Source organism: Pectinatus frisingensis (assembly GCF_015732285.1).
In the GTDB taxonomy this organism is placed as follows: domain Bacteria; phylum Bacillota; class Negativicutes; order Selenomonadales; family Selenomonadaceae; genus Pectinatus; species Pectinatus frisingensis.
Map to the genome: position 1 here is coordinate 1 of NZ_WIQU01000016.1, position 57,671 is coordinate 57,671.

47 protein-coding genes, 1 tRNA gene and 1 pseudogene (1 of these 49 running past the window's edge) are annotated in these 57,671 nt (G+C 35.5%); 13 read left to right on the plus strand and 36 right to left on the minus strand.

The window, feature by feature from the left end; all coding sequences use genetic code 11:
- The 14 genes and pseudogenes from I6751_RS01995 to I6751_RS02060 all read right to left on the minus strand — a co-directional run.
- A pseudogene (locus I6751_RS01995) lies at positions 1–261 on the minus strand (transposase); the annotation flags it as partial.
- Between the two features lie 76 nt (positions 262–337).
- The gene (locus tag I6751_RS02000) at positions 338–1,243 is read right to left on the minus strand and encodes a PhzF family isomerase (RefSeq protein WP_196590512.1); all 906 of its coding nucleotides are present in this window, start codon (positions 1,241–1,243) and stop codon (positions 338–340) included.
- A 102-nt stretch (positions 1,244–1,345) separates the two neighbouring features.
- Positions 1,346–1,507 (minus strand): hypothetical protein, encoded by a 162-nt coding sequence (locus tag I6751_RS02005; protein WP_196590511.1) that lies wholly within the window; start codon positions 1,505–1,507, stop codon positions 1,346–1,348.
- A 74-nt stretch (positions 1,508–1,581) separates the two neighbouring features.
- Positions 1,582–3,213: a radical SAM protein gene (locus I6751_RS02010; protein WP_196590510.1), complete on the minus strand. Its 1,632-nt coding sequence runs from the start codon at positions 3,211–3,213 to the stop codon at positions 1,582–1,584.
- Between the two features lie 67 nt (positions 3,214–3,280).
- Complete coding sequence (locus I6751_RS02015) at positions 3,281–4,921, minus strand: hypothetical protein (protein ID WP_196590509.1); 1,641 nt, start codon at positions 4,919–4,921, stop codon at positions 3,281–3,283.
- Positions 4,922–5,224: 303 nt separating this feature from the next.
- Positions 5,225–5,992 (minus strand): hypothetical protein, encoded by a 768-nt coding sequence (locus I6751_RS02020; protein WP_196590508.1) that lies wholly within the window; start codon positions 5,990–5,992, stop codon positions 5,225–5,227.
- A 101-nt stretch (positions 5,993–6,093) separates the two neighbouring features.
- On the minus strand, positions 6,094–6,945 hold the full coding sequence (locus I6751_RS02025; RefSeq protein ID WP_196590507.1) for a hypothetical protein: 852 nt from the start codon (positions 6,943–6,945) through the stop codon (positions 6,094–6,096).
- Positions 6,935–8,485: an AAA family ATPase gene (locus I6751_RS02030; protein WP_196590506.1), complete on the minus strand. Its 1,551-nt coding sequence runs from the start codon at positions 8,483–8,485 to the stop codon at positions 6,935–6,937. Before I6751_RS02030 ends, I6751_RS02025 begins: the two co-directional genes overlap by 11 nt.
- A gap of 204 nt (positions 8,486–8,689) precedes the next feature.
- Complete coding sequence (locus I6751_RS02035; RefSeq protein ID WP_196590505.1) at positions 8,690–9,223, minus strand: hypothetical protein; 534 nt, start codon at positions 9,221–9,223, stop codon at positions 8,690–8,692.
- 15 nt (positions 9,224–9,238) lie between these two features.
- On the minus strand, positions 9,239–10,102 hold the full coding sequence (locus tag I6751_RS02040) for a hypothetical protein (RefSeq protein ID WP_196590504.1): 864 nt from the start codon (positions 10,100–10,102) through the stop codon (positions 9,239–9,241).
- Between the two features lie 160 nt (positions 10,103–10,262).
- Positions 10,263–11,813, minus strand: a complete 1,551-nt coding sequence (locus I6751_RS02045; protein WP_196590503.1) for a DUF4041 domain-containing protein — start codon at positions 11,811–11,813, stop codon at positions 10,263–10,265.
- A 40-nt stretch (positions 11,814–11,853) separates the two neighbouring features.
- Complete coding sequence (locus I6751_RS02050) at positions 11,854–12,279, minus strand: ImmA/IrrE family metallo-endopeptidase (protein ID WP_196590502.1); 426 nt, start codon at positions 12,277–12,279, stop codon at positions 11,854–11,856.
- Between the two features lie 36 nt (positions 12,280–12,315).
- On the minus strand, positions 12,316–12,864 hold the full coding sequence (locus I6751_RS02055) for a hypothetical protein (RefSeq protein ID WP_196590501.1): 549 nt from the start codon (positions 12,862–12,864) through the stop codon (positions 12,316–12,318).
- Positions 12,865–13,076: 212 nt separating this feature from the next.
- On the minus strand, positions 13,077–13,460 hold the full coding sequence (locus tag I6751_RS02060; protein ID WP_196590500.1) for a helix-turn-helix domain-containing protein: 384 nt from the start codon (positions 13,458–13,460) through the stop codon (positions 13,077–13,079).
- Positions 13,461–13,613: 153 nt separating this feature from the next.
- On the opposite strand from I6751_RS02060, the gene I6751_RS02065 reads away from it, so the two are divergent.
- The 7 genes from I6751_RS02065 (at position 13,614) to I6751_RS02095 (ending at position 25,213) form a co-directional block, all read left to right on the plus strand.
- On the plus strand, positions 13,614–13,841 hold the full coding sequence (locus tag I6751_RS02065; RefSeq protein WP_196590499.1) for a helix-turn-helix transcriptional regulator: 228 nt from the start codon (positions 13,614–13,616) through the stop codon (positions 13,839–13,841).
- A 9-nt stretch (positions 13,842–13,850) separates the two neighbouring features.
- Entirely contained in the window at positions 13,851–14,066 is a 216-nt protein-coding gene (locus I6751_RS02070) for a hypothetical protein (RefSeq protein WP_196590498.1), read from the plus strand.
- Between the two features lie 821 nt (positions 14,067–14,887).
- Complete coding sequence (locus I6751_RS02075) at positions 14,888–23,611, plus strand: MuF-C-terminal domain-containing protein (protein WP_196590497.1); 8,724 nt, start codon at positions 14,888–14,890, stop codon at positions 23,609–23,611.
- Between the two features lie 83 nt (positions 23,612–23,694).
- Positions 23,695–24,147, plus strand: coding sequence for a phage holin family protein (locus tag I6751_RS02080; RefSeq protein WP_231037806.1), 453 nt, complete (start codon positions 23,695–23,697; stop codon positions 24,145–24,147).
- The gene (locus tag I6751_RS02085) at positions 24,148–24,642 is read left to right on the plus strand and encodes a peptidoglycan recognition protein family protein (RefSeq protein WP_196590496.1); all 495 of its coding nucleotides are present in this window, start codon (positions 24,148–24,150) and stop codon (positions 24,640–24,642) included. It begins immediately after the preceding gene.
- 55 nt (positions 24,643–24,697) lie between these two features.
- A complete protein-coding gene (locus tag I6751_RS02090) occupies positions 24,698–24,895 on the plus strand; it encodes a hypothetical protein (protein WP_182185583.1) in 198 nt (65 codons plus the stop codon).
- Positions 24,896–24,898: 3 nt separating this feature from the next.
- A complete protein-coding gene (locus I6751_RS02095; protein WP_196590495.1) occupies positions 24,899–25,213 on the plus strand; it encodes a hypothetical protein in 315 nt (104 codons plus the stop codon).
- Between the two features lie 257 nt (positions 25,214–25,470).
- Here I6751_RS02095 and I6751_RS02100 read toward each other — a convergent pair.
- The 4 genes from I6751_RS02100 to clpB all read right to left on the minus strand — a co-directional run bounded on the left by I6751_RS02100 (position 25,471) and on the right by clpB (position 29,984).
- Positions 25,471–25,547 (minus strand) — tRNA-Arg (locus I6751_RS02100).
- 46 nt (positions 25,548–25,593) lie between these two features.
- Positions 25,594–26,955: a PFL family protein gene (locus I6751_RS02105; RefSeq protein WP_196590494.1), complete on the minus strand. Its 1,362-nt coding sequence runs from the start codon at positions 26,953–26,955 to the stop codon at positions 25,594–25,596.
- A 29-nt stretch (positions 26,956–26,984) separates the two neighbouring features.
- Positions 26,985–27,254: an ACT domain-containing protein gene (locus I6751_RS02110; RefSeq protein ID WP_182185589.1), complete on the minus strand. Its 270-nt coding sequence runs from the start codon at positions 27,252–27,254 to the stop codon at positions 26,985–26,987.
- A gap of 153 nt (positions 27,255–27,407) precedes the next feature.
- A complete protein-coding gene (clpB, locus tag I6751_RS02115) occupies positions 27,408–29,984 on the minus strand; it encodes an ATP-dependent chaperone ClpB (RefSeq protein WP_196590493.1) in 2,577 nt (858 codons plus the stop codon).
- A 270-nt stretch (positions 29,985–30,254) separates the two neighbouring features.
- Here clpB and I6751_RS02120 point away from each other — a divergent pair, with 270 nt between their 5' ends.
- A complete protein-coding gene (locus I6751_RS02120) occupies positions 30,255–31,925 on the plus strand; it encodes a 2-oxoacid:acceptor oxidoreductase subunit alpha (protein ID WP_196590492.1) in 1,671 nt (556 codons plus the stop codon).
- Positions 31,922–32,770 (plus strand): thiamine pyrophosphate-dependent enzyme, encoded by an 849-nt coding sequence (locus I6751_RS02125; protein WP_196590491.1) that lies wholly within the window; start codon positions 31,922–31,924, stop codon positions 32,768–32,770. Before I6751_RS02120 ends, I6751_RS02125 begins: the two co-directional genes overlap by 4 nt.
- A gap of 289 nt (positions 32,771–33,059) precedes the next feature.
- On the opposite strand, the gene I6751_RS02130 is transcribed toward I6751_RS02125, so the two are convergent.
- Together I6751_RS02130 and I6751_RS02135 are read right to left on the minus strand one after the other, a co-directional pair.
- Positions 33,060–33,485 (minus strand): hypothetical protein, encoded by a 426-nt coding sequence (locus tag I6751_RS02130; RefSeq protein WP_196590490.1) that lies wholly within the window; start codon positions 33,483–33,485, stop codon positions 33,060–33,062.
- Between the two features lie 186 nt (positions 33,486–33,671).
- On the minus strand, positions 33,672–35,015 hold the full coding sequence (locus I6751_RS02135) for an anaerobic C4-dicarboxylate transporter (protein ID WP_196590489.1): 1,344 nt from the start codon (positions 35,013–35,015) through the stop codon (positions 33,672–33,674).
- A gap of 328 nt (positions 35,016–35,343) precedes the next feature.
- On the opposite strand from I6751_RS02135, the gene typA reads away from it, so the two are divergent.
- Both typA and I6751_RS02145 read left to right on the plus strand, forming a co-directional pair.
- Complete coding sequence (gene typA / locus I6751_RS02140; protein ID WP_196590488.1) at positions 35,344–37,158, plus strand: translational GTPase TypA; 1,815 nt, start codon at positions 35,344–35,346, stop codon at positions 37,156–37,158.
- Between the two features lie 102 nt (positions 37,159–37,260).
- Positions 37,261–37,761: a cell division protein SepF gene (locus tag I6751_RS02145; RefSeq protein WP_182185601.1), complete on the plus strand. Its 501-nt coding sequence runs from the start codon at positions 37,261–37,263 to the stop codon at positions 37,759–37,761.
- A 147-nt stretch (positions 37,762–37,908) separates the two neighbouring features.
- On the opposite strand, the gene I6751_RS02150 is transcribed toward I6751_RS02145, so the two are convergent.
- From I6751_RS02150 to I6751_RS02195, 10 genes are all read right to left on the minus strand, one after another.
- Positions 37,909–38,784 carry a VIT1/CCC1 transporter family protein gene (locus I6751_RS02150; RefSeq protein WP_196590487.1) on the minus strand — a complete coding sequence of 292 codons (876 nt, stop codon included), beginning with the start codon at positions 38,782–38,784 and terminating at the stop codon, positions 37,909–37,911.
- Between the two features lies 1 nt (position 38,785).
- The gene (gene bcp / locus I6751_RS02155; RefSeq protein WP_196590486.1) at positions 38,786–39,250 is read right to left on the minus strand and encodes a thioredoxin-dependent thiol peroxidase; all 465 of its coding nucleotides are present in this window, start codon (positions 39,248–39,250) and stop codon (positions 38,786–38,788) included.
- Entirely contained in the window at positions 39,244–39,774 is a 531-nt protein-coding gene (locus I6751_RS02160) for a YaaA family protein (RefSeq protein WP_196598974.1), read from the minus strand. The genes bcp and I6751_RS02160 overlap by 7 nt, the downstream gene beginning before the upstream one ends.
- Positions 39,764–40,000 carry a peroxide stress protein YaaA gene (gene yaaA, locus I6751_RS13985; RefSeq protein ID WP_196598975.1) on the minus strand — a complete coding sequence of 79 codons (237 nt, stop codon included), beginning with the start codon at positions 39,998–40,000 and terminating at the stop codon, positions 39,764–39,766. Before yaaA ends, I6751_RS02160 begins: the two co-directional genes overlap by 11 nt.
- A gap of 267 nt (positions 40,001–40,267) precedes the next feature.
- Positions 40,268–42,439 (minus strand): L-lactate dehydrogenase (quinone) large subunit LdhH, encoded by a 2,172-nt coding sequence (gene ldhH / locus I6751_RS02170; RefSeq protein ID WP_196590484.1) that lies wholly within the window; start codon positions 42,437–42,439, stop codon positions 40,268–40,270.
- A 5-nt stretch (positions 42,440–42,444) separates the two neighbouring features.
- A complete protein-coding gene (locus I6751_RS02175; protein WP_182185610.1) occupies positions 42,445–43,044 on the minus strand; it encodes a LutC/YkgG family protein in 600 nt (199 codons plus the stop codon).
- A 52-nt stretch (positions 43,045–43,096) separates the two neighbouring features.
- Complete coding sequence (locus I6751_RS02180) at positions 43,097–44,500, minus strand: FAD-binding oxidoreductase (RefSeq protein ID WP_182185611.1); 1,404 nt, start codon at positions 44,498–44,500, stop codon at positions 43,097–43,099.
- The gene (locus tag I6751_RS02185) at positions 44,497–45,693 is read right to left on the minus strand and encodes an electron transfer flavoprotein subunit alpha (RefSeq protein WP_182185613.1); all 1,197 of its coding nucleotides are present in this window, start codon (positions 45,691–45,693) and stop codon (positions 44,497–44,499) included. The genes I6751_RS02180 and I6751_RS02185 overlap by 4 nt, the downstream gene beginning before the upstream one ends.
- 16 nt (positions 45,694–45,709) lie before the next feature.
- On the minus strand, positions 45,710–46,501 hold the full coding sequence (locus I6751_RS02190) for an electron transfer flavoprotein subunit beta/FixA family protein (RefSeq protein WP_196590483.1): 792 nt from the start codon (positions 46,499–46,501) through the stop codon (positions 45,710–45,712).
- A 26-nt stretch (positions 46,502–46,527) separates the two neighbouring features.
- Positions 46,528–48,291 carry an L-lactate permease gene (locus tag I6751_RS02195; RefSeq protein ID WP_196590482.1) on the minus strand — a complete coding sequence of 588 codons (1,764 nt, stop codon included), beginning with the start codon at positions 48,289–48,291 and terminating at the stop codon, positions 46,528–46,530.
- Positions 48,292–48,978: 687 nt separating this feature from the next.
- On the opposite strand from I6751_RS02195, the gene I6751_RS02200 reads away from it, so the two are divergent.
- Positions 48,979–50,502, plus strand: coding sequence for a helix-turn-helix domain-containing protein (locus I6751_RS02200; protein ID WP_196590481.1), 1,524 nt, complete (start codon positions 48,979–48,981; stop codon positions 50,500–50,502).
- A 25-nt stretch (positions 50,503–50,527) separates the two neighbouring features.
- Here I6751_RS02200 and I6751_RS02205 read toward each other — a convergent pair whose 3' ends face one another.
- The 6 genes from I6751_RS02205 to I6751_RS02230 all read right to left on the minus strand — a co-directional run bounded on the left by I6751_RS02205 (position 50,528) and on the right by I6751_RS02230 (position 56,948).
- The gene (locus I6751_RS02205) at positions 50,528–51,112 is read right to left on the minus strand and encodes a GerMN domain-containing protein (RefSeq protein ID WP_182185620.1); all 585 of its coding nucleotides are present in this window, start codon (positions 51,110–51,112) and stop codon (positions 50,528–50,530) included.
- A 16-nt stretch (positions 51,113–51,128) separates the two neighbouring features.
- Positions 51,129–52,166 (minus strand): N-acetylmuramoyl-L-alanine amidase family protein, encoded by a 1,038-nt coding sequence (locus tag I6751_RS02210; protein ID WP_231037804.1) that lies wholly within the window; start codon positions 52,164–52,166, stop codon positions 51,129–51,131.
- A 126-nt stretch (positions 52,167–52,292) separates the two neighbouring features.
- Entirely contained in the window at positions 52,293–52,670 is a 378-nt protein-coding gene (locus I6751_RS02215) for a type II toxin-antitoxin system PemK/MazF family toxin (RefSeq protein WP_182185622.1), read from the minus strand.
- Positions 52,648–52,902 carry a CopG family transcriptional regulator gene (locus I6751_RS02220; protein ID WP_182185624.1) on the minus strand — a complete coding sequence of 85 codons (255 nt, stop codon included), beginning with the start codon at positions 52,900–52,902 and terminating at the stop codon, positions 52,648–52,650. Before I6751_RS02220 ends, I6751_RS02215 begins: the two co-directional genes overlap by 23 nt.
- Positions 52,903–53,111: 209 nt before the next feature.
- Entirely contained in the window at positions 53,112–53,996 is an 885-nt protein-coding gene (gene dapA / locus I6751_RS02225) for a 4-hydroxy-tetrahydrodipicolinate synthase (RefSeq protein ID WP_182185626.1), read from the minus strand.
- A gap of 24 nt (positions 53,997–54,020) precedes the next feature.
- Positions 54,021–56,948 (minus strand): insulinase family protein, encoded by a 2,928-nt coding sequence (locus tag I6751_RS02230; protein ID WP_196590480.1) that lies wholly within the window; start codon positions 56,946–56,948, stop codon positions 54,021–54,023.
- 275 nt (positions 56,949–57,223) lie between these two features.
- Between I6751_RS02230 and I6751_RS02235 the strand changes: the two genes are divergently transcribed.
- On the plus strand, positions 57,224–57,671 hold the 5' portion of the coding sequence (locus I6751_RS02235; protein WP_196590479.1) for a M48 family metallopeptidase. 656 nt of this gene lie beyond the right edge of the window; 448 of the gene's 1,104 nt are visible here — the first part of the coding sequence; it begins with the start codon at positions 57,224–57,226; its stop codon lies off the right edge, out of view.

A 57,671-nucleotide genomic window follows, 5' to 3' on the forward strand; every position in this document is an offset into this window, starting at 1 on the left:
GATATAAGAATCCATACTGGGGGAAATTCCTACGACGGTTGTCCGGTGGCGGATTCCCCGATTGAGTCGCTCCAGCATATTGGTAGAAGCGATTTTACGAAAGTCTATTGGGGTAAAATCATAAAACTGCAGTGAATCTTCCAGTCCATCTTCTAAAACGGCTGTCGCTTCCGGATAAGATTTCCCAACAGATTCTATGAAAGAATGAGCATATTCCTTGGCGCTGTCGTAATCAGGTAGCAGCCAAATTTGTTTTAGCCTTCCGACAGACTGGGCTTCCCTTTCCGCAAAAAACCATTGAGCCATAATATATCACCAGACAAATCTTAACCATAAATTAAATTTCAAATTCTGATGAAAAAGCAATAACAGCCTCTCCGATTATTTGTACAAGTATAGGTTTGTTAAGTTTCTTTTTTACAAATACCCGCATGCCACCATCACGATTAATTGCTTCCCCTTGTAATATAGAAAAATTAAAAGAATCCTCCTTCTCTAAGCCTTTACAAATCCCATAATGTACCAGATAAGCTCCGAGAGGGCCATTTGCATTTCCTGTGACCGGATCTTCAACAATACCAATTGCAGGGGCAAACATTCTTCCATGAACTAAAATTTCATCATTAGGATTCAGTGTAAATACATAATATCCGTTACATCCGATTTCTGCACTGATATCAGTTAATTCTGCAAGATTTGGTTTCAATTCATGCAAATACTTATTCGATCGAATACCAACCATCACCTTAGAATGCCCTGTTGATGAAATAGCCACGGGGCAGTCACTTCTTAAATAATCTATTTCTATCCCAATTGCGTGTGCTATCCGCTTCACAGTTTCATAATTGAAAGGATTTCCTATTTTTGGAGTCCCTTGTGTCATTATAATAGAGTAATCATTATTTTCCCGAATTATATCAACCGGTAACATTCCCGCTCTTGTTTTTTGTATAATCCGACCGGAAGTAGCAGCGCCTTCAATAGCTCTGACATAATGGGCAGCAATCGTTGCATGTCCACATATTGGAACTTCCATTGTTGGAGTGAAAAATCGTACTTCAACATCATACGCTGCAGAAGTTGATGGAAAAATAAAAGCAGTTTCAGAATTATTAAGTTCTCGCGCAATTTGCTGCATCTGTTCATCTGTTAGCCCTTCCGCGTTAGGTACAACACCTGCTGGGTTCCCATGAAATTTTTGACGTGTGAATGAATCTACCTGATAAATTTTATATTTTTTCATAAATATTATCCTCCTATAAGGCGTATACCCGGCAGTATTTTGAATGATTTATGAAATCGCCATCCCATAGAACCATCTCCTACAGATTTTTAATGCAAATTCTTATGATAAGTATTTTTCAGTATTATGATAGCTATTTGTTATTCCAATTTTTATTGTAGCTACTGCTGAATGTGTTTCCATAGTGCCACGCGCTGCTTGGCATTCTGTGGAAACGCGGACGTATATTGCTGCATTTTTTGCGATAATATCATTTGTCCACATTCAAACTACCTCATTTTCATTTGGTTAATAAAAAGTGTGTCTTTTAAGTTTAAGACACACTTTTGTACTGTTAACTATATTGCAATATTTATAATGTCTCGTTTTTTATCCAAATTTTCATGTCGATAGAACTGTAATACATAATTTATTTTTTTGTTTTTATATGAAAACTTATCATTAGACACAAGGAAAATCAACTTATTTTTTTCAGATTTAGTCAATGTATGAAATGCAGTTTTCCACTGCTGTGTAACACCATTTTCTTCATAATATTTCCGGTAAGTAAGAATATCTTTAGGCATAGATAATATTTCAAAAAACTCTTCCTTATTTTTACCAAAGGCTCTTTCAAAAAATGATCTATCTCCACCAAAAACTCCTTTAGAAACATTTAAAATAGCTTTTACACTGCGTAAATAATGAAGATTCCAGTTAGAATCTACATGTCCACGCTGTTTGTTTTCAATGGGTTCAAACTTCATTGGGAAAGAATAAATATGAACTCCTAATTCTTCGGCTAAACTTACATTGATTTCTAAGCGCTTATATAAATCAAATGGATTATCTTCAAAATTATATAATAGGTAATTTGAAAACTCACATACATTATATTTAGCGGCTAACCTAATTGCCTTTTGATAGATTTCACTGTATTTGATTTTATCAAAAGCTATACGAAATGGCCTAATTGGCAGGGCACTTAAGATAGCCATTTTTTCTTCAGTTAATAAGCGCCCATCCATTCCTTGATTGAAATCAACATATCTTTGCATAGACTTTTTATATGCATACTTTTTTTCTAATTTTATAAAGAAATCTATGTTGTCTATTATCATTTGAAATTTATCAACATATAAGGAACCTATATTTAATATATGCTCATCCAGTGCATTCTTATATTTAACGGCCATTTTTTTAGTTTCTAATTTTTTATAGACTAATAACATTTTTTCTCTTATTAAAGCTGTATTTTGCTTACAACTTTCATATCTGCAATAGGTATCAAAAAGCTTTAAGAACTCAGATGGATATTTATAATTAGGTTCATTAACAAATCCTAGTTCATTTAAATCGTCGACGATTTTTTGTAAATTATTAATAGGTATACCTAAAATGTTGTTGTCCATCAATAAGACATTCCTTTTATCACCATACAACTCACGAGCCGTTCTGATTTGTTCGACTATATTGTTAGTGATTGTTAGTTTGCCTTCTAGCGTTGGTACGGCACAAAAAGGACACTTATTTACGCAACCTCTCGTGGTATATGCAAAAAAATTATCTCCGGAAGGATAAACATACTCAGTATCATTTAATATGTCATAATCTAATGGTAATATATCAATATTAACGTGATCATTAAATCCCAACATGGCAGAATCCAATAAGCGACCTTCTACTATATTTCCTATATCACTATCTGCTCTTAAATCATCAGATAATAACGTTGCCATTATGCCCCCCACATAAATATTGTTTTTGTCAGTAACATATTTCTTATAATGATTAATTGTTTTCAAAACATCCTTATAATTGAATGTAAATAATGTTGTTATATAAATTCTATCCCATTTACCATATAGTTTTTTATTTCCTTTTATAAATACAACTGTATCTTTTCTTTGTTTATGATAAGTACTTATTTTCATAAGACTCATTGGTGGATATTTGTTTTTATATGCTGGTTCTACTAACAGTACGTCCATAATAATGCTCCTCTTATTTTATTCCATGGTTATTATCTCATGGGCGCACATTATATGTCAAGACCGACTAATTTTCTATATGTTTTAAATCAGTATTTAATATATAATTTGCCACTATTAAAAAATTTTCTGCATTCATTTCTATAATAGTAGGATCTCTTCGACTGTGATGCACTGATAAATCTAATGCATCTTTAAAACCATCTTTAGTAAAAAGTGCATTATATTCGCGACGTACTTTTTCATCTTTGAATAAATCTTTTTCCTTAGGATTTATAGTATTTATTAATTTACTCAAAAGCGGATCATTCCCATTCCTTGATATTCTTCCATACGATTGGGGCATTGCATTTCTTAAAAGATACTTGAGAGATTGTTCTACCAAGCTTCTCAATAAAACTGTAGCAGCTATAGGGTATTTTTTATATGGATAACTCCCTCCACTTCCCTTTGAGAATCGTATTATTTCTTCACAAATGTTAATTAATGGTATATTTTCATTATCATCAGTATTTACATATGCATATTTTAAATTTCTACAAAATTTATTTTTTTTGGGAGATCTTGTTTTAGGTTTCTGTGATTTTATATTAACGTTAGTACTTATATTTTTAACTTGATTTACAGATATCGATTTTTCTTTCTCCCCACTAGTTTCTGTTGTGCTAATATTTCTTTGTGGAGATATTCCCTCTGATTTAGATGCTGCATTATTTGTTACTCTATCTGTATCTGATACTGTCATTTTTGAAATAAAAGTATCATAATTAGCCTTATATTTCGCTCTCTCTACAAGTTCTTTTGAATGTGCTAATTCATTAATATAAGGATCAAAAATTATTTTCGTATTACTCAATGCATACTCTGCTATATTTTTATCAAAAATATAACTATAAACAAAATCATCTTGCAAAGATACTTTTTGTGCGATTTCACTTGCAGGTTTTTCATCAACTAACATAAAAAATGATGTTATAATTTTATCCAAAATATTTTCAGAAAAATAAGAAATAATTTTATTATCACTATCAAATTCCACCCCTAATAATAACATTATTTCTTTTCTATTTAAAAATCTTTTCATTTTTGCATTCCATTGACCCTCGTTTATGGTTTTAATAACTTTGGCGCTATGGCTATCATTCTTATCCCTGGTCAAGTATTCCAATAAATATGCAAAAGCTAAATCTGTTGATATTTCTCCATACGCATCCTTATTATGTTTTGATTTTGCTTGTGGGCTCCAATTTATTTGTTTAGTACCTGGATCACCATCGCTATGTATTTGTGCAAGCTTTTTATTTACGTAGGCCAAATCATTAGAAACGATGCATTCTATTTCAGTAATGTCGGATGATAATTGATTTAATTGTTCTTTGTCGTTTTCAGTTAAATTAAATTTGTCCCATTTATTTTTATAAGTAGTTATTAGTTTTAAGCTAGTAAGACGCCTATTACCATCGTAGACCATAAAATAACCTTCATTGTCTTCCAATGCCATAACAATAGGCAATTCAGTAGGCAAAAGGCCGTTTTGGGAAATATCCCTACAGAGATTTATTACATGGTCTTTTCTTAAATTTATAATACTGTTTATTCCTAAAACTTCATCTTTTGATTTAGTTTCTTGATCATAAAAACGAGCGTTGTTAGGATTTATCACTAATTTTTCTAAAGAAATTTCTTTTTTTTCATATTGTCCCAGCATATAAATTCATCCTCACTTTATCTCCGAATATTCTCCAACCGTAGATTTAATTCTATTATGAAGGTCAGCAACAAATGTGTCTTCGTCAGACCACTTTATTGTATTTATTTGATAGCATACATTTTCGTTGTTTTTGATTTTCAGCATTAACCCATGGAGTTTACACAGAATGGATTACACTCTCGATTGCTCCTTTGTAGATTGTCTTTTAGCGATCACATTCTAACACAAGGTTCATCATTATGGATTATTTCATTTGATTAACTGTTCAATTTCATTTTACAACTGACCAATCACTTTAAACTAATCGTTGTTATATTTTTCACTTTTCTTACATAATTTCATAACATCATTGTAAATTTTATCATATTCAGTACCTTCTTTTTTAAAAACCAAATGAGGTACTTCATCAATTCCTGCAGCTTCTCTGTATAAACTTATTATGGCAAATCCATCAAGTAATAATATCGACATTGTATTATAATCATCATTCAAATATAGTTTTACTTTATAATCTTTCCTTAACCACTCATCAATATGATAAGAAATAACTTCCTTTATTTTTGCGGGATAGTAAGATTCTTCGTGATGATTTCTTTTTGATAATAATGTCATTAGCGCAGTGTTATTATAATTTAATAAAATTACATTTGTTTCATGTAATTCTTGAGATAACCTTTCATTAAATAAAGCATTATTACCAGAAATAAAACTTTTACCATCATTCATAACCAAATAAAATTTTTTACTATGAATAAATTCTGTTTTAATTTCTTTATCATTTAATGGAAAATGTTCCCTTATATCTACCAATCCATATTGCGCACATTTTTTATTAATGGGAAAAACATTATCAAAAATTCTACTTATCGAATTATCTGATTGAATAGATAGGATTATTGAAAGAGGGGCACTCACTAAAAATGCTGTTGCCATAGTTTGAAAAAACTTATAAAAAACATTATTCTGCTCAAAACAAGTTGTTATTACTAAACATGCACAACCAGCTACAACAAATGCTAACATACATGCTATTTTTTTCCAAAACTCTTCTTTACTACATCTGTTCAACTTCTATGCCTTCTTATCTTTATATTTTTTTCTTGTGAAAGTCTATAACCCTATCTCCTTCAGTATTCCTTAAGTTTTAGAACGAATATTTAATTATATTATTAATGTAATAATGGTTTTATTTTTTCTTCAATTGTAGCAGTCAATTCATTTACTGCATCACAACAAGATATATTTTTTAATAAATCTACAGTAAATACATCTACATTTCTTTTTTCGAATGAATCATTATACTTCGATTTAAAAACATAAAATAGTATTGCTAATTTTTGTTTTCCATGAGTTACTTCTTCCTGTTGGTATTTATCAGCTTTTTCAAAAAGAAGTTTTTCTTCATCATATTTTTCATTTAATGCAACTTTGCTTTCCTTAATTCCTATTTTTTTTAGACTTCCTAATATATAATCTCTTAATTCTTCGGCTTTTAAGTTATTATCCTCAAGCCATCGTACGATATTACATTCTTCTAATTTAATATCCCAATGTTGTTTTAATTTTATTAAACAAAAAATAACGTATGGTTCTATTTGGGCTTTTACTTCTTTTATAATATCATTAGTAGAAAATTTTCTATGAAGTGATTGAAAATCTTTATTAGTTGCATCTATAACGGCTTCAGTTGTTAAATAATTTTCCATTGTATAATAATGCGTATATACTATATTGTCATCAGTAAGACAGCTTTTTAAATAACCATCATAGTCTTTATCTAACAAAATTACACATGGGAAATTAATCGTTTTACTTTTATATGCTGTAATTATTGCGCTTTTTGATTCACCAATTATAAAATCAATTGTACTAAGTACTTTACTGCTAGAAAACATTTTATCATAAATACTTATATCTGTTTTACCTTCTACAATTAATCCTGGAAGTGTGTGTGGTTCTAAAAGAGATGTATTGATTTTATCTTCTAAATTTATTGATGGTATACAACTTTCATTCATCATATTCACCTACTTTTACTACTTTATCTCTATAATGAGAAATAATAAAAGGCGTATGTGTTGTCATGATAAATTGCATATTTTTATTATAAATTTTGTCTATAAATTCTCTTTGCCATGTAATATGTAGAGAAAGTTCAGGTTCATCTATCAAAATTATTTTTTTCCTACCTAGAAAAGTGTACACAAATAATGATACTAGTTGTTTTTCTCCGGCAGAAAGATTTTCAAAATATAAATTCTTATTATTTTTTTTAAATGTGATATGTGAATTTATCTCAACAGACATTTTTAAAAAGTACTGTAAGATGTTCTCTAAATTAACTAGAGGGATTCTTCTTTGTTTTATTTTCTCACATGTATCCTTATATAACTTTAATATTTCATTTACTTTTCGATAAATAGATATTGTATTTGAGTATCTATTTAAATTTTTTAACATAGTATCCAGCATACCATCTATACCGTTAGAATTTTTTTCTTTAATATTTTTTGATTGTTCAAGAGCTTTATCAATAAAATCTCTTGCCCATTCTATGTCTTCAATTAATGAATCTATTTTTTGCTGCATATTATTATTAATACTCCCAAGTGTTTCATATCCAAGTTTTTCAAAAATTCCTGTACGTGAAAATACTTCAGTTAGCTCATTTTTCAATTTTTCGCAATCAACATCATGAATATTAGGTGAATCTTCATTTTCTAATTTAGTGTCCAAAAATATAGATATGAAATTACTTGCTAATGATCCTAGTAACTTGTGTTCTTCAATATTTATTTCTCTCAAAGTATGATCTAATAGTTCATTTATATCATTATTGTTTAAAGCAAAGACTGTATTAGGAAAATTACTGTTTTCATTATATATGTTTTTATATATGTTAAATCTTTTATTTTCAAAATCATTAATATCATTATGTTGTAAACTTGGTATTAAATCATTTATATCTATTTCAAATCTTCTATATGTGGGAAAATAACTTGTTGAAACATTAAAAGCAAAATCTCTAAAAATATAATTAAAATCTTTTGATGAAAAATTTTCATGCCAATCAAAATATTTTTCATCTTCTATAGGTATAAAAATAAATACTTTACTAATAATGTTTTGTATATTATCAGTGTCTGCATTAGGTAATAATTCTACAGGATTAGTGTTTGTATTTAAATAAAATTTATGCTTATTGCGACTAATATAATGATGATAGTTACTTTGCTTTCTATTTATAGCTTTTTCTATTTCTTCAAATTTTTCTATTGGTAAATCTTTTATATTTTGCATATCGGTTCTTTTAATAGTTAATTTCTGGGCATCTTTAATTATACATAGACAACCTTCTTCAGCTTTTAATTCTATTTTTTCAAATTTATATAGTAATAATCTTTTAAATTGTTTTCCACATATAATACTAAGTATATTTAATATAGTTGTTTTGCCAGAACCATTAAATCCAACTAATATTGTAATATCTTGATTGAAATTTATGTTTTTGTCGTTTCCTTCTATTCCAAATAAATTTTTTATATAAAGGCTTTTTAACATTATAAACACCCCACTGTTAGATATAATAATTTTTATTTAAACATTAATTATTTATATTACTTAAGTATTTAACATTAACCTTCCTTCCCAAAATGCACTTCTCGATGGCAATTCGGATAAAGCATAATCATTTTACTCTGGTTTAATGTGAATTATTTTATATAAATATTATTAAAAATTTTTTCATATTAGCTCCACATTTCTTTAATTAATTTCTAATGTATTAATGGATTTATCTATAGTAGGTATAAATTCTTTTGCATTACCTGGCGTTGTCACGTATATTACGAATGCCAATTTTTTATTTTTTAATACCATATATATAATACCAACTAAAGGTGTACCATTTTGTGCAGCAGCAGTAATATAACTGGCAACCGCTGGTGTTCCATTTACCATGGTTTTTGTATAGTTAGGTTTATTAGTAACTGTTCCACTGCCAATCATTTTTCCAAACATAGAATATATAGCTCCAGATATTTGTGCATCCGAATAGTTGTATAGTGTTGTACTTTTAGGCATAGTGGGATAATAGATTGATACCAAATATATGAATTGCTCCTTCCCACCACTCAAAAAGGTATCATATAGATTATTATTTGAAATATAATTACTTTTTATTACTTTCCAATTATCTGGAATCGTTATTGATATATTTTGCGGATCAGTATAGACTTGTGCAAATACCGTACTTGAAGTCATATATAATAATAAAACAATTAATAAAATCCTTTTCATACGAAGCCACTCCTTTTAATTAAAGCCTAAACATTTATAAACGTATTTTCCCCCATTCCAATAAATTGATATGCCTATTCTATTATCACTAATCAAATCAATATGAACTAAATTATCAGACTGTGATTTATATATTTTCATTTGGCATCCTTTAGCTATATTTGAAAAAGCGCCTTTACTTATACTACTTACATCAAATAATTCTTGAACTTTATTATCTTTTTCCCCTATTATCTTAAAATCATTTAAAAATCCACCTGAGCCATCAATGAAATAATATATTAAATCACTTTTATTATCTCTAGTGTTTGCAAAATAAAAAGAATATCCATTTCCCAATATAGTCGTTTTAAATAAAACATTTAAATCCATATCAATAATAAATAGCTTTGTCTTTGCGCCCTTTTCACGTGTAATAAGTATATTATATAGATATCCTTTGCCTGCCATATCATATACCATTTTTTCAGGAAACTCTTTAAAACAAAAGAAAGGCTTTATCCCTGGAATGCTTTTTCTACTTTTTATTTTCATTAGTACCCACAAAACAGCCATAACAGTCACTGCATATAATGCGAAGAGTTCAATTGAGTCGACAGTTGTCAGCTTATTGTAATTTATAAATCTGACTATCTGTTTGCCATATTCTACGCTTACTGATTTTTCTGGTAATGTATAAATATATACACCTGCGATAATTATATTAATAATTGCAACATGCCCAATGTGCATAATCATGGGGATTTTTTTCATAATATTAAATTTACCAAAAAGAGCAAATAAAAAAATTCCTATCATATAAATAACGATGGCAGTAAAAATAGTTGACCAAAATATAATTCCTGAAAAATACAACCAATTACTAATAATGAAACTCATGTAATACCTCCTTGTATTAAAATATAAGTTTTGCTAATATTTCAACTTTCTAGGTTAAAATTCACATTGCATAATATCATTCAACAGTCTATGAACCGTTTTAGGGTTCGGTTGTTTTTCAGGTATTATCCGATGTCACCAATCCCCACTATACTCATGTTTAGTGAACTTGTTTCATTTTCATACTTTCTCTATATTGTTCAGCATCGGGCAATTTTTTAAATTCTACCGTTCCGTCAAAATTTTCTTTAACAACATGTTCAATTTGGTCTAAGGAAACATTGAAAAATTCCCGACGTGTATTAATCAAATTAAGTTTTTTATTATCAAAAGCATTATGCAATGCAGTTTCCAACTTTGGTGCATCATCACTAAAAATCATCGCATGTACATCAAAATTGAACGGTACCGATGCATCGCTTAGCTCATATATCCTCTCCATTGGATCTAGGCGACGTGTCATTCCAATCTTATAAATATTGTTTCCGAATGATCCTATGTTAGAAATAACGTAAACATATCCAGCTCGTTGATTTGCTTCACGATAATCTATATCAGATAAATTTTTCTTAATTTCTTCCATCTGATTTTCCAAATCATTAATTTTTTGCGTAAGGGCATTTCTTTCCTGAGAATCCAATGACTCTTGATACTGTTGTTTTGCGGCTTCAAGAGCATTGCTGTAATGTATCTTTTCTTTTTCAATCTTAAGGCGTTCAGCTTCGATTTCTTTCTGTAATCTGGCTTCTTCTCTCATACGAGCACGAACTTCACGCTGATGTTCTTTTTCCTTCTGTTTCATCTGTTGATATTCAAATGCTAAGTGCAATTCTTTAATCTTTAAATTATAGTATTCAGAACTAATATTAATCTGCATAACCTGCCCCAGTTTAGAAATGGCAGTATAAGCATTTGTTATCCTTTTTTCGCAGGACTCAAAATTATTATATTTTACTTTTCCAGTGACATGTTCACATTCACTATTGAACGCCCTAAGTAATAGCTTTTGAGTATCTTGCACCATTTTCCGGCCTGCAATTTTATTGTTATTTACCGTCCAGTTTGTATCACCATCAGCAGCAGTTTTTTGTTTTATCATATCTTTTTGTCTTTGTCTTATATAATCAAGTCTAGACTTATATTGCTCTGAATTAATAAAATCATACATAGGCTTATATAAAGAAAAATCTTGAAGTAAGGCTTCTTCATCTAATTCTATTATTTTTTCTTTTTTCTCAGCAATTTTATTATCTAAGACGTACATATATGTCTCTTTATTACTGATATCAGCTGAGATTTTTTCCACTTTTTTCTTAGTACGCATTTCAGCATCTTCGATTATTTGATGTATAATGGCATCTTTATTAGAAATTTTACTTTCTAATTCTGCAAGAATTTTTTTCTTTTCGATATTTTGATTTTCAGCATAAGTCGTTGCAGATTTAATAATATTATCTACTAAATCTTGTTTATTTTTAATTTTAGTATTTAAATTCTCTAATTTAGCTTCAGTTGTCTGCATAATCTTGTCTGCTTCTTCTTGAGCTAAAACGAGTTTATCCTGTGCTAGGACTCGTAATTTTTTCGTCTTGAAAATAATTAAGGGAATAACCAAAATAGCTGCAAATGGTTTTATAGAACAAATTATCAGCAATATAGAAATCGTCACATTATTAAAATACCACTTTTCTTTGAGTGATATCTTATCCATAGATTCAACCTCTTTTCATAAGTTAGATTTTTATAATATTTTACACATCAATTAGCTGACCTAGTGTCCGCTTCACTTCATGCGGATTAGGTTGTTCATCATTCAAAAACTGTATTACCTGTGCTGCATCAATATCGCTTGAATATGACAATAAGTGAACGGCATATTCATTTGCCTCTCGTTCTCGACGGCTTGGAATATAATAAGCCTTGTCAGCGTGTAGATAGTACCCATATCCGTTATGTAACTGCGAGTGACCAATCTCATGGCAGATAGTAATTTTCTGCCCTATGTATGACAAGTTATCGTTTAAAATTATATATTTTCTTCTTAATACACGCGCCAACATGCCACGAATATGGTCTGGTAAAGGCACGTGTATTATTTTTAGATCAAGTCCATCTGCCAGTTGAAAAGGGTTGGCTGTACCATATCTTTGTACGAGATTTCCCACTCGTATTTTCATATATTAGAATCAATCCTTTTTATATCTTGCTAAAAATTATTCTATATATAGTGTGTTAATTGATTTTTCTATTATAGGTAAAAATTCGTCCGATTTATTTTTAGGGCAAGCGTAGGTTATCGTTATAACTTTTGTATCTTTTATAATATAGTATCCATACACTAGGTAATTATTATATTGATAAGTCTCGTCAAGTATTATAACAATAGCAGGATAACCATTTACGGTAACTTTTTTATAGTTGGGGTTATTAAGTGCTTTAATATTAATTGTTGCTAGTTTTTTAAATACGTCATTAGATATATCTGCTAGTTCTTGTTCCGAGAAATCGTTTATAGTATTGGGCGGCCCAGAAGATGATATTTGAGATGTTATCATAATTTCTTTTTGCGCCTTTTCTATTGCAGCGCTATCTGCGAATGTAGTTTCGTATTTATTTTCTGTAGGTAATTCCCTTTTTGCTACTAATTGATAACCATCTGGAATATCCAATGACACACCATGTGGATCTGTATACACTTTATCAGCAAACGCTGTTGAACAAACCAAGCACAATAAAAATGCGATTGTAAGTATCTTCTTCATGGAGTCGGCCTCCTTGTTAAAATAAAAATTGGACTACAAATTACACTGCAACCCGTTACATCCTCTACACAGAATAAAATAAATTGTTCATTTAGTTAACTCATTGTTTATTCAATTTTTTAAACCTATCGAATTTGATAGGTTTAAAATTTGGCCTGTTCAAAGATTTTCATAATTTAGTTTATTTTTTAACCGCCTCGAATTCGACACGATTAATCTTTTTTCCTTTTATTCCGTTTTTTAGCATCAAAAAAAGCAAGCTCTAAAGCAGAACGAATTTTTGTGCGGTCATCATCAGTCAGCTTGTATGTATCGCTATCAAACGTCACTTCGGCTTGCTGTAATAATTTATCTAAATTTCCCAGGTCCTTTTTTGTTAGTTTGACGGAGTCGGTTTTAAGGGAATCATTTCCGAGTAAATGATCTGTAGAAACGTTAAAATAATTAGCAATCTTTTTTAACATCTCGGGATCAGGTGAAGTCCTTCCGACTTCCCAGCTACCAATAGCCTGTTGTGAGACGCCAAGAATAGTTGCTAAATTAGCTTGTGATAATCCCTTATTAGTGCGCTCTTTTTTTAATATTTCTGGTAACATAAAAATCACTCCTTCACTTATATTACCTCAAAATGTTGTTATTTGGAATATCTAACTACAAAATGAATATAAAAACATTGATAACTTCAAAATGTAGTAATATTATATACATATGGAGTAACTACAAAACGAAGTTAAACGGGAGGGGAAAAAATGAAAAAAAATTTATTGCAAGTTTTACGAGGTAATAAATCACAGAGCGAAATAGCTTCAAGTTATGGAGTTAGTCAGCAAGCGTGGCGCTCATGGGAAAGTGGGCGTACTGTCCCTAATAACGAAATCATGTTAAAAATGGAAAAAGAATTTCCAATACCTATGGAAGTAATTTTTTTTGATTCTTTTAACTACAAAAATGAGTTAAATAATGAGAAATCAGCATGAGGTGATTGAATGAAAGACAGCAAGTTATTAAATGTAGTTCAGGAAGTTCTTGGTGTGCTAATCAAAAACAACCTGAGTGTTCAAGATTCATTAAGAACCTTGGATGTAGTTAATGAAAATTTGCTAAGAATAACCATAATACCTGATGATGCAAAAATCAAAGATATTAGGCCTAATGCATTAAGCCAAGATGTTTGCTTAACCAATCCGATGCCGTCTTATTGATCCATCCTTGTTGGTTTTGCGTTATCTCACATACGTATAAGTTATCATTTTTATCCATATGCTCACTAAGAATATTAAATATATCATTAGCAGAACCATTGTAGTACACAAACCATTGAGATTTTAATACTTTTGCCCAGCCAGGGAATTTTTCAATAGTACCAATAAGATTTGAATAATCTTGTCCAGGATTATTCAAATCTTATGAAACTAAGTAAACAGCCATTATAATCACCTCCTTCTAAGGTGATTATAACATCACGGAAACAATAATCGAAGGGAGTGATTGAATGAAAAAATGAGTATAAGTCTAGCACTCCCTTATACTCACCTAATCCCACATTTTTTTACCTGTCATTTTGCAGTATCATTCTTCGAGTTTTACGTGCAACGCCACGATCCAAATACGGTTAGTGCTAGCTAACCTGCTTAAAATAGATTTCTCTTTAGCAGTGTGGTTCTGCATAAATTTAAAGCCCTTTAGCTTCAATCTTTAAACAGGAGCGGGCGAATTCAAAACCTGTGTCAAGATGACCAGATCCCTTCCTCGCCTGTTGGCACTTTAAAAAATACCATGTTGCAAAACAATAGTCAAATATATTTGACATAGTAAAGGAGATAGTCATGGATTTTGGTGAGTTTCTAAGGCTTAACAGAAAAACATTTCCACTATTCGACAAAGTGCAGTTGCCAGTGGAAATGCTCCGCAAATAGAAACACACGGGAAAAACTATATACAGCAAGCCCAAAATGATCGAAAAATAAAACAAGCCATAAATCAATTACCGCAATCTAAAACGACTGGCGAAGCACTTATCCAATTGGCTAAAGATAATCAGATTCCCATGAATGCGAAATTGCAGACAGACTTACAGGCAAATAAACCTTTGGCCATAAAAACTATGCAGAATAGAATCACTCAAAAAGCTGCAAAGGAAGGATTGAATATAAATGAAAGTACCGAAAGTCAAAACACCGAAACCCCGCAAGGTATCAACACCGAAAATCAAGTTTCAGACAACATTCCTGAACAAAGCGAAAAAGAGCAAGTAATATCTAATAAAGCCACTGATAACCAGCAGATAGACGGTACAAATGTCGAACAGCCTGCCAATAATGCAATTCCTCCAAATCTGAACATTGTTAATTCAAAAGCCATGTATTCCGATAAAAATGGAGAATTCAGGGGCGGCATAAAAGATGGCAAACTGACAATATGGGCTAAAGGTACGCGCAAGAACGACGCACCTATAACCATGACACTCACCGACGTACAGCAGGCTGCAAATGAGAGCGCTAATAGTGCTGCAGGTATTCGTAGACTTGCCAAGCAGCGCATGATGGATACAACCGACGAGTGGATTAATGCAAGCGAAAATGAGTCATTGCGTCAAAAAAGGCGTAATTTATGGGAAAATGATACAGCCCAAGGGAAAAATTCAGCTTTTGTAAACAGAAATATTGATTCCATCGCCAATGTGGCCAAAGCACTTTATGAAAAATCAACGGGTGAAAAACCTGTTAGTGCATATGAAAAAAGGACACAGGGGAAAACCGTACAAAATAATGTTTCATCAAATGATGAACTAAAGTCAAAAGAAAATCAGCCTGAAATAAAGCATAAAGCACAATCTGAAAAGCAGACAAACAAAGACAGCAAATCACGTTTCGGCGATGAAAAGGAAGCTGAAAGCGACTTACTCAAGGCATTTGGGAAGCAATCTCCTACAGAAAAACCAGAATCTAAAAAACTGTTAAATATAATTGATGACAGTGACGATGCACTTTCTGCCGCCACTAAGGACTTTGACAGTGAAATAAATAATATTTCAGTGAATCCCGTATTTAACCCAAAACTTATGATTGCCGGTTTTAAAATAGGCATGATCCACCTGCAGCGCGGGGCGAACAATTTTGCTAATTGGTCTAATAAAATGCTTGAATCAAGTGAAAAACTCAAACCATTTTTAAAATCAATATGGGAATCAATAAATGCCTATCCCGGAAATGTTAAATTTAATGAAAACCAGATGTCTGCCGTTATGCGCTATATTGGCACTCAATATGATAAGGGTATTACTGACAAAACCCAATTGAAGAATCTCCTTGAAAAAACAATAGGTAAAGAGTATTCTAACCTTATAGATAGTGCATATGCAGGAGTAATAAATTATCCGACCACGGAGGAAATAAAAAATGGGAATGTTAGCATCGACACCAAAGGATTGGTTACACGAGATAGCGAAGGGCAAAATAAAAACACAGTGGGGGCAGATGATGAAATCACCAACTCCGGAACTGGAAGAAGGCAAGGTTTACAAAAGGCTGGAAAAGAAGGGGGTAGACTGGCAGGCAATCACAGCTTTTCTTCTGGTGGGACCGGTGGTGGCGGAACGTCTGGCAATAGCCCAGTACAGCCAGAAAAATCCGCAGATACGGGCAGTGGCACCGGAAATACTAAATTATCAAGAAGCATTACAGATAGCTATGAAGGACAACCCGTATATGACGAAGGAGGATATCAATCAGCTGTTGAACCTTCTAAAGTCGGACGAAACAATGCAGGAAATATCATAAGGCCAAAAACGAGAATAGGGATTAAGCAGGCAGGAAACTTAGAGTCAATTAAAAAGGACCTGCCTTTTTTATTGCCCGAACAGCAGGAAGATGTTGCTTTTGCCGAAAAAAGATTAATCAAAAATAATGGCAAGGGTGTTTTATTTACAAACGGTACAGGTACCGGGAAAACATTCACAGGACTTGGTGTCATTAAACGTTTTGTTAATGCCGGTAAATCGAATGTTTTAATTCTTACGCCAAGCAACGAAATAATTTCTGCGTGGGTAAAGACAGCCCGTAAATTTTTTGGCTTAGCAGTAACACCATTGAAAACTACCAGTGACGCCGGCCATGGCATAACGATAACAACTTATGCCAATATGGGTGATAATGACAGCCTTGTTAAAAGGAGATTCGATCTGATTGTGCCGGATGAAGCGCACAGCCTTATGCAGTCTGAAAAAGGGGAACCTACGGCAGCACTTGAAAAACTGCGGGCATTAACACTTCACAGCAATGGTTTTGATGAACGTTTCAAAATGTTGCATGCCGCTGATTACGCTAAATTAGATAATTGGGTAGCTGAATCTAAAGATAAAAGAATCAGCAATAAAAGGTTGCCCAAACTTCAAGAAGGAATCGACAAACTTAATGCCCGTTTGCAATTAGACAGGAAAAAAGCTATTTCTGAATGGGAAAAGATGAGTGATAATAAAAAACCAAAAGTTACCTTTTTGTCAGCAACACCGTTTGCCTATGTAGCAGATATTGACTATGCTAACGGATATTTGTTCAGTTACGACAAAAAAGATAGTGGTGGATATAATACACCAAATGGCAAAGAAGATTTCTTTATAAATAACTTTGGTTATCGTATGCGCTACAATAAACTCACAAAACCTGATGCAGATGTTGACAATGGCATTATGGAAAGAAGTTTCCATGAAAAATTGCGCAAAGCCGGTGCATTATCCGGCCGTGTACTGACAATTGATAAGGACTATGACCGCGGCTTTATTCTAGTCAATGGCGGCATTGGCAAAAAAATAGATGAGGGTTTTGAATGGCTCAGCGATAAGAATAAAAATAAAAGTAACTATGATGAACTTTATAATGTACTAAAAAGCCAATATAAACACTATGACAAAATGTATTTACTTGAAGCAATAAAGGCAAAAGAAGCTGTTGACCTGATTGACCAATATGTAAAATCCGGTAAAAAGGTAGTTATATTCCATGACTACAATAAAGGCGGTACATCAAACCCGTTCATTTTAAATGCAAAAAATTTAGCTTCCGAAGCTGCTAGAAACAATGACAGTTCATTACGTGATAAAGTTTTTAAACAATATGAAGACTTTAAAGCTTCACGACCTGATTTATTTAATCTTGATTTGAAGCAAATTCCGTCCCCTATAAAGGCATTAACAGCAAAATACGGCGACAATATTCTTTTATTCAATGGTACAGTTGACAAAAAGACACGCTCTAAAAATGTACAACTCTTTAATGATGACAACAGCGGTAAGAGTATTATCCTTGTCCAGTCCGATGCAGGTCAGGCCGGTATAAGCCTGCATGATACTACAGGTAAACATCAGCGTGTATTAATCAATCTTGGGCTGCCGACGAAACCGGTTGCAGCGATACAAATAGAAGGGCGCATATATCGAGTTGGCAATAAATCCAACGCCATATTCAGGTATCTTAATACCGGTACAAATATTGAACGCAATGCTTTCGCTGATAAAATAGCGCAGCGCGCATCCACTGCTGAAAATTTAGCACTTGGCGATGAAGCACGTACCCTAAAGGAATCTTTCATTAATGCGTTTGATGAATCGGATGACTCGAACGAATGGGAAAAATATCTGCCCGGAAGCAAAAATGAAGGTACCGGCGGGAAAAATACAGATAAGGCAATGCGCTCGGATATAAATAATTTTGACAAGGCAATAACCTTTTACTATGGACAGCAAAAGAAAACTGCCCACAATAAAGTGCAAGAAGGTGCAGATTATTTTGCGACACCTGAACCGCTGGGCGAGAAAATGGTTGAATGGGCCAAACTTACATCTAATGATAGTGTTCTTGAACCCTCATCAGGACACGGGGCTATTTCCAGATGGCTGCCAGAAAATACAAAGAACGTTATTATTGAACCATCAAGTACACTGTTTTCAAAAGCAAAGATGAATTTGCAAAGTGGTAATGCTATAAATGGACGTTTCGAAGATTATCATATAGGGAATAAATTTAATGCCGTAATAATGAACCCGCCTTTTGGTACTGGCGGTAAAACTGCGGTTGAGCATCTAGCTAAAGCGTTTAACCATTTAAAAGATGGCGGCCGCGTAATAGCAATATTGCCTGATGGACCATCAATGCAAAAACATTTTGATAAATGGTTTTATGGCGATGGGAACGGCAAAACAAAAGCCGAACGTGACGGGCAGAAAAATGCCATCATGATGAAAGAAATATCCCTGCCAACTGTCACTTTTAACCGTGCCGGAACTTCAGTAAAAACCAAATTAGTAATCATTGATAAGCAAAATACACCAGAAGGAGTGAAAGGCGCACAATCACTGGCACAGGGAAATAGTTCCATAACTGCCGATAATGTCAACACTCTATTTGATAAGCTGCGCAATATGAACGCTCCGGAAAGAATTATTCCTGTGCAAAAAGAACCATCTAATATTATTGAAACAAAAATTAATGGCAGCGACGTTGTTATTAATCGCAGTGATAAGACCGTAACCGGCAATACTTATCCAGTAAAGACAGTTATAAAAAACTGGGGTGGTAGATGGAGTAAAACCCAAAAAGCATGGATATTTAAAGATGATAATAAGTTAAATGACTTTATCAACCAATTCAGTAATGGACCTGCAAAATTGTCAGCTGCTATTAAAAATAATGATAAAATATCATCCACCGATCAACGTATTCAAAAAATGTTTGCCAGTAAACAGGATATTGCACCAGCTGATTTGACCGGCAGAGAAAAAGCTATAGTTGACTTTGCCCAAAAGTTGGGTAATAAAGTCCAATTTTTTGAAGGCCCAGCAGAACTTAATGGTTATTATCAGGACAATACTACTTACCTTAATAGGAAAAGTAATGCCGGCCATTCATGGACTTTTTGGCATGAGTTGTTTCATTGGATGCGCAGCAACAATAATGAACTATATAACAAAATGGTTGATTATATTTCCAATACCCAGCAATTCACAGATAAGCAGCTTAGCGCATACAAAAAAAGCATCGGCAGAGAGAATTTAACTGATGCAGAAGCTATTGAAGAAATGATGGCTGACTATATGCCGGAGGTAAAGAACCGGGTCTCGTTCATAAAAAACCTGAGCAAGGAAAATTCTTCACTTGCACAAAAATTCGTCTCATGGATCCGCAGCATAATGGACAAATTTACTTCATACATGAACAATCCTAAAGCCGGGCTTACTACCAATCAAAAAAATTCTATGGTTAATGCTTTTAATAAGTTGGCCAAAGACGTAGTTAATGAAAATGGACAACATATTTTTTCAGATAATGAACACCAAAAAAATCTGACTGGAGAGCAGCGACTTGCCAGTGACGTCAAAAAGTGGCAGGGACTTTGTAATCTTTATGATTCTTCAGATAAACTCACGTGGAAAAGAAAAAACAATGGTGTCCTTTTCAAGTTTATGGATATGCCGCTTGTTTTAGAAATGATTGGTGCCAAAAATATGAAGCTGAACGTATATGGCAGCTTTTTTGCGCATGTTATCAATCCCAAACACCCTGACATGGATATCAAGATCGTAAAAGAGTTACCGGCAGCTATGGCCGACCCCATGATGATTCTTAAAACCGATAATCCCAAGAAGTTTATCTTTGGACTGTCAGTAAAAGATAATAGCGGTGCCACAATTATTGTTCCTGTAGAATTGCAGAAAAAAGATGCTCGTTATGGCATAATTAATGTTTTAAATACTGCATACGGCAAAAACAATGCACAGTGGTTTATAAATGGCATTAAACATAAGGAATTGCTATATGTAAATAAAGAAAAAGCACTTCAAGGTGTAGGCCATCAGGGACGCTTTTCCCTGTGGGATCTTACACTCAAGAGTGCTCTATCTGATCCCAGTATAAAGACGGAAAATGATCTTGTCAAGGAAAAATCAGCACAGCCGACCAGATATTCTGTCCAGGCAGACGAGATTGAAAAGCAGGATAAATCTTTCATGGAACGCATGAGTGAGAGACTTGCTGCCAAGCTTGAAAAAGGCAATGGGCAAATAAAAATCAATAGCCAGCAGACTGATAGTTCTTTTGGTATATTAAAACATTATGTCTGGTCTCCGTCACGAATAGCCGAAAAGGTGCCGGGTTTTAAACAGTTTTATAATTATGCCGATAACGCCATGAATAAGCTCACCAAACTTCGCTCCGACTACAGCAGAAAATTGGATACTGCCTTGAATTTAGTAAAGGACAGGGAAGATAAAAAAGCACTGTATGAAATATTATGGAATGGCGATGCCGAAGGAAAAGATTTTACTAAACAAGAATTGCTTGATACAGGCGTAAAGGAAAATGTTGCCGATGCATATAAAGGTGTTCGCCAGCTTATGACCAAGGCTTATATCATGCTTAATGAAGCCAGACGGCGGGCACAGGTAAAATCAGAACACGTTATACCAAAACGTCTTGAAGAATTAAAGAATAATAAATTTGTCCATATTATTAAAGAAGATGATAGCGGCCTTGTCACATATAAGGAATATGCCAATTGGACAAAAAAGTTTGTCGTAAACAAAGAAGAATTCGACAGAATTAAAAATGATGCTGCCGTTCAGGTTTTAGATTATGAAAAAGCTGGATTTGATGATGCCGGGACACAAATGTTCAATGTAAATGTCAGGGAAAGCATACCGGATATCAACAAATTAAAAGGATATATACCACATTTTTTCCATGATTATATGGTTAAATTGCAAACCACCGATAATGATGGTGCCGTTATTAACGCTACTATCGGCAGTGGACGCACTATCAATGATGCATATAAAATTGCTGAAAAATATCTTAGTGAGCATAAAACAAAGCCGACAGATAAAATTGCCATCAGCCCTAAGGTATTTGATTTTACCAGCCTTGGTCTCGATGAAACAAAATATGCTGCTGTTATGGGTGACAGGGATTATAACAAGATGCTAAATACAATTGCTAAGAATAATGATATGTCACTGGGGGAAGCCAAAGAATTAGTCCAGGGATCGGTAAAACAGAAAAACAGGCACAGGTTTTTTGGTAATTTTATGCAGCGCAAAGGTGTGGAAGGATTTGAAACAGATTTGGATTGGGTATTACGCCATTACTTCAATTCTGCATCAAGGTATACTGCCCTTGAAACAGAATTCAAGCCAAAGGCAATAAGCTTATTCGAACGCCTGTACGGCCGGTTTGATAATGAGCATAACGGTATAGCCAAATATACTAAAGAATATATCAATGATATAAACGGTGTTCCGTCAAATGTGGAAACATATATAAATAAACTGCTCCATAATCGTATTTTATGGCGGTACTTAGCTGAATCCAATTTTGGGGATAGAGCTGCCGTGCAATTGTCTAACAGTATATCCCGCAAAATATCAATGCTGAAACTTGGTTTTTTAAATGTATCTTCTGCGTTTATCAATCTTACACAATTAGCTAATGCTGCTGCATATACTGGTGACGTGAAAGTATTGTGGCAAGCACTTCAAAGGGGAAGTAAGAAAAAATATACCGGTAAAGATCTGCGCACCCTTATTGAAAGCAATGTAATGAATGATATCGGGCTTGACAGCGGCAGCGGCTATGACATGTGGCGCAATATGAAAAGTGTAAACCTTAAAAACCCGCATGGTATAGTAGATGTATTATCTAATGCCAACTCAGCATTTAACGCTATCGGTAATAAAGGAATGGTCTTATTTAAGCAGACGGAAGGTGCCATTCGCCGTGGTACTGTACTTGCAGCATATGACAAGGCAATAGCAAAGGGAATGGACCATAAGCAGGCCATTGAATATGCGAAGGAGATTGACCGTAAATCCAACTTTGATTATTCAGTGGCCGACGCACCTAATGTTTTCAGGCGTGGAAGTATTTTTTCACAGCTGGCTTTACAATTTAAGAAATATCCGATTAAAGAATTAGAAGTTATGAAAGATTTTCTGCCTCTGATTTCAAATAATACAGACAAAAAACAAAAGATGCTGTTTTGGGGTGCATATTTCCTGTTTGCCGGAGCCTTGCAGGTTCCATTTTTTGATTGGTTCGATGAACTATCAAAAAGTGTTTTGGGTAAATCACCAAGGGATTATGCGATAAAAAGCATCATGAAATTATGTGATGAAATGCCATTACTAAAGCCACTGGGGGAAATAGCACTGTACGGTATATTAGCACCGGCCAATATTGATATATCTTACCGTGCAGGTGTAGCCGATGTACTTCCAACAAAATTATCTGATGCTGCCGGACCAACCGCGACAACAGTGTCAAGGACATTAGGCAATCTTATACAAGGTAACGCAATGGCAGCACTGCGCTCATTATCACCATCTTTATCCAACATCGTTATGGCAATGACGGGTGAAGCTGTCGGTAACCGCGGTAGAATAACAGCCCAATATTCGACACCATATGAAAGGCTTTTGCGGGCATTCGGGTTCCGATCGGTAGACGAGGCAAACAGTATTAACATTCAAAGTATTATTTATGATGATAAGGATAGACTCAGTCAGGACAAAAAAGATGCCATTGACGATTATATTAAAAACCCGTCCACTAAAAATGCAATGCGATTAAAAGAATTGAATGTCAAACCTGATACCGTGAAAAAAGAACGTGCCAGGAAAAATATGACTACAAGACAGCGTACAGAATCATCCGTAACTAAAGATGAGGCTAAAAATTATAAGTATATGTTTGGTTTTTAATCAAGTGAGGTTTTTATTATGAAAATACGTTCACCATGCCGCAGGAGAGCGGTTATTTTTATATCTAAGAGGGGGATGAAAAGTTGCAGATAATAACAGAGTTTTTTAAAAGCATACTGCCTGTCAGGACAGAGCTCGAGACAGGAACAGCCGTATCCATACTGGGTACGGTTTTTGTATATATGACCGGAGCTTTTGACAAGCTGATTGAGGCTTTACTGGTACTCATGGTTGTCGATTATATAAGCGGCATAATAGCAGCTTATGAAAATCCTAATAAAAGTCTGGACAGCAGGCGTGGTCTTAAAGGCATTGGGAAAAAAATTATGATCCTGCTTCTGGTTGCCACAGCCCATTTTGTTGATTATGTGACCGGTCAGGAAATTGTCCGCACGGCAATAATATTTTTCTTTATTGGCAACGAAGGTTTATCAATATTAGAAAACGCTGCCAATGCCGGTATTCCTGTCCCTGACAGGTTGAAGTCCAGTCTTGAGCAATTTACTAAAGAAAAGAACGAGAAAAGGGGTAATTAGATGGAAAGAGTAAAACTTATTGATACCGGACTGAGCTACGATTACAATCAATTGAAAACCAGAAGTAAAACAGATATGGTTGTTATCCATCACACCGGCAATCCCACTGACGATGATTTATCCGCACAGGAAATAAATGCCAGCCATCAGGCACAGGGCTGGACCTGCATCGGTTATCATTATGTAATTCGAAAGAATGGCATTGTAGAATTGGGCCGACCACATTGGACTATTGGTGCCCATGCCTATGGTGAAAATTCCCATACAATCGGCATACACATCTGCGGCAACTTTGAACAGGCAAAACCAACAGCGGCGCAGATAGAATCACTGGCGATGCTGCTGGCCAATATATGTACCGATTATGGATTGCCGATTGATTCCAGCCATATTGTCGGGCACAGGGATTTGATGTCCACAGCCTGTCCCGGTAAAAATCTTTATGAAATGCTGCAGAAGATAATCGGCAAAAGCATCTTTTACCAACAGCAATAAGCCGCTTGCATGGTGTGCAGACGGTATTTTTATGCCCCGAAGGGAGGTGGGATAATTGAATTTATTTAAAGCATTAGCCGGATTATTTATAAAATCCAAGCTTGACGAACAGAAAAATAGATTGGCTGACAAACTAAACACCCAGATCGCCACAACCAACTCGGACTATGTAAAAGGAAGAAATGCCGCATATCTTGATTTACTTGATGCAGCGGACAAGGCCGTTACCAACAAAATAGCAGAAAAATTATAATTTATGAGGAGTGTATTTATTATGGATTTAAAAACAATTGACTGGAAAGAAACTGCAAAAGAAGCTTTTACCGAAGTGCTCAATGACATGAAAGGTGATGCTGCTGAGCTGATAAAAAACCAGATACTGCCAGGCATTAAGGCGGCCAAGGACGATTTAGTGAATGACCTGAAGACTGAGGCCGGCAACAGCTCGTCGGCATGGGTTAAAATCCGCAATGCGGGCATTGTTATCGTTGTAAATATCGTCTGTGCCGTAGGCAGCAAAGTTATTGATAAACTTGCTGCTAGCAATGTGACCGCAACGTCGGTACAGTAATAAAATTATATTGCAAAATAAATAGTCCAAGTTTATAATGAACTTGAACTTATATTATCTTACTCAGTCCTGCATCTATATGGTGCAGGATTTTTTCTTTTATATATAGATTAAAATCAAAATAAATATTTATTTACAACAAAAAACCGGCAGAAAAATTCTACCGGTTATCATTCTAATTTACAAGTTTGTGCCCAATTTGTGCCCATCGACCAACGGACTAGATTGTGACCAAACCGGTAAACCCTTATGCTTATTGGTGCGCCAAGCAGGATTCGAACCAGCGACACACGGCTTAGAAGGCCGTTGCTCTATCCAACTGAGCTATTGGCGCAATAAAGTTGCCCATTGACAACGAAAAATATTATATTATAAAAATATTAGTTTGTCAAGCTTCTGATTGGTGCCGGAATTCTGCCGCCCCGGGCAATAAATGCTGTGGAATTGTATTTGTTTCTCACCGGTACTATTGGACAACGACCAAGTAGCCCACCAAAATTAACAGAATCACCGACTTTTTTACCTGGAACCGGAATTATACGTACAGCGGTAGTTTTATTGTTTATCATACCAATAGCAGCCTCATCGGCAATTATTGCAGATATAGTTGACGCGGATACATTACCTTCAACAGCGATCATATCAAGACCGACAGAACATACACATGTCATAGCTTCAAGCTTTTCGAGTGATAAACTACCCCGTTCGACAGCGTTTATCATGCCGGCATCTTCACTTACAGGAATAAAAGCACCGCTTAATCCTCCAACGTGTGATGAAGCCATCAGACCGCCTTTTTTTACTGCATCGTTCAGCAGCGCCAGCGCTGCTGTGGTCCCGGGTGCGCCACAGCTTTCAATACCCATTTCTTCTATTATATGTGCAACGCTATCACCCACTGCCGGTGTAGGTGCTAATGATAAATCAATTATTCCAAAGGGAACACCCAACCGTTTAGAAGCTTCTTTAGCAACCAATTGTCCGACGCGGGTGATTTTAAAAGCAGTTCTTTTTATAGTTTCGGCAACTTCTGTAAAATCAGCACTTTTCAATCCTTCCAACGCATGTTTTACAACACCAGGACCGCTTACACCGACACTGACAACTTTTTCAGCTTCACTGACGCCATGAAATGCACCGGCCATAAAAGGGTTATCTCCTGGAGCATTAGAGAACACCACAAGCTTGGCACATCCTATAGCTTCATTATCGCGAGTCAGCTCAGCAGTCCTTTTGATAATTTCGCCCATTTCACGTACACAGTCCATATTAATACCAGCTTTTGTCGAACCAAGATTCACTGATGAACAAACAATATCGGTTGTTGCCAATGCCTGCGGAATAGATTTTATAAGTATTCTGTCACCATTAGTGTAGCCTTTTTCCACCAATGCTGAAAACCCACCAATGAAATTAATGCCTACTTCATGAGCTGCCTTATCCAATGCTTCAGCCACAGGTACATATGTATCGGTTTTACAGGCTTCAGCAGCAATGGCAATAGGTGTAACCGATACTCGTTTATGTATTATAGGAATACCATATTCGTTTTCAATATCTTCTCCTGTTTTAACCAAAAATTCGGCCGATTTAGTTATTTTATCATAAATATTACGGCAAAATTGGTCTATATTAGGATGAGCACAATCACGTAAACTGATCCCCATAGTGATGGTTCTCACATCTAATTTATTTTCTGTGATCATGCGGTTTGTTTCCATTATATCATTAATGGTAATCACTATTTTCCCTCCAAGTTTAGGCAGTAAAATTAAACATCATGCATTACATTAAAAATATCCTGATGCTGTACTTTAATGTCGAGACTGATTTCATTGCCCTTTTCTTTTAAAATATTCTGCAGTTCTTGCAATTTAATCTTGCTGTCAGTCATCTCGACAATCATAACCATATTAAAAAAACCTTCCATGATGTTTTGATTGATATTTAAGATGTTAACGTTATTTTCAGCGAGAATATTGCTGACCATAGCAATTATACCCACACGATCTTTCCCTACAATAGTCACGACAAGTTTCATTGAAATTACTCCTATTCATTAAGATATACTTATTAAGTATATCATATAATACCGATGTTGACACTGAATTTATCTTAAAAATATTAACTAATACGACTATTTAAAACAAAAAAATTCCACCCATCAATTTGATGAATGGAATTTTGTAAGCTATTATTTAGTCACTGAAAAAGTAAATTTATCATCAACGAGGCCAATCTGCACAGTATTACCTTCTTTTACTGTACCCTTGATAATTTCCTTGCTCAACTCAGTTTCAACTGTATGTGTGAGCAGACGGCGCAATGGCCGGGCGCCAAAATGAGGATCAAATCCTTTTTCAGAAAGTTTTTCAAGAACTTCGTCTGTCCATTTCAAAGAAATTTTTACTTGTTTTTGCAGACGTTTGTTCAAATTTTCCAAAAGGATAGCCGCAATTTTCTTGACTTGATCTTTTGCCAAACCTTTAAATACTATTATATCATCAACCCGGTTCAAAAATTCCGGACGAAAATAATTTTTCAACAGTTCCAAGACACTGGCCTTAGCCTTGTCAAAATCATTTTCTTCTAATATTTCGTGAGATCCCAGGTTAGATGTCATTATAATTACGGTATTCTTGAAGTTTACCACTCTTCCCTTACCATCGGTCAAACGGCCGTCATCAAGAATTTGTAATAAAACATTAAATATATCTGTGTGTGCTTTTTCAATTTCATCAAGTAATATCACACTATATGGATGGCGCCGTACAGCTTCTGTCAGCTGGCCGCCTTCGTCATAGCCAACATATCCGGGAGGTGCTCCGATAAGACGTGATACTGTATGCTTTTCCATGTATTCCGACATATCAATACGAATCATTGAACGTTCATCATCGAATAAAGCTTCAGCCAGAGTCTTTGCCAGTTCTGTCTTACCTACACCGGTAGGGCCAAGGAATATAAACGAACCTATTGGTCTGTTGGGATCTTTAATACCGGCACGAGCACGTATAATAGCTTCACTAACAGCTTTTACAGCTTCATCCTGTCCAACGACACGTTTATGAAGTCCATCCGACAAATGGATAAGTTTTTCTCTTTCTCCTGTCATCATTTTAGTGACTGGTATACCGGTCCAACGGCTGACTACATTGGCAATATCTTCTTCACCAACTTCTTCTTTCAAAAGTCTGGAATCCTTATTTTCTGTCATTGATTTTTCTTGTGCGACCAGTTCTTTCTGTAAAGAAGGTAATCTGCCATACCTCAATTCCGAAGCCTTAGTCAAATCCCCATCATGTTCAGCCTTGGTCATTTCATGTTTTACGTTGTCAATTTCCTGTTTTATGCCACGAGTACGGGTAATGAGTTGTTTTTCATGTTCCCACTGTTTCTGCAGTTTTGTTTCTTCGGCCTCAGCCGTTTTAATTTCTTCAGCAAGTTTTTGTAAACGCTCTTTCGATGCGTCATCAGTTTCTTTATTGAGGGCTTGTTCTTCAATTTTCATCTGCAAAATCTTCCGACGTACCTCATCAAGCGGTGCCGGCATCGATTCGATTTCCGTACGAAGCTTTGCGGCTGCCTCATCAACTAAGTCAATTGCCTTGTCCGGTAAAAATCTGTCGGAAATATATCTATCAGATAATACTGCTGCAGAAATAAGTGCATTATCACGGATTCTTACACCATGATGAACTTCATAACGTTCTTTTAATCCTCTTAAAATAGAGATTGTATCTTCGACAGTCGGTTCACCAACCATCACTGGTTGAAACCGCCGTTCCAATGCTGTATCTTTTTCAATATATTTACGATATTCGTTTAGAGTAGTAGCCCCAATGCAACGCAATTCACCACGTGCCAGCATAGGTTTTAAAATATTGCTGGCATCCATTGCACCTTCAGCAGCACCAGCACCAACAACCGTGTGGACTTCATCGATAAACAGCAAAATCTGACCATCAGATTTTGCGATTTCATTTAAAACAGCCTTTAGACGTTCTTCAAACTCACCACGGAATTTAGCACCGGCCACCATCGATCCCAAGTCAAGCGCATAAAGAGTTTTATTCTTTAACGATTCAGGCACATCACCGGCAACAATCCGCCGCGCCAGTCCCTCAACTATTGCAGTTTTACCGACACCTGGTTCCCCAATCAATACTGGATTGTTTTTCGTACGGCGTGACAAGATCTCGATTGTCCGACGAATTTCTTCGTCACGGCCGATGACAGGATCAAGCTTTCCCTTCCGCGCTGCTAAAGTCAAATCACGGCCATACTTTTCCAAACTTTTGTATTCACCCTCAGGATTATCAGAATTGACGTTGTTTTTTCTATTATTTTTGATAACTGATTGTATTTTAGTTTTATTCAAACCAAATTCCCTGCAAATTTTCTGAACAGAATCGTCAGCATCATCGACTATAGCCAATAAGAGATGTTCTGTGCTTATATAGTCATCCTTCATACTATCAGCAATTTGACGAGCCCGTCCCAGCACACGGGCCAGTTCCACACTCATCGACAGACGGTCTTGTCCCTTTACTGCCGGTATCTTATTTAACTCTTGTTCAAGACGTACTTTGAGCATCGGTAAATCTGTTTTGCATTCATCAAAAATCGTAGAAAGCAACCCTTCCGGTTCTTTGACAAGTGCAAGTAAAACATGTGCTGTAGTTATCTCCTGATGATAATGCATAGCCGCATTTTGCTGGGCACTTTGTAATGCGGTTAAAACTTTTTGTGTATATTTTTCTTCTGCCATAATATAAAACCTCCTGATCAATTAAGATCAAAATTCTGTTTGCATTTTTATGTTTAATTTGATTACAAGCTCATTATAATCAATAAAGGTCAAAAAGTCAAATATTATTTTGACTTTTTGACTTTTATTGATTATAGAGATTAGTCATTTATAATACAGAGACAGACAAATATCGAAAAATTAAAAGGTATAACAATAATTTCACAGAAATAACTATCAAGAGAATTTTTATTACACAGCTGTTTAAATAAAGTGCAAAGGAGAATGAGAATGTATAATTTATTGATTGGTGGTGCAGCGGGACAAGGTGTTGATACAACTGCGGCGATTTTGGAAAAATCTTTCAAAGCATCAGGGTATAATGTTTTTAGCGTTAAAGATTTCATGTCACGTGTTCGCGGTGGTCATAATTTTTCCTTAATAAGATTCGGTACAACCGAAATAGTTTCGCATAGCACTATTATAGATGGAATAATCGCACTCGATGATGATACTGTCAGACTTCATAAGGATAGACTAAAAGCATCCGGTTTTATTCTTTGTGATATAAAATTGCAAACAACTGATAAACGAGCCATAAAGATAAATATGACACAAATGGCTAAAGAAATTGGTAATCCCCGTGTAGCTGGCAGTATATTAGTAGGCGCAATATTAAAACTATTTGATGAATCCCTTGCTCATATCGAAAAGGTATTAAAGACCTCAGTCAAGATAAATTATCTTCCAATGAATAATGCAGCCGTCAAAGCCGGGTATAATGCAGTCAAAAAACATTTCTCCCATATAAATGGAAACTATGCCGGACATATGTTGATATCAGGAACGGAAGCAGTGGCAATGGGTGCTGTTGCAGCAGGTTTAAAATTTTATTCAGCATATCCAATGTCTCCGTCAACAGGTATAATGGAAGCATTAGCTGCAAAAAGCAACAAAGCTGAAATCGTCGTTGAACAGGCAGAGGATGAAATTGCTGCTGTAAATATGGCCATAGGTGCTTCCTATGCAGGAGCATGTTCCATGACGGGGACGTCGGGCGGTGGCTTTTCCCTGATGGTAGAAGCTTTAGGACTTTCCGGTATAGCTGAAATCCCCTTGGTAGTTATCGATGTCCAACGCCCCGGGCCAGCCACTGGCCTACCTACCAGAACAGAGCAAAGCGATTTGTTATTTGTTAAATCAGCTTCACAAGGAGAATTTCCACGCATGGTCATTGCGCTGCGTAATGCCCAGGATGCCTTTTACCAAACTATGCGGGCTTTCGATATAGCTGAGCGATATCAAATGCCGGTCATCTTGCTTAGTGATCAATATCTTGGGGACGCCTTATCTACAGTTGAACTTTTTGACCCCCAGCGTATCAAACCGGCAAAACCTCTATTTTCATACACGGGTAAAAATGAATATTTACGCTATGCTTACACAAAAAGCGGCATATCACCGCGGCTTATACCAGGAAAAAGTGATCAAGTCGTAATTATTGACAGTGACGAACATGATGAACAAGGGCATATCACCGAATCAGCCGAAGTCAGAACGCAAATGGTCAATAAACGTATGAAAAAACTTACCGGATTATATCATGAATTAATAGAACCCGATTTTATCGGCAATAATGATTTTTCAATATTACTATTAGGATGGGGGTCCATCTGGGGGCCATTAAAAGAGGCTGTGGATCTGCTAAACCAAAATACGTCAAAAAAATATGCTGCATTGATATTTGGCGATATATATCCACTGCCGACTAAACTTTTAAAGGAAAAAGCCAATCAAGCCGACTCTATTATAAATGTCGAACAAAATGCCACAGGCCAGCTGGCAAAATTGATACGGGAAGAAACCAGTATCACTATTGATAACAGCATATTAAAATACGACGGCAGACAATTATCCGGTGAAGAAATAGCCCGGCAGATAATGGGGAGGGACGTATTATGAATAACAAATTTTGCACGTATGAAACAGCTTGGTGCCCGGGCTGTGGAAATTTTGCTATTATTGACTGCTTAAAAACAGCCTTGACAGAACTGGGGAAAAAACCATCGGAAGTTTTAGTGGCGGCAGGAATAGGACAAGCTGCCAAAACACCTCAATATATAAATGCCAATGCTTTTTGCGGACTGCATGGCAGATCCCTGCCGGCGGCTGCAGCTGCTAAGATTGCCAATGAAGATCTGACCGTCATCGTCAATACCGGTGACGGTGATTCCTACGGTGAAGGTGGTAATCATTTTTTGCATAATATACGCCGCAACATAGACATTACTCATTTTGTCCATGACAACCAAATCTATGGACTGACCAAAGGCCAGGCTTCGCCTACTTCGATGCTGGGAATAGTGACAGGCGTCCAAGTAGACGGTAATTTCAACGAACCACTGAATCCGGTTTTACTCGCCATCGCAGCTGGTGCCGGATTCGTTGCCAGAACTTTTTCCGGCCGCAAAGAACACCTTACTAAGATCATGAAAGCAGCTATAAACTATAAAGGATATGCTCTAGTAGATATTTTACAGCCTTGTGTCAGTTTCAATAAAATAAATACCTTTGGCTGGTACAATAAAAGAGTTTATGAGCTACCGTCAGATTATGACAGCAGCAATAAAACCACCGCTATAACAACAGCCATGGAATTTGGTGATAAAATCCCTATCGGCATACTTTATAATAAAGAAAAACCTGTTTATCATAGAAAAAATAGAGTATTATCAGATGGTATACCATTATTGGATAAACCGACATCCCAGTCAGTAGTTCAGGAGTTGCTGCAAAATTATATATAACAGTATTTCTAGTTATAATTATTTTCTTTTAAAATATGGACTTATAGGCAATAAAAATAAACAAATTTTTTTAACCTTATTAATATTACGTGCCTAAATATTAATAAAACAAAATCGAACAAAATAATTTCTAATATCTTTTGTTGTTCATCGCAACATGAAATTAAAAATAAGAACAAACTTGAATAAACCGGCTTTCATATACGAAAGCCGGTTTATTCAAGTAAAATATAGTGGTTTAATATCTTAGTAAAAATATTAGAACACCTGCCTTAATATTGACTAAATCTTATAATTGGGTAATGCCCCTGCCAAATACATAACGCCCCGTAGAATTATATATATCATCATACGACGCCAATTGACCTGCTAATCGCTGCGGATTTAGACCATGGACAATTGTCTGAACATTGACCATTTTCATATACCATACCAGAACAAATATTGATATTTTCATATCACTAAAATTTCTAAACACAGCACCACGTTTTACCGCCAGGCAATAAGCTATTCCACCCTTATAAGAAGGAATACGTTCATCTTCGCGGATTTCTAATATATCATCAATATTTCCAGCAAACGCTCCATCTGAAATTTGACAATATTTGCCAATATTGGGAATATCAATGCTTTTATTATTAATACACCACTTCGAACCGCATACAAGATACGTATTACTTTTAGTAACCTTTTTTGTTTTTAATTCATAGCACATTCGATGGCCTCCTTTTCATAACTTTCTTTTATTATAACATAATAATACAGTAATTGGTATTATTGGTATTATTTTTTTTAAAATTTTCGAAAGGATAAAGTCTTGCTACTATTAAAAACCCTGAAAAATTTTGCAATAAAAAAAAGCTTCTCAATAACGAAAAAGCTTTTTTGTTGCGTTTTATTCTCAATATAATATATGGGCTATAACATAACCTACGCAACAACCTGTTGCTACACCGATTAATCCAGGTAATATAAAACTATGATTTATTACGTATTTACCGATACGTGTCGTACCCGAACGATCAAATCCAATACAAGCCAAATCGGAAGGATAAGTAGGAAGAACAAAATAACCATAGCAAGCGGAAATAAACGAAATAATAATCAACGGATTGACACCAACGCTCAAAGCCATGGGAACAACAATTGCCAATGCCGCTGCTTGTGAATTAACCAATTTTGATATTAAAAACAGTACTACTGCATAAGTCCAGGGATATTGAGTAACTATTTGGCCCAAAGTCTTTTTAAATCCGGGTAAATAAGCTCCAAAATAGGTTTCAGCCATCCACGCTACACCATAAACTGAAACAACTGCTACCATACCTGATTTAAATACTGAACCATTTGCTACGTCATTGACCTTTACTTTACAAACAAGTAAGATAATTGCCGCTATGACAAGCATACATAACTGGATAGTCGGAGTCATAGACAGGGGTTCCCATATTCCCTTGGCATTCGGAACAAGTGGCAATAATTCTTTCGGGAAACTGCCAAACAAGGCAATGACAACAATTCCTGCCAAAAAAATAAATGTAGCTTTATAAGCAGTAGCAGGTAATTTCATACTGGCAACAGATTCTTGCTGTTCTTCATAAATATAAGCCTGTTGTTCAAGATCAGCCAGCTTAGCCTGAAATACCGGATCTTTGTCCAAATCCTTACCACGTTTCAGACTCCATAGACCAGCTACAACCACCCCACAAAAAGTAGCCGGAATGGACACTATTAAAATCTGAACAACACCTAAAGGATGTGATGTATTCGCCAGCATAGCAACCATAGAAACTACAGCAACAGAAGCAGGTGAAGCACAAATTCCCATTTGCGAAGCTACTGAAGCGACTGCCATTGGACGTTCCGGACGAATGTTCTGCTTAATGGCAATATCGTAAATAATGGGAAACATCGTATAAACGACATGTCCTGTACCGCATAAAACAGTAAGAAACCATGTTGTAATTGGAGCCAATACAGTTATTTTCTGCGGATTTTTTCGCAGCAGTTTTTCTGCATATTTCAGCATTACATCAAGTCCCTTTGAAGCTTGCAAAAATCCTGAACAAGTGACAACAGCCATAATTGTCAGCATAACATCAATAGGCGGTTTTCCGGGAACCAGCCCGACAACAAAAACGAAGAAAGTTAAACCAATACCTGAAACTGCTGCTAAGCCTAATCCACCAAATCTAACACCAACGACCAAGCAGCCAATTAATACGATAAACCCTAATAATACCATGTGCCCCTCCTAAAATAAATAATAATGTTTATTATTAAATCTATATTATTCTATCAATCTGCCTGATTTTAGTCAAATTAAGAAAAACCATGAAAATAAACTTTTAAAATCTTAGTCAGACAAGGATTTACTATAAGGCAAAGATATTATTTCCATTTGATATTGATCATAAGTATCATATAAAATAAATTTAATTAATCATATAATTATTTTATAGCTGATAATAAATAAACCATATAATTGACAGCGCTTGTATTTTATACTATCATTATGAAGATATACAATTAATTAATATTGATACTATTTCCTGGAGGAATGTACGTAAATTATGACCACAAATGAAAAACTTAGAAATATTGCTATAATAGCCCATGTCGATCATGGCAAAACAACATTAGTTGACGCTATGTTAAAACAAAGTCATGTATTCCGTGCCAATGAACAAGTTGCTGAACGTGTTATGGATTCAAATGACTTAGAACGAGAACGCGGCATCACCATATTGTCAAAAAATACGGCTGTCATGTACAAAGGTATAAAGATAAACATCGTTGACACCCCCGGTCATGCTGATTTTGGTGGTGAAGTTGAACGTGTATTAAACATGGTTGACGGAGTGTTATTACTGGTAGATGCTTTTGAAGGTCCGATGCCACAGACTAAATATGTACTGCGTAAGGCATTGGAACAAAAATTAAAACCAATTGTTGTAATAAATAAAATTGACCGTCCTGATCAACGTGTCGATGATGTTTATGATGAAGTACTGGAATTATTTATGGAACTAGGCGCTGATGATGATCAACTGGATTTTCCGGTTGTTTATGCAGCAGCCCGTGACGGTATTGCTAAGCTTTCAATGGATGATGACAGCAAGGATTTAGGGCCTTTAATGGATCTGCTGATCAAAGAAATCCCAGCTCCCCGCGGTGATGCTGACGGACCCTTACAAATGATGGTTACTACACTTGATGCCGATGAATATGTCGGTCGTGTAGCTATAGGTCGGATTATTCGCGGCAGCGCCAGAGAAGGTCAAAATATCATCGTCATAAGCGGTGATGACCAAAGGAAAGCCAAAATCGGCCAGTTATTTGTTTACCAGGGTCTTAAACGTGTACTGGTTCCTAACGCTGAAATGGGTGAAATTGTAGCTGTTACAGGCTTAGGTGATATCAGTATTGGAGAAACCATCGCCGATGCCGAGCAGCCCGAAGCTTTACCAACTATCAATATTGACGAACCTACACTTTCAATGACGTTTGGTGTAAATACTAGTCCTTTTGCCGGTAAAGAAGGTAAGTTTGTAACATCCCGCCATCTGCGTGACAGACTATTTAAAGAAACTGAAACAAATGTAAGTTTGAAAGTGGAAGAAACAGATTCCGCAGATACCTTCAAGGTATCCGGTCGTGGTGAACTGCATTTATCTATATTAATAGAAACAATGCGCCGTGAAGGATTCGAACTGCAAATAGGCAAACCAGAAGTTATTTATAAGACTATTAATGAAAAATTATGTGAACCTATTGAAAATCTATCAATAGAAGTTCCTCAAGATTTCATGGGAACTGTCATGGAGTCTTTGGGAACACGTAAGGCTGAGCTATCTAATATGGTTGAATTGTCAGGTTATATCAGAATGGAATTCACCATACCGGCACGTGGCCTTATCGGCTTTAGGTCGGAGTTTTTAACTAATACCAAGGGAAATGGTATCATGAACCATGTTTTCCATGGTTATGCTCCATATAAAGGAGATATTCCCGGACGTGTCCGGGGTTCATTAGTAGCATTTGAACATGGTGAAACTACTGCATATGGTATTTATACACTACAGGATCGTGGTACAATGTTCATAGCACCTAATCAACAGGTTTATGAAGGCATGATCGTAGGAGAAAACAGTCGTGATATTGATATAGATATTAATCCTTGTAAGAAAAAAAATGTATCCAATATGCGTTCAAGCTCTGCTGATGAAGCAATCAGATTAACACCACCACGCATTCTAAGCCTGGAACAAGCTTTGGAATATATCAATAAAGATGAATTAGTCGAAGTAACACCAGAAAGCATTCGTTTGAGAAAGGCAGTACTCAATCGTCAGCAGCGTGGACGTATGAGAAAAAATACAAAATAATTTATAAAAAAATAAAATCTTTAGAAGGATTTTATTTCTTTATGTAGAATTGCAAATATAACAATCCTATTTCGACAGAAATTAAAACAGGGGGTGAATCTATTGAAGCTGATAAACAAAATAGCAAACATATTAATGCCAATTGAGGAAGAAATCGAGGAATCAGCAGAAAATACCACTTTTACGTCAGACGAAGCGGCAGACAATTTCGCAGGAGAACAGACACAGCCTGGCAGACCGGAATCCTCAGCAGTAAAAATGAACACAGCACCAATATCATCTGCACGTTCCCGTTTATCTGTACGTAAAAATAAATCCACTGACATGCAAATTCTTGTATTCAAGTTAAATTCTTTTGATGAGGTTAAATCTGTGGCCGATGAATTAAAACAAAAGCGCGCCACCCTTGTTAATTATGAAAAAGTCGATGTTGAAACACAAAAAAGAATCTGTGATTTTATCAATGGTGTTTGTTATGTACTGAATGGCGAAGTTAAACGTATATCCAGTACAATGGTATTATATGTCCCGGAAAACATCACTATTGGCAACGGTATTGTCAGAGGGGCCGACGGTATTTTCAGAAATGACCTTGCCAGTTAATTTTTGCTATTATAGCTAGTATGTTTGCAATTTAAAATCGTTTTATTTTTAATAGTTATCTTATAAAAGCCCTGAGAAAATCAGTATTTATTAACCGATTTTCTCAGGGCTTTTATTCATTATTTTTATTCATTGATTAATTTTTTATCAAATCTCAATACCGAGTAAATATTTGGCACCTATACCAAGTACATAGGAAAGTGCTGCTACCCCAAGACTAATAACAGCCATTTCAACAAATTTAGGCCAAAACGCAGCCGTCTGTACAACTGCAATATAAAAATTGAAAAGATATATTATTAATACAACTAACAATAACATAATGACAAATGCTGTCACATAATATTCATCCGGCAGCAATAAATATGGCATAATTAATATTATAACTGTTATAAGATATGCCATACCAGTATATACGCTTGATTTAACAGCATCTTCACTTTGATTTGCTCTTTGTGCCAAATAATTAGATGCTGCCATAGATAACGTAGCAGCCCCACCGGTTATAATAGCTGCCAATGCCACTAATTTAGTATTAGTCAGTGCAAACGTTACACCGGCTATAGTACCCGTTAACTCAACCAATGCATCATTAAGGCCCAATACCATTGAACCTACATATTTTAAACGCTCTTCATTTATCATACTGATGAGTTGATTTTCATGTTTTTCTTCCTGGTCACTGATTTCACGGGCAATTGGAATTTCTGCAGCAATATCATCTAATTCTTTCTTATCAAATTCCTCATTGCGTTCCAGTGACTTAATTATGAAAGTTTCTCCCAAAATAAAGAATAAAAATCTATAAAGAAAAATTTTTAAGTAATCTGGTTTTATATCATGATTAGTAAAACTTCTCCAACGTTTATAATGCTCATTTTCAACCTGTGATATTTCCAGTAACACATCTTTATTTTTGCTTTCATGCATTAAAACAGCAATTTTTTTATATAAAATACTTGCCGTTATTTCTGATTTTTGAAATTTTAATATGCGTTTATAATTTTTTTGCGATAATGTCATTTTATCTGCTTTCTTCTAAATATTTTAAAATATCGGCGGCATTGGTATCCGGTTTTACTTTAGGCATAACTTTTTCAATCAATCCCTGCTCATCAATAATATAAGTAGTACGAATCACGCCCATACTAACTTTTCCATAGGACTTTTTTTCCTGCCAGACATCGTAAGCCTTAATAGCTTGCAAATCCGGATCAGACAACAAAACAAATGGCAGGTTATATTTTTGAATAAATTTTTGATGTGAAGCTTCACTATCCTTGCTAATGCCAATAACCACTGTCTTTTGCACCATAAATTCATTATATGTGTTAGCAAAAGCGCAAGCCTGTCTGGTACATCCAGGTGTATTATCACGCGGATAAAAATATAATACCACTTTTTGTCCGAGAAAATCAGTTAAATTAAATATTTTACCATTTTTATCAGGCAGTTCAAAATCAGGAGCTCTATCGCCAACCTTTAACATTTTTCATTTCTCCTTTGTAAAAATACCAGATCATACTCTGTTGAAAACTGAGCACAATACACGTATGATAAACAATCAAATTCTTTTAGCTCTGCAATACTGTTCACATTATTTTCCGCAAGCCAGCGAACCATTGCACCTCGCGCCATTTTACATTTTATTCCTTTTTCAACAAGATGTCCTTCACATAATTCGGCAAAAATACAATTAAACACTGAAATTTCTGATGGTAAATTGCTGATAAGCATCTTGCTGTACTCTCGTGATGCCAGATTCAAAAGCAAATCATCATTTATCGGACAGTCGTAATTTAATTGCTCTTTCCAATATGCATAAAGGTCCTTAAATCTATCAGTCAGTACTTTAGACTGCATCTCCAGACGATATGGCACAACGCCATCCAAAGGGCGCAGCAAACCATAAAGACCCGACATTATAAATAAATGCTTATTGATATATTGTAACTGATTTATTTCAAATACACCAGGAGCCATATATTTATACTGAATTCCATCATAAGCCATAATGGCTGGTCAAATTATGATATAAATCCATTGTTTTGATTCGTTCATAATTTAATTGAGCAATAGCATCATTACATTTCCACATTTTCTGCAAGTCAGTATAATCAACCTGTTGCAATATAGCTAACAATTCTTTTGCAGCGTTGATAAATAAAGGATAACTGCGTACCGGCAGACTGTTAGTATCAACTACCATTTTTTTAGCCGGAGAAATTATTATCTGCACACTCGCACCATCCATTCGATTAAAATAGTGTAATCATTACTATTACACCTGTATTATAACAAAATAATACTAATACATAAACCTCTTTATAAAAAGGCTGCATGACAAATTAATATTACTTGCCATGCAGCCATGTAAGGGGATATTCCTTATTTTCAGATGAGCTGGGAGGATCAGCTGAAAAATAAGGCTATATTATCCGGCATAAATACATTCTTTAGGGGGGAAAACGTATTTACGCCGGGGAAATATGCAACTGTTACAAAATTAATTATCTCCAAGATTTTCAGCCAGAATATCAGCAATGTGCTTAATTTTTATATTAGGTGCCATCTTATCTATACCTCCACCGATCTGCATCATACAGGCCGGACAGGCCACTGCCACAGTGGTGGCACCACTTTCCTTGATATTCTTTAATTTTCTATTTAAAAGCTGTATTGATAAATCAGCATACTTCATGCCAAAAGAACCTGCCATACCGCAGCATTGATCAGCACCGGTCATTTCCACAAATTCATAACCTGGAGCAGACTTCAATAATTCACGCGGTTCTTTATAAATTCCCAAACTGCGCCGCATGTGACATGAATCATGATAAGTAATTCTTTCCTTGCCTGCAGTATTTTTCAGCCGGCCATTATCAGCATAAATCTGTTCAACAAAAGAACTAAATTCTTTTAATTTTTTACTCAGCTTTTCAGCCCGTTCCAGCCAGACTTTATCATCTTTAAATAGTTCTTTATATGTTTGTTCCAATGTTTCAGCACAAGTAGGACAGGCCGCAATTACATAATCAGCATTAGTTGCTTCTAATGCTGCTATATTTTGTTTTGCCAGTCTACGAGCCGTATCCAAATCTCCGGCACCGATTATCGGCTTACCACAGCAGTTCTGTTCCTGTGGATAAATTACTTCAGCCCCAATATCTTGTAATACTTTCACCACTGATTCGCCAGTCTCTGGAAATACGAAATCAAGATTACAGCCACTAAAAAATGCTATCCGCATTTTAGGATTGGCAGGATTATTCTGCAATAATTTTTCTGCTCTATCTCGAAATGGTTTATCAGCTATTGCAGGTAAACTACGGCCTTCCGTCATCTTAGCGAAAAACAATGGCAGATTGCGGATAAATTTACCTGATTTTACAGGTTTTTGTCCAAGTGAAGCTGCTCGCAGCAATGAATGAAAAACTTTACGATTAGTCATTATTTTTTGGAATATCATTTTTTCAGGGAAGGATAAGCCTTTTTTGGCTACTTGACGATTACGCAGTTCCTGAATTAAATCAGGTATATTTATCTTACCGGGGCAAACCGTAGTACAGCGACGGCAGCCTATACATAAATCACTAAACTGGGAAAATTCATCCAACCCATTTAATAATCCGGTCAATATTGCACCTATCCCGCCAGAATAAATATGCCCGTAAACATTACCGCCTACTGTTGACCATATAGGGCAGACATTAAGACATGATGCGCAACGCACACACTGATAAACTTCTTTCATTACCGGATCATGAGCAGCTTTTAGACGGCCATTATCCAGCAATATAGCATAGACTTTCTTATTTTCTTCAACCATTTCACCATTTTTTTCACGAATTATCGGTGTAGGCCCGTCAACTAAAGTCAAATAGCTTACCATTCGCTGACCTGTACCATTACGTGGTAAAAGTCGCATTATCTTTGATGCATCGCTGGTTTTTGGTATAAGTTTTTCATACCCCATTATAATTACATGAATTGGTGGTATAGTGGTAACGATGCGGCCATTGCCTTCATTAGTTACAAGACCGATTGCCCCATTTTCTGCAATGCCGAAATTAGCTCCTGATATACCCATATCTGCATTCAAAAATTCTTTACGTAATACCCGTCTGGCAGTTTGTACCATAAAGGGAATATCACTGGGAATATCTTCTTTAAGTTCATCAGAAAAAAACTTGGCACACTGATTTCGATTTAGATGAATAGCCGGCATTACCATATGTGAAGGATGCTGACCGGCAACCGACAACATCCATTCACCCAAGTCAGTTTCTTTTACACGCAGTCCCTGCTCTTCCAAATAATCATTAAGCCTTATTTCTTCCGTTGCCATTGATTTAGATTTAACAATATTATGGACATCATTTTCCTGGCATATTTTCAACAATATTTTCTTTAACTCATCGCCGTCTTTAGCCCGAAAAACTTTACCGCCTCTTTGTTCCAATGAAGTTTGAAATTCATCGGCCAATTCCTCAACATGAGCAACTGAATATTGTTTCATGTCGCGCAAATCATCGCGTAATTCGTCTATATCTGCAACATTGGCATAAGCTTTGGCTCTTGCGGCAGGATATTGTTGGGAAAAATTCTCCAGATTACTGCGCAGGATTGGATCATGTATCTTTGATTCTATTTCTGCCTTGATATTACGTGTTTCCATTTTTATCACTCCGTTTTATCTACTGCCATTAGTATCAGACGACTCGGGCCATGTACACCCAGAGTTAAAACTCTTTCTATATCAGAAGTACGGCTTGGACCCGTTACAAAACCCGTATAACCTCTGTCAAAAACCTGTTCCAATATTTCAAAAGCCTCTGTCATTGTATCAACAATATTATTTTTATTCATAAAGACAATATTGATTGCCGGCAGCATACTTACCAATCTTGCTTCATAGGCATAATTATCAACACAAACGCTGCCAGTTTCTCCCACACCAAATTCTGCTGTTGATATTCCTATATCAATAGACGGAGCATTTTTAGCAATAGTAAACTTATCTGTATATACTTGATACTGTTGTCCCAGATTATTATACACAGCCTGCAGTTCAGGATAGTCTTCACCATTAACAGCACCAATTTTTTCGGCATCAGCAGCTGCGATAACTTTATTTATTATTGGCAGTGCCTCATCATATGTTTTTATTTCATGCAATTCCACGGCTGCCGCCAATGCATTTTCTTTAAACGCCGGCCAATAATTTTTGTCGATAAAACCTTTATCCAAATATTTCTGCCATTCATGACATATTTTTTTCACCTTGTTCCACTCCCTGGTAAGTTCTATAAATTTTTGAATATGAACCGGTAAATCAATCCTGACAAACTTTATGAGGATTTAATATATTAAGCGGATCAAAAACCTGCTTAATTCCTTGCATGATAGCAATAGCTTTATCTGGCATAGATTCTTTTAAATATTCTTTTTTTGCGTAACCTATACCATGTTCGCCGGACACGTTTCCTTTTAAACTGCGTGCCTTTGTATACATTTTTTCCATTGTTGCCTTAAGAACTTTTTGCCACTGTTCGTCATTCAATTGGTCTTTCAAGATATAAGCATGAAGATTCCCGTCACCTGCATGTCCAAAGCATTTTATCCGTACACCAATTTCTTTTTGCAAGTCATGAATATATTCAACAAAATCATTCACCATACTGCGTGGTACTACCACATCCACTTCATCCATCATCGTTGTGGAACTTTTTATTGCTTCAAGGAATGCTCCTCTGGCCTTCCAAATAGCTTCCGCACGTTCTTCAGTATCAGCAATGAGAATATCTGCAGCACCTTGTTCTAAGCATATCTGAGCTACCCCATCATAATAAGAGGCAATTTCTTCCAGTGTATTACCATCAAACTTTAGTAATAAATACGCATCAGCCTGATTGTCCGGAAATTTTCTCCCCAGATATTCTTCAGCATCTATAATTACTTCTCGTTCCATAAACTCTATTGCAGTTGGAATTGCCTTTGATTTTATTATCGGTGGCACCGCCCCTATCGCCTGAGCCAAAGTTGGAAACGGAACGAGCAGACTAACCGTTTTTTGCGGCAGCGGCAGCAGCTTCAATATTGCCTTAGTTATCACTGCCAACGTCCCCTCTGAACCGATAATAACATCTTTTAGATCATAACCGGAACTATTTTTTACAGCTTTTCCACCTACAGTCATCACTGTACCGTCTGCCAGTACAATTTCAAGACCACGTATATAATCACGGGTAACACCAAATTTTACAGCTCTCATTCCACCAGCATTAGTACTGATGTTACCGCCTATTGTAGCTGATTTTTCACCAGGATCAGGTGGATAGAAATAACCTCTTTTTTCTACATAATCAGCCAGTTCCATCAATAGCACACCTGGTTCCAATGTAAGTGTGAGATTTTGTTCATCCAATTCCAAAAAATGATTCATTAATGTAGTATCAAGCATTATACCATGTTCTATGGCAACTGAAGCCCCAACCAAACCAGTACCAGCGCCACGCGGAGTTATAGCAATGTTATTCTGACTGGCATAACGCATAAGCTTTGCCACTTCCTCAGTTGACACCACTCTTGCAACAATATCTGGATAATACTGTCCTGCGCTTAATTCATCATGACTGTATTCTTCATTGACTTCTTTAGCCCACAAAAGGCGATCCCGGTCAATAAATTCTGCAATATTATTAAGGTCCTTTTCATCAACTTGTTTATAGGGTTTCATAATATAGTTCCCCCTGTTTTAATTTTCTGGATAAGTTCTGGTATTATATCATAAATATCCGCAGTTATAGCATAATTTGCCGTTTTGAATATGGCCGCTTTAGGATCGCTATTTATAGCAATAATCGTTTCAGCATGATTCATGCCCGCAACAAACTGCACGGAACCTGATACTCCGCAGGTTATTATTAATTTAGGCCTTACAGTACGGCCGCTCAGACCGATCTGCCTTTTTGGATCAACCCAGCCAGCTTCCACTAACGGCCTTGTTGAGGCAAGTTCCCCACCCAGACTTTTTGCCAGATCTTCTATCAATTTCAAATCCTGCCGTTTCTTGACTCCCCGGCCGGCTACAACAATGACATCAGCTGCATCTATCGTTTTTTCCTTTGGTTTTTGAGTTATGCCCAACACTTCTATATTGGCTTTAAGTTTTTCTTCGGCTATTTCCAGTTTTTCTATCTGTCCAGATACGCTGTCGATCCATTTAGGTGCATCCATAACCTTATAACGTACTGTAGCCATTTGCGGACGATTATTAGGTGTCAGTATTTCTGCCATGATATTACCGCCAAAAGCCGGACGTATCTGAACAAGATCAGTATTTTCTTTAATATCGAGAATAGTACAATCTGCCGTAAGACCGGTATTAAATCGTGCTGCCGTACGCGGTGCCAATTGTCTGCCGACTGATGTTGCTCCCACCAAAATAGCACTGGGTTTTACTTTATTGATAAATTCTTCAAAAACACTAGTATAAGCTTCAATTTTAAAATATTCTAACTCTGGTTTGTCACATACATATACTTTATCAGCACCATAATGCAGTAATTCTTCTGCAGCATGCTCTATATTACTGCCAATAAATAATGCATATACTGGTTGATGAATTTTTGCTGCTAACTCCTTAGCTTTGCCTAAAAGTTCATATGTCACAGGATGCACTGCTCCATCCACATGATCTACATATACGGCGATCCCCCGCCATTTAGTCTTATCAATTGCCGGTACTTTTTTATCTTCAACATACTCGACGGCACCTTTAGGTCCTTTTTTTACGCAGATTCGGCACATACGGCAGCCGGCAGTGATCGTTATTTTACCATCCTTTTCCTGCATGGCGCCAAATGGACATAAAGCTGCCAATGCTTTTGCATCAGTAATTTTTTCTTGGTGTACAACGAGTTTGGCCATTTTTTTCTCCTCTTTATTATGCGATAAATTTCTTTTCTTTTAGTGTTTCGTAAATTTTTACTGCCAATTCTTCAGTTGTTCCCTGCCAATGCTGCTGCACCTTATCACTGACCGGTGGAAAAATTCTCTGCACATGCGTCGGTGAACCATTCAAACCATATTTATTCTCATCTTGATCTTCCATATCGCTGAAAGTAAAAACATCAATATCCTTTTTGCTGGTTTCTTTTTGCTTTAGATACGATGGCAAACGCGGTTGGTAAATATCTTTTTGTACCGTCAACAAACAGGGAAAATAAATTTTAATTCGTTCAATATCCTGCGGCATATCCATGTCGACAATGATATTATCTTTTTCTACTTTTTCAATTCTTTGTACATTACAGACACTGGGAATTTTAAGCTGCTCAGCGACCTCCGGTCCCACCTGCGCCGTGTCTCCATCAGTGGTCTGTAAACCACATAATATTATGTCAAAATCGCCAAATCTTTTTATACCTTGTGACAATGTCCGGCTTGTCGCCAATACATCTGCCCCGCCAAATTTTCTATCTGTTATCAATGCTCCTTCGTCAGCTCCCATTGAAAAAGCCTCGTAGAGTACTGCTTTTGCCTGCGGTGGTCCCATAGTAATAACACTTACTGTCCCACCGTATTTTTCTTTCAGCCTTACACCTGTTTCCAAAGCATACAAATCATATGGATTCATCTTGCTATCGGCGCCATTTCTTTTCAAGACACCGGTTTTTTCGTCAACTTCTACCTTATTAGTACCGGGAACTTGTTTTATACACACCAATATTTTCATTTTACTTCTCCCCTAAACATGTATTATCACTGCAGTTTATATTGCTGCATATTTCTATTTGATGGAACCGCTAACAGTTTCCTTGCTAAAAACACCAAACAAAATGACACTAATAGAATTAGTATGCTGCTGGCTGAAATCACTGTATTTCCAGCAGTTTGTGCCACTGATGAACCTGCTTCGGTCCCCAACAGGGCCACAAATAAATCTTTATAGAAATAAATGATACAACAAATAATCGCCAATAAAATCATGGAATGTTTCATACTGAATTTATATATTTCGCCTTCCTTGCCGGTTAAACCAGTGGTACCTGCTGCAATAGCAATGGACTGCGGTGAAATCATTTTACCAACTGCACCACCGGCTAAATTGGCACCTATCCCCATTACAGGCATTATTCCTACAGCAGAAAAAGCTGTTGTCTGCAACTTACCAAAAAGTGCATTTGCCGATGTATCAGACCCGGTGACAAAAACACCCAGCCAGCCGACAATCGGAGCAAATAAGGGGAACAAGTCACCGGTTTTTGAAACCAGCAACCCCATTGTCGTTGTCATGCCGCTGTTATTAGCAACATACGCATAAGCCAAAACACCACTTATAGTCAATAAAGCAATTTTTAATTCATTTAAAGTCGAACCAAAAATACTGAACGATTTACTTAAAGGGACTCGTAAAATAATACATGACATAAATGCTGCGATAATTATTCCGGTGCCTGCCGCCGAAAGCCAGTTGAAATTAAATATTGCCGGTGATACTTTATCAGTAGTGCCATTTATTATAGCATTGTGCAAAAAAGGCAGCGGAAAAGCAATGCTGACCATATCCAGTAATTTTGCTACACTCTTCATTCCCCAGTCAGCAATAAACACAATTAGCACAATGAACGGACTCCATGCTCTTATAATAGCTTTTTTACTAAGTACGGTATTGTTTTGAACAGATTCGCTTTCACCTTCAAACCGATATATGTGCTTTGGCTGCCATACTTTAAGAAATAAAACCAATGCAATCATTGAAGCCAGCGATGCTGTTATATCAGGTAAAATTGGTCCTACAAAATATGATGTCAGGCACATCGGTATTGAAAAGGTCACAGACGTTACCAGTACTGCCGGCCATACTTCTTTTATACCTTTCAGTCCGCTCATGACTATGATAAGATAAAAGGGAACAATAAAACCGATTATTGGACAGATGAACGCTAACAATTTAGCCAGATAATCTCCTGAAAACCCAGTTACCTGAGCTGCTACCAATACCGGTATGCCTAACCCGCCAAAGGCAACCGGAGCGGTATTAGCCAACAAACTTAAGCATGCTGCTTTTTTTGCTTTAAAACCCATACCTATCAACATTGCTGAAGTTATTGCCACCGGAGTTCCAAAACCGGCGGCACCTTCTAAAAATGCTCCGAAGGAAAAAGCAATCAGTAAAACTTGAAGCCGGCGATCATCAGTGATCGATACAATGGATTTTTTTATTATTTCAAATTGACCTGTTTTTACACTTATGTTATAAAGGAATACTGCTCCTATTACGATCCAGCCAATCGGAAATAAACCATATAAAGCTCCATGAACCGCCGACATGGCCGACAGTACAATGGGCATCTTATACACCCACCCAGCTATTATTATGGCCAAAACAGTAGTAGATAATGCAGCCAGATGGCCTTTAATTTTAAATACTATCAATACCACGAAGAAATAGACAATCGGTAAAAATGCTAATATTGCTGATAAAACCATATTATTGACCGGGTCAAAATTCTGTATATACATCTTATCGCTCCCCATGTAGTAAATTTTGTCGATATTTTCAAGCCGCAATACTATTCCTAATATACTTTGTTATATTGCCATTGTTCACCTACATTTCCTATTTTTCAAATTTTTCGCTCAATTATCATCTTTTCCAAAACTGAAAAGTCTCCAAATCTTTTTGTATTCTTTTCAGTAAAATAATAATTAATAATAATTTTCTCAGTACCGATTTGTATTATGCCTTTATAATACGAAGAAAACAGCTATAAAGTCAATGCAGTCAATGGTTACAATAAATTGTCTTGAATAAAAAATCAATTCATTATTTTCTTTATTTAACAGGGATAAAAATAGCTTGGAAATTACCTTGAATATCAGTGAAAATGTTTATTCAAAAATTCATTTCATGATAACAGATATGAATAATGTATACATATTTTTTATTGATTTTTATTGAATTTTTAAATTCAATAACATTATCAGTAAAAATAGTTTATAATAATACTATTATAAACTATCTATATCAATTAATTATTGTCCATAATAACGGACATAAAAAAATAGAACCATATTATAAATAAAACCAATTCTAAGACATTTTTAAAATAAATCAAATTCCTTGGCTGCGTGAATAATTTTAGGTTATGTTATATAATGTTTATATAAGTGTAAGATATCTTATATATTTCGGAGGTAGTTTTTGCTATGGTAAATAATTTTTCAATGGCATTAAAACATTTAATCAAGTTTTCCGGTATCAAAATAAGCAGTCTGGCTGATTTTATAAGCTATGATGTTTCCTATATCAGTAAGTGGTGCAACGGCAACAATCAACCATCACCTAAGCATGTTAACCGCATTAATCAACTTATCGCATCATTTATTGCAAAAGAATTGATGCGGCAAAATCGAGCTTATCCCTTTTTCAACGAATTCAATATATCAATAGAGACAACATTATCTGCAGAGGATATGAAAATACGTTTACTTGATGAATTAGAAAATTTTCTAAATAATGCTTATTACCAAAGCAGTCCGAGTGACCCCAGCAACAAACTCTGCAGAGAATCTGCCAATCTGTCTGCCCAAACTATTATTGGCAGAACTAATGTGAAAAAGTTCTTCAATAATGAATTGGCTCCTTTGCTAAGCAGCATAAAGGGAAAAATTGTCATATACGTGACCGGTGATGTCACTATGGCATTACATAATAACAGCATGGCTGATTTTCTTGCTCATTGCCAATTTTCTACTACTGATATCGACATACATATCGGCTGTAATTTAAACAAACTTCAACAAAAATCTGATGACTTTATTGATTCATTCTATGAATTATTAAATAAACACTTGCAAATAAATTTTCATGTTTACGACAATAAGGATTATACTAATTCAAATATAATATTGTTAAAAGATTATTTTGCTATGCAATACTCAATACATTCCGATGATTCTATTGACATATGCACTTATATAACCGATAAAAAAATAATAAAAGACATTTTTGAACGTACCCGTGACAAATTCAATCGCAGCAATTATGTATTAGAGCCTAAAAGTGATATAGAATTAATTCGTTTTCGTTCCTTTTTTTATCTCAACAGCCAGCTTCTGCTATTTTGTGCCAAGGGATTTGAGTTTTTCCTGCCACCGCAGGCATTTAACCGTCTACTGCGTTCTTCTGCCAATTATCGCTATTCTTCCGATTTGCAAGAAACAATAAAAAACATGCAAATAACATGGGAGGAACAATTTGATGAAGCCCATATAGATTTTTTTATGCCTGAGGCAAATATTGTAAATTATATAGAAACAGGATCACTCACTTATGGTGAAATCGATTATGTAACTTCCCCTGAAGAACGTGAACTGCAGCTGCAGCAATTGATAAAATCCATGAAAAAAAATCCTAATATAATCATTCATGTATTGACTGCATCACGCCCGCAAAATGATCAGGATTATGCCAAACTATCTTATTACAGCAATAACAGTACCGCTTATCTCAAAAAGAATCGTAGTTTTCTGCAAAAAAAAGATAAGACAATTTATATGATCAAATCACCACTATTAATTGACAAATTTAATCATTTTTTCCGCAGTTTGAACAGCAAAGCCAATTGTCATATATTTTCTGCAGAGGATATTGAAAAAACATACAAAAAAAATAGTGCCTTATTGCACCGGATTTGGGAAAAAAATACACCGGATATACAATCAAAATAATTGTATATCCGGTGTTAATCAGCCATCATAAAATATTTTTTATTCTTGTAACCGGAGCTGTCAAGTCCATGTGTCCGCTTAGTGCATCCAATGGCTTACCTTCGACATAGAATCGAACCGCTTTTACCTCTTGAAAATTAGTCAATGTATCAACTATGGAACCAATCAACATAAGTTCACCGGTTGAACCACCGGTAAAATTTTTTACAAAAGCATTATTAAAATTAACAGTGACAATACCTGCATTATCAATACCCGTATTTAATAATTGTGTGTTTTTAGGAATAACATTAGTACCTTCACCCTTTTTGGGTCCTTGCAGCAGTTCATTTACTGCCGCACTGTATTTATCGGTTCCTGCCAAATTCACTGTTCTGTCAGCAGCAAGTAATTTCTCACCGTTTTCATTAGGAAAATAAATAATCAATTTAACTTTTTTTAGTTGCTGGCCGCTAGCAGATGATTTACTTTTTGTATCAGCCAGCCCGTTAGCTGTTATTTGATTGTTTTGTTGTTCACTTTGTGAATTTTCCTGACCAGTACCACATCCAGCCGTTATTAATAACCCTATAACTAACAATGCTGCTAAAACTGCCCTTAATTGATTCAAATCAGTTGCCCCCTATTCATTCCGCCTGAAAATATTTATTAATTCCCCGGCAAATTGCCTGAGCCATTAGTGTTTGGAATGTATCGCTGTTTAATAAAGACTCTTCATTGTAATTGGAAATAAAAGCCAATTCTATAAGAATAGAAGGCATCGAAGTATGTTTCAAAACATAAAAATTGGCTTCTGATGTACCACGATCAGTCAAGCCATTAGCTTGTATCATTTCTGACTGAACAAACGAAGCCAGCTGCTGCCCTTGATACGATGGTCCATAATAAAAAGTTTCTGTTCCATTCGCAGTTGGATTAGTAAAAGAATTAGCATGTATACTGATAAAAATATCTGTGTTCTTCAAAAACTCCGCCACATTTACCCGCGCCTGCAGCTCTTCGGCCGCGCTATCATTTGGTGCATATACATCTTTATCCGTCGTACGGGTCATAACTACCGCAGCACCATTACTAACCAGTATATTATAAACTTTTTGTGCAACAGCCAGAGTAATTGTTTTTTCCATTATTCCATCAGGCCCCACAGCACCTGAATCACTGCCACCATGACCAGGGTCAAGTACAATTGTATGTCCGGCTACAGCCGATAACGACATATTATTAGGTTTATTAGGCATTTTCTTGACATCTATTGTCAAGGCCGAACCTGATAAATGCCGCTCTTGTGAAAGCAAATGACTTTTATAATCCGCCAATCCTGCATTATACGGCAGCGAAATAACAGCCTGTATATCATTACCCTTTTGTTGAAAACTTATTTGCTGAGCAATGGTACCATCTAAATCAATTTGTTTTAAATTATCATTTTTCAACCTAGTATTAAAAATTGTTAATAAAAGCTGCTTATTATTATCAGGATTAACTTGCAAATTATACTTTTGATTTACACTGTCTAATTTTATTTCCATATGCAGATAATTTTCATCAGCTGATGCTTTTAAGATACTATAACGAAAATCTCTTACTGTAGGTACCGAAGCTGAACAAACTGCCTGCACGAGAAACATCAAAGACAAAAATAAAAAAATTATTTTTTTTGACAAAGCCAATCTCACTTTCTTTTAATCTTGTTATTCCATGTTTAATATTCACTGTTGCGAAATTCTCTAATTGCTCTAATAATCAGATTTATATGTCTGTATGTAACCAATACTTAACAGTGTGCAGTTTTAAAGTTGCAATAAACCTACACTTAGTTTTATTGCTTCATCTACACTCTTCATTATGTGTTTATCCAATGTAGTAATTTTATTGCCGAGCCTTTTTTTATCTATTGTTCGCAATTGTTCCAATAAAACGACAGAATCGCGTTCTAATTTACACTTATTTGCCTTTAACTCGACATGTGTGGGAAGCTTCCCCTTAGTTATTTGTGCAGTTATAGCCGCAACAATAATAGTAGGACTATATTTATTACCAATATTATTTTGCAATATCAACACGGGACGCGATCCGCCCTGCTCCGAACCAATCACCGGACTGAGATTCGCATAGAAAATATCTCCGCGTTTTATTCCACTGCGACTATTTTTTTGATGTTCCTCCATATAGACCTTCTTCCGCTAATGTTATATTTATTGACCCCATTTCCTCATAGCCTTTCTTCATCTGTTCACATAATTTTCCCATAACGTTTCTATGTTTGCAATACACGACATACGCTTGTGCTGCCCTGCATAACAGTTCTTCATGACTGGTTTGTTCAGTTTTAGCCAATTTTTCCAACTCGCCCGCTAAATCACCAGGCAAATCGATTACCACACGTTTGCATACGGACAATAAAATCCCCTCCATACAGCAATATAACAGGATACAATAATAGATAGTATAGAATTTTTACTTCAAATTGTCAATTTTCTCTGTTGGAAAAATATTACCCGATAACCCGGAAACAAACACTATAAATTAAAATACAGCATAAAATCAAACATACCACAAATAAAATGAGTTTGATTTTATGCTGTATTTAAAAATTTATTCTCAATCTGTCAAATAAGATGATGCTCACTCATAAGTACTTTAAGACAATCGTAGTTTGCCGATTCCATATCAGTCAACGGCATACGTAGATTTCCCATGTTATACCCCATTATTTTTAATGCTGTTTTCACCGGAATAGGATTAACTTCACTAAATAATGCCGTAATAAGCCTTGCCCAGTCAATCTGCAGCTGAGCAGCTCCGGTAACATCTCCGGCAAAATATAACTGACACATATCATGCGTAATGTTAGGTGCAATATTGGAAAGCACAGAAATTACCCCTTTGCCCCCTAACGAAAGAATTGGGATAATCTGATCATCATTACCTGAATAGATATTGAGTTCATCACCGCAAAGTGCCCTTGTTTTTAATACAGCTGAAATATCACCATTGGCTTCTTTCACAGCGACAATACGGGGATGTTTAGCAAGCTGTGCATAGGTCTCTGGTTTTATGTTTACACCAGTGCGCGAAGGAACATTATATAAAATAACCGGAATATTTATACTATCGGCAATCTGAGTAAAATGTTTTACTAATCCTTTTTGTGTACACTTATTGTAATAAGGCGTCACTGATAAAATGGCATCAGCCCCAGCTTCCTCAGCAAAACGCGATAATTGTACCGCATATGCAGTATCATTTGAACCTGTGCCGGCAATAACCGGTATACGTCCATGTACTTCATCTACTGTAAATTTTATAATTTCCTTATGTTCCTCATCACTCATGGTCGAGGCTTCACCAGAAGTTCCGGCAATGACCACAGCATCGGTATGATTGGCAATCTGAAATTCGAGCATTTTTTTTAATTCAGGATAATTAATCCCCGTTGTCGTAAATGGAGTAGCAATAGCAACAGCCGCACCCTTGAATATTAGCTTTTTCATACAAAACACCTCTGATATTTAATTTCAGGCCTCAAAAATATTACTTAAAGATTTAAATATATCTTTATGCTTTGCTAATTTGGCTTCATTGCCCACCACGCAAATAGCACTATCAGTCAGGCAATCATTAATTAATTCTGCCAAATTCTGTATATCCGCCTGTTTAATTCCCAAAACTTCATTTCGCACATTTTGAATATCAGCATCGCAAATATTACGGATATAAGCAACATCCGCAGCTCTTGCCTTACCGGCAGGTGTAAGTGGTGTATCTAAGGTACTTATTGTCCCAATTATATATTTGGTCATTTCACGCTTGCTGACATTAAATTCCTTTAAAAATTTGACCATATCTTTATAAACCTGCAATGTCTCGGTAAGGTTAGGATCGCGATATGATCCAAAATATAAATCACCATCGGAACCAAATTTAACAAACGCACCATACGCTCCGCCTAGTACCCGTATTCTATTCCAGAAATAAGTACAGCGCAATATAGTAGATAATACCAATAATGAACCGTTATATGCATAACCTTTCCTGACAAAATTGGCACCACAGCCCACATACTGTACTAAACTGGAAGATTGAAACCCCTCGTTACGTTTGTTTATCTTAAAGGGAAACGTCTCAGCCGGATACTCAGCGGTATCCAGATTACTTACAAATTCAGTAAATTTACTTTCAAATATATTGTATTGTGTATCCCTCATCGTTACACTGACTAACAAGTTGCTGCGAGTAAAAACACGTTTCAGTATTTCTGTAAAGTCAGCACATATTTCTTCATATTTTTCATCAAAATGGTCTGACAAATTTTTGATAAAGCCATAAAAAGCCAATCCGCCTTGTTCATTATACGCGCCCGATGGTGTAAAATAAGAAGAAAGCCTTGAAGCAACGATCTGCTGGGCTGAATTAAGCATCTCCAGCTCCATATTAGTCTTTGATTGTATTATCAATTCTTTTAAACGTTTTTTATCGCTAAATTTGCTGGTAAAGATAATTTGATACAGCAACTCAAATAATTCCGGCAGTTTATTGACAAGTGCCTTACTTTTAACAGTAAGTTTAGGCAGAAGCGAATCCGGTTCACCTTTACGACTGTATGCTGATAAATCAAAAGTTATACCGCCGGTGTTAAGATTTACAGCGTTAGCCAACTCTTCATAAGAATATTTTGCAGTAGCAACATTACGCAGAATATCAACTAATAAAAATGCCTGAGGTAATTTATCAACTGGTATTACAGAAGCATCAAAATAAAAATCAACATATGCTATACCATTAGTATTTATGTTATGCTTCAATATTTTTACATCGGCAATATTGTCATGTTCAATAATAAACTTCCTTGCCTGTTTATTAATATCGTTTAAACTCAGCATAGGTATTGTCAATAATGCTTCTGGTGAATCAGGTGTCTGTTGACGCATCTTTAGTTTTTTTGTGTCAGCAATTATTTTCGTAATTTCCTGTGAGGACATTGCTGCCTTTTTAACCGCCATATCAGTTACTGTCTTTTGCTCGTCTGCCGCTGCTATTTTATCATCAGGGATAAAAGTGAAGAGTAATTTATGGGGATTATCAATAATAACTCTTTTTAATAATTTTTCAAAGTAATCGGTAGATATATTGGCCTTCATATCGGCCAAGAGATTTTCATACTGCAAATAGATTATTGGATCACCGTCATATAGCCAGCTTTTCATCAACTGGATATTATAAATGAGTCCCTTCGGTGCTTGTCCAAAATCTGCTTCACGCAATTTAAATTCAGTTATATTAAAAGCTGCCTGCAATAATGTTTTATCAATGCCATTATCTATAATATCATTAATCGTATCAACAAATATCTTCTGAAACTTATCTATATTCTCCGGTTCCGCACCAGTCACAGTGACATTCCACCAAGGCTGCATAAGCCCGTAATCAAAAGATGATGAGACATCTGCGCCAATACCGGCTTTTATAAGAGCATTTCGTAGCGGTGCCGATTGTGATTTAAATAATACATAATCCAATAAATCCAATGCAAAACATTCGGTTGCATCGACTGATGTTCCATGACTAAAATTATAACTAAGAAAAGTTTTGTTCTTTTTATCCTCGTTTGAAGAAACGGGATAAACATCACACAATTTTTTTTCAGCTGCAAAAGGCTGCTGTTTATCTATATGTGATACAATATCAATTCTGGTAAAATTACTAAGATAGGCATCATTGAAAAACTGCAGTTTTTGCAATATATCCATTTTCCCGTACAAGTAAATATAACTGTTGGCAGGATGATAATATTTTTTATGAAAATCAATAAAATCTTTTTGTGTGAGAGTCGGAATACTCACCGGATCACCGCCTGATTCAAAGGCATAGGTATTATCAGGGAACATATTATTTAAAAGTTTCCTTTCCAATAATTCTTCCGGTGAAGATAAGGCCCCTTTCATTTCATTGTACACAACACCGCTGTATTTAAGGGGAGCATCAACATCATTGATTTCATAATGCCACCCCTCCTGCATAAGAATCTCCGGTACTTGTGTCATCAAAGGATAAAAAACAGCATCAAGATAAACATCAATGAGATTTTGAAAATCTTTATCATTTTGACTGGCAACCGGATACATTGTTTTATCAGGAAAAGTCATGGCATTTAGAAAAGTATTTAAAGATCCCTTTAATAATTCCACGAAAGGTTCCTTTATAGGAAATTTTCTTGAGCCGCATAATGTTGAATGTTCAATTATATGAGCCACACCGGTGTCATCAGTCGGCGTAGTACGGAAAGTTATTGAAAACACCTTATTGTCATCATCATTGGACAGATATAAAAGACGTGCCCCACTTTTTTCATGAACAAATTGATATGCTATACTATCCAGTTCCCCTATCGGGGTTATACGGTTTAATTTAAAACCGTGATATATCTTATTATTTTCAAGTTCCAAGTTATTACTCCTCTATATAATACTAATTTCAACAAATTAAACAGTGAGTTAAATAATTATATGCTTGAATTATATCAGAAAATTCATATTCTATAAAGAGAAAAGTTTTGCAGATAGGTCAAAACCATTTTTGTATTACAGCTATTTTAGCATAAAACAAAATATGTTGAACTGAAAATTATAGGGTTGTATAATAAAAGCATTAAAAATATAACTATGAATAGGGTAATTGATATTCAATATAAGCAATAACATTTAGTATAGGGAGAATAACCATGACAAGGAAGCACCCATATAAAGCTGTAATGCTGTGTGCAGCATGTGCTGCGGCATTTACTTTGTCCACTTTTTTAACAATACCAAATGCGGCTGCATTCAGCCTTGATAACTTAGGAGGCAGCTTAATAGGTGTAGCAGCTTATTATGCCAGACTCGATTCCTCCGTTAACTATTGTGATAATGACGGTCGCGGTGAATATTTCAACAAAATGAAGGAACAATATGGTGTTGATGCTGATCCCACTAAAAATGCAATATTAGATGATATCATGGCACGTTTATCATCATCAATAGCGCAAAACGATCCGAAAATAAGAGAAAAGCCCTACAATTACTTTGTCAATCCCGATAAATCTTTTAACGCATTCTGTTCATTAGGACATAATTTAAGTGTCAATTCTGGTTTGTTTGACTTATTAAATAACAATGAAGATGAAATTGCTT

Excerpts from the sequence above, each read along its gene's own strand:
- bcp (WP_196590486.1), bottom strand. The coding sequence starts at position 39,250 with ATGTTAAAGGTTGGCGATAGAGCTCCTGATTTTGAACTGCCTGATAAA.
- I6751_RS02180 (WP_182185611.1), bottom strand. The coding sequence starts at position 44,500 with ATGAAACCCTATAAACAAGTTGATGAAAAGGACCTTAATAATATTGCA.
- I6751_RS02030 (WP_196590506.1), bottom strand. The coding sequence starts at position 8,485 with ATGTTAAAAAGCCTTTATATAAAAAATTTATTTGGAATAGAAGGAAAC.
- I6751_RS02125 (WP_196590491.1), top strand. The coding sequence starts at position 31,922 with ATGAATAACAAATTTTGCACGTATGAAACAGCTTGGTGCCCGGGCTGT.
- I6751_RS02130 (WP_196590490.1), bottom strand. The coding sequence starts at position 33,485 with ATGTGCTATGAATTAAAAACAAAAAAGGTTACTAAAAGTAATACGTAT.
- I6751_RS02050 (WP_196590502.1), bottom strand. The coding sequence starts at position 12,279 with ATGAAAATACGAGTGGGAAATCTCGTACAAAGATATGGTACAGCCAAC.
- I6751_RS02035 (WP_196590505.1), bottom strand. The coding sequence starts at position 9,223 with ATGAAAAGGATTTTATTAATTGTTTTATTATTATATATGACTTCAAGT.
- I6751_RS02215 (WP_182185622.1), bottom strand. The coding sequence starts at position 52,670 with ATGGAGGAACATCAAAAAAATAGTCGCAGTGGAATAAAACGCGGAGAT.
- I6751_RS02000 (WP_196590512.1), bottom strand. The coding sequence starts at position 1,243 with ATGAAAAAATATAAAATTTATCAGGTAGATTCATTCACACGTCAAAAA.
- I6751_RS02150 (WP_196590487.1), bottom strand. The coding sequence starts at position 38,784 with ATGACATTATCGCAAAAAAATTATAAACGCATATTAAAATTTCAAAAA.
- I6751_RS02010 (WP_196590510.1), bottom strand. The coding sequence starts at position 3,213 with ATGGACGTACTGTTAGTAGAACCAGCATATAAAAACAAATATCCACCA.
- I6751_RS02085 (WP_196590496.1), top strand. The coding sequence starts at position 24,148 with ATGGAAAGAGTAAAACTTATTGATACCGGACTGAGCTACGATTACAAT.
- I6751_RS02005 (WP_196590511.1), bottom strand. The coding sequence starts at position 1,507 with ATGTGGACAAATGATATTATCGCAAAAAATGCAGCAATATACGTCCGC.
- clpB (WP_196590493.1), bottom strand. The coding sequence starts at position 29,984 with ATGGCAGAAGAAAAATATACACAAAAAGTTTTAACCGCATTACAAAGT.
- I6751_RS02065 (WP_196590499.1), top strand. The coding sequence starts at position 13,614 with ATGAAAAAAAATTTATTGCAAGTTTTACGAGGTAATAAATCACAGAGC.
- I6751_RS02190 (WP_196590483.1), bottom strand. The coding sequence starts at position 46,501 with ATGAAAATATTGGTGTGTATAAAACAAGTTCCCGGTACTAATAAGGTA.
- dapA (WP_182185626.1), bottom strand. The coding sequence starts at position 53,996 with ATGAAAAAGCTAATATTCAAGGGTGCGGCTGTTGCTATTGCTACTCCA.
- typA (WP_196590488.1), top strand. The coding sequence starts at position 35,344 with ATGACCACAAATGAAAAACTTAGAAATATTGCTATAATAGCCCATGTC.
- I6751_RS02055 (WP_196590501.1), bottom strand. The coding sequence starts at position 12,864 with ATGAAGAAGATACTTACAATCGCATTTTTATTGTGCTTGGTTTGTTCA.
- I6751_RS02135 (WP_196590489.1), bottom strand. The coding sequence starts at position 35,015 with ATGGTATTATTAGGGTTTATCGTATTAATTGGCTGCTTGGTCGTTGGT.
- I6751_RS02200 (WP_196590481.1), top strand. The coding sequence starts at position 48,979 with ATGGTAAATAATTTTTCAATGGCATTAAAACATTTAATCAAGTTTTCC.
- I6751_RS02015 (WP_196590509.1), bottom strand. The coding sequence starts at position 4,921 with ATGCTGGGACAATATGAAAAAAAAGAAATTTCTTTAGAAAAATTAGTG.
- I6751_RS02095 (WP_196590495.1), top strand. The coding sequence starts at position 24,899 with ATGAGGAGTGTATTTATTATGGATTTAAAAACAATTGACTGGAAAGAA.
- I6751_RS02025 (WP_196590507.1), bottom strand. The coding sequence starts at position 6,945 with ATGATGAATGAAAGTTGTATACCATCAATAAATTTAGAAGATAAAATC.
- ldhH (WP_196590484.1), bottom strand. The coding sequence starts at position 42,439 with ATGGAAACACGTAATATCAAGGCAGAAATAGAATCAAAGATACATGAT.
- I6751_RS02160 (WP_196598974.1), bottom strand. The coding sequence starts at position 39,774 with ATGGCTTATGATGGAATTCAGTATAAATATATGGCTCCTGGTGTATTT.
- I6751_RS02110 (WP_182185589.1), bottom strand. The coding sequence starts at position 27,254 with ATGAAACTTGTCGTGACTATTGTAGGGAAAGATCGTGTGGGTATAATT.
- I6751_RS02185 (WP_182185613.1), bottom strand. The coding sequence starts at position 45,693 with ATGGCCAAACTCGTTGTACACCAAGAAAAAATTACTGATGCAAAAGCA.
- I6751_RS02195 (WP_196590482.1), bottom strand. The coding sequence starts at position 48,291 with ATGTATATACAGAATTTTGACCCGGTCAATAATATGGTTTTATCAGCA.
- I6751_RS02045 (WP_196590503.1), bottom strand. The coding sequence starts at position 11,813 with ATGGATAAGATATCACTCAAAGAAAAGTGGTATTTTAATAATGTGACG.
- I6751_RS02070 (WP_196590498.1), top strand. The coding sequence starts at position 13,851 with ATGAAAGACAGCAAGTTATTAAATGTAGTTCAGGAAGTTCTTGGTGTG.
- I6751_RS02120 (WP_196590492.1), top strand. The coding sequence starts at position 30,255 with ATGTATAATTTATTGATTGGTGGTGCAGCGGGACAAGGTGTTGATACA.
- I6751_RS02040 (WP_196590504.1), bottom strand. The coding sequence starts at position 10,102 with ATGAGTTTCATTATTAGTAATTGGTTGTATTTTTCAGGAATTATATTT.
- I6751_RS02060 (WP_196590500.1), bottom strand. The coding sequence starts at position 13,460 with ATGTTACCAGAAATATTAAAAAAAGAGCGCACTAATAAGGGATTATCA.